The sequence below is a fragment of the Actinoplanes sp. NPDC019969 genome (assembly GCF_055562375.1).
In genome coordinates, this window is sequence record NZ_JBVHFK010000012.1 from 1 (window position 1) to 57,671 (window position 57,671).

General features: G+C 75.1%; 25 protein-coding genes (1 of these 25 running past the window's edge). 7 read left to right on the forward strand and 18 right to left on the reverse strand.

Annotated elements, in window-relative coordinates:
- The 4 genes from ACZ3II_RS31480 to ACZ3II_RS31495 all read right to left on the reverse strand — a co-directional run.
- Positions 1-3,903: amino acid adenylation domain-containing protein (locus tag ACZ3II_RS31480; RefSeq protein WP_465522086.1), on the reverse strand; the 3,903-nt coding region annotated here is incomplete at its 3' end.
- Positions 3,900-11,549, reverse strand: a complete 7,650-nt coding sequence (locus ACZ3II_RS31485) for an amino acid adenylation domain-containing protein (RefSeq protein ID WP_465522088.1) — start codon at positions 11,547-11,549, stop codon at positions 3,900-3,902. The genes ACZ3II_RS31485 and ACZ3II_RS31480, both read right to left, overlap by 4 nt.
- Positions 11,550-11,695: 146 nt before the next feature.
- On the reverse strand, positions 11,696-12,898 hold the full coding sequence (locus ACZ3II_RS31490) for a cytochrome P450 (protein ID WP_465522090.1): 1,203 nt from the start codon (positions 12,896-12,898) through the stop codon (positions 11,696-11,698).
- A gap of 56 nt (positions 12,899-12,954) precedes the next feature.
- Positions 12,955-14,478, reverse strand: coding sequence for an MFS transporter (locus ACZ3II_RS31495; RefSeq protein WP_465522092.1), 1,524 nt, complete (start codon positions 14,476-14,478; stop codon positions 12,955-12,957).
- Positions 14,479-14,830: 352 nt separating this feature from the next.
- On the opposite strand from ACZ3II_RS31495, the gene ACZ3II_RS31500 reads away from it, so the two are divergent.
- The 7 genes from ACZ3II_RS31500 (at position 14,831) to ACZ3II_RS31530 (ending at position 21,433) form a co-directional block, all read left to right on the forward strand.
- Positions 14,831-15,076 (forward strand): phosphopantetheine-binding protein, encoded by a 246-nt coding sequence (locus ACZ3II_RS31500; protein WP_465522094.1) that lies wholly within the window; start codon positions 14,831-14,833, stop codon positions 15,074-15,076.
- Positions 15,077-15,176: 100 nt separating this feature from the next.
- A complete protein-coding gene (locus tag ACZ3II_RS31505) occupies positions 15,177-16,256 on the forward strand; it encodes an LLM class flavin-dependent oxidoreductase (protein WP_465522096.1) in 1,080 nt (359 codons plus the stop codon).
- On the forward strand, positions 16,253-17,416 hold the full coding sequence (gene solA, locus ACZ3II_RS31510; protein ID WP_465522098.1) for an N-methyl-L-tryptophan oxidase: 1,164 nt from the start codon (positions 16,253-16,255) through the stop codon (positions 17,414-17,416). The genes ACZ3II_RS31505 and solA overlap by 4 nt, the downstream gene beginning before the upstream one ends.
- Positions 17,417-17,434: 18 nt before the next feature.
- Positions 17,435-18,349 (forward strand): AfsR/SARP family transcriptional regulator, encoded by a 915-nt coding sequence (locus tag ACZ3II_RS31515; protein WP_465522100.1) that lies wholly within the window; start codon positions 17,435-17,437, stop codon positions 18,347-18,349.
- 29 nt (positions 18,350-18,378) lie between these two features.
- Positions 18,379-19,992, forward strand: coding sequence for a (2,3-dihydroxybenzoyl)adenylate synthase (locus ACZ3II_RS31520; protein WP_465522102.1), 1,614 nt, complete (start codon positions 18,379-18,381; stop codon positions 19,990-19,992).
- Positions 19,982-21,241, forward strand: a complete 1,260-nt coding sequence (locus ACZ3II_RS31525; RefSeq protein WP_465522104.1) for a DegT/DnrJ/EryC1/StrS family aminotransferase — start codon at positions 19,982-19,984, stop codon at positions 21,239-21,241. The genes ACZ3II_RS31520 and ACZ3II_RS31525 overlap by 11 nt, the downstream gene beginning before the upstream one ends.
- Positions 21,242-21,250: 9 nt before the next feature.
- Positions 21,251-21,433: a tautomerase family protein gene (locus ACZ3II_RS31530; RefSeq protein WP_465522106.1), complete on the forward strand. Its 183-nt coding sequence runs from the start codon at positions 21,251-21,253 to the stop codon at positions 21,431-21,433.
- A 64-nt stretch (positions 21,434-21,497) separates the two neighbouring features.
- Here the strand turns inward: ACZ3II_RS31530 and ACZ3II_RS31535 are convergent, their stop codons facing one another.
- The 14 genes in view from ACZ3II_RS31535 to ACZ3II_RS31600 are tightly spaced (at most 11 nt apart) and all read right to left on the reverse strand, a layout consistent with a single transcriptional unit that may run on beyond the window.
- Entirely contained in the window at positions 21,498-22,859 is a 1,362-nt protein-coding gene (locus ACZ3II_RS31535; RefSeq protein ID WP_465522108.1) for an MFS transporter, read from the reverse strand.
- The gene (locus ACZ3II_RS31540; RefSeq protein ID WP_465522110.1) at positions 22,856-23,680 is read right to left on the reverse strand and encodes a 4'-phosphopantetheinyl transferase family protein; all 825 of its coding nucleotides are present in this window, start codon (positions 23,678-23,680) and stop codon (positions 22,856-22,858) included. Before ACZ3II_RS31540 ends, ACZ3II_RS31535 begins: the two co-directional genes overlap by 4 nt.
- Positions 23,680-24,456, reverse strand: coding sequence for a thioesterase II family protein (locus tag ACZ3II_RS31545; protein ID WP_465522112.1), 777 nt, complete (start codon positions 24,454-24,456; stop codon positions 23,680-23,682). The genes ACZ3II_RS31540 and ACZ3II_RS31545 overlap by 1 nt, the downstream gene beginning before the upstream one ends.
- Positions 24,453-25,316, reverse strand: coding sequence for an ACP S-malonyltransferase (gene fabD / locus ACZ3II_RS31550; protein WP_465522114.1), 864 nt, complete (start codon positions 25,314-25,316; stop codon positions 24,453-24,455). The genes ACZ3II_RS31545 and fabD overlap by 4 nt, the downstream gene beginning before the upstream one ends.
- Positions 25,313-32,122: an amino acid adenylation domain-containing protein gene (locus ACZ3II_RS31555; protein WP_465522116.1), complete on the reverse strand. Its 6,810-nt coding sequence runs from the start codon at positions 32,120-32,122 to the stop codon at positions 25,313-25,315. The genes fabD and ACZ3II_RS31555 overlap by 4 nt, the downstream gene beginning before the upstream one ends.
- A complete protein-coding gene (locus ACZ3II_RS31560; RefSeq protein WP_465522118.1) occupies positions 32,119-39,333 on the reverse strand; it encodes an amino acid adenylation domain-containing protein in 7,215 nt (2,404 codons plus the stop codon). Before ACZ3II_RS31560 ends, ACZ3II_RS31555 begins: the two co-directional genes overlap by 4 nt.
- A 9-nt stretch (positions 39,334-39,342) precedes the next feature.
- The gene (locus tag ACZ3II_RS31565; protein WP_465522120.1) at positions 39,343-44,901 is read right to left on the reverse strand and encodes an SDR family NAD(P)-dependent oxidoreductase; all 5,559 of its coding nucleotides are present in this window, start codon (positions 44,899-44,901) and stop codon (positions 39,343-39,345) included.
- 11 nt (positions 44,902-44,912) lie between these two features.
- On the reverse strand, positions 44,913-45,665 hold the full coding sequence (locus tag ACZ3II_RS31570) for a polyketide synthase (RefSeq protein WP_465522122.1): 753 nt from the start codon (positions 45,663-45,665) through the stop codon (positions 44,913-44,915).
- Positions 45,662-46,396, reverse strand: coding sequence for an enoyl-CoA hydratase-related protein (locus ACZ3II_RS31575; protein WP_465522124.1), 735 nt, complete (start codon positions 46,394-46,396; stop codon positions 45,662-45,664). Before ACZ3II_RS31575 ends, ACZ3II_RS31570 begins: the two co-directional genes overlap by 4 nt.
- On the reverse strand, positions 46,396-47,640 hold the full coding sequence (locus ACZ3II_RS31580; protein WP_465522126.1) for a hydroxymethylglutaryl-CoA synthase family protein: 1,245 nt from the start codon (positions 47,638-47,640) through the stop codon (positions 46,396-46,398). The genes ACZ3II_RS31575 and ACZ3II_RS31580 overlap by 1 nt, the downstream gene beginning before the upstream one ends.
- Entirely contained in the window at positions 47,637-48,884 is a 1,248-nt protein-coding gene (locus ACZ3II_RS31585) for a beta-ketoacyl synthase N-terminal-like domain-containing protein (protein WP_465522128.1), read from the reverse strand. The genes ACZ3II_RS31580 and ACZ3II_RS31585 overlap by 4 nt, the downstream gene beginning before the upstream one ends.
- On the reverse strand, positions 48,881-49,120 hold the full coding sequence (locus ACZ3II_RS31590) for a phosphopantetheine-binding protein (RefSeq protein ID WP_465522130.1): 240 nt from the start codon (positions 49,118-49,120) through the stop codon (positions 48,881-48,883). The genes ACZ3II_RS31585 and ACZ3II_RS31590 overlap by 4 nt, the downstream gene beginning before the upstream one ends.
- Complete coding sequence (locus ACZ3II_RS31595; RefSeq protein WP_465522132.1) at positions 49,117-55,998, reverse strand: beta-ketoacyl synthase N-terminal-like domain-containing protein; 6,882 nt, start codon at positions 55,996-55,998, stop codon at positions 49,117-49,119. Before ACZ3II_RS31595 ends, ACZ3II_RS31590 begins: the two co-directional genes overlap by 4 nt.
- Positions 55,995-57,671 carry the 3' end of an amino acid adenylation domain-containing protein gene (locus tag ACZ3II_RS31600; protein WP_465522134.1) on the reverse strand. It continues 11,568 nt past the right edge of the window, so the window shows 1,677 of its 13,245 coding nt (coding positions 11,569-13,245); its start codon lies off the right edge, out of view; the stop codon is at positions 55,995-55,997. Before ACZ3II_RS31600 ends, ACZ3II_RS31595 begins: the two co-directional genes overlap by 4 nt.

Genomic DNA, 57,671 nt, shown 5'->3' on the forward strand with positions numbered 1-57,671 from the left:
CCGCGTCAGCAACACCGCCAGCGCCGCCTGCAACACCATGAACAACGTCACGTCGTGCTCCCGCGCCACCCGCAGCAACGCCCGGTGCAACTCGGGGTCCAGCTCGAAGGGCAGGGTCTCGCCGCGGTGGCGCGCGACCGCCGGGCGGGGCCGGTCGGCCGGCAGCGGGATGCTCTCCGGCAGGCCGTCCAGGTTGTCCGTCCAGTGCCGTAGCTGCCGGGCGAACAGCCCGTCCGGGTCGTCCTCGGCCAGCAGGTCACGCTGCCACAGCGCGTAGTCGGCGTACTGCACCGGCAACGGCGCCCACTCCGGCGCCGCACCGGCACACCGGGCCGCGTACGCCGTACCCAGATCCCGCACCAGCGGCGCCAGCGACCAGCCGTCCCCGGCGATGTGATGCAGCAGCAGCAACAGCACGTGCTCCCGCGGGCCGACCCGGAACACCGTGACCCGCAACGGCAGCTCGGTGGTGAGGTCGAAGGGCCGGCGACCGGTCTCGGCCAGCTCGCCGGCGAGGGCGCCGGCGGTCACGTCACGAACCTCGAACGGCACCACCGGGTCGTCGGTGACGATCTGGGACGGCTCACCGTCCATCTCGGGCAGCACCGTGCGCAGCGACTCGTGCCGGCGCACCAGGTCCCCGACGGCGAGGCGGAGGGCGCCGGTGTCGAGCGGGCCGCGCAGCCGTACCGCGATCGGCATGTTGTACGTCGAGCTGGGACCCTCCAGCCGGTGCAGGAACCACAGGCGCTGCTGGGCGTGCGACAGCGGCAGTCGCTCGGGCCGGGGCTGCGGGACCAGCGGCGCGCGGTCGTCACCGCCCGGCCGTACCGCCGCGGCGAGGGCGGCCGGGGTGGGGCCGGCGAACAGCTCGCGCACCGTGACACCGGCGCCGAGGACGCTCCGGATCCGGCTGATCAGCTGGGTGGCGAGCAGGGAGTGCCCGCCCAGCTCGAAGAAGTCGTCGTCCGGGCCGACCTCCTCGCGGCCGAGCACGTGCGCGAACAGGGTGCACATCATCGCCTCGTGCGGGGTGCGCGGCGGCCGTCTCCCGGCCGTGGCGTCCGGCGCGGGGAGCGCCGCCCGGTCCAGCTTGCCGTTCGGTGTCAGCGGGAACTCCGGAAGCCGCTGGATCGACGCGGGCACCATGAAGGCGGGCAGCGTCCCGGCCAGGCCGGCCCGCAGCGCCACCGGGTCCACGTCGTCGTCGGCGACGACGTACCCGGCGAGCACGTCGTCGCGGGCCACCACGACGGCGGCCGTGACGCCGGGCCGGGCGAGCAGCGCGGCTTCGATCTCGCCCGGCTCCACCCGGAAGCCGCGGACCTTGACCTGGTGATCGGCCCGGCCGAGGAACTCCAGTTCCCCGCCGGCGTTCCAGCGGGCCAGGTCACCGGTCCGGTACATCCGCTCTCCCGGCGGCCCGAACGGGTCGGCGACGAACCGTCCGGCGGTCAGCGCGGCCCGGTCGAGGTAGCCGTGGGCCAGCGCCGGCCCGGCGAGGTACAGCTCCCCCGCCACGCCGTCCGGGGCGAGGCGCAGCATCGGGTCGAGCACGTAGGCGCGCACGTTGCCGATGGGGGCGCCGATCGGCGGATGCGCCGGCCAGCGATCCGGGTCGGCGGGCGCCACGGCGGTGGTGACGACGTGGGTCTCGGCCGGGCCGTAGTGATTGTGCAGGGCCGGCCGGGACCCGTCGCGGTGCAGGTCCGCCCACGCGGCGCCGAGGGTGAACGCCTCACCGGCCTGGGCCACACGGGCCAGGCCGGGCAGGACGATCCCGTTCTCCACCGCCGCCTCGGCCACCGACTGGAGGACCAGGTTGGGCCCGTACAGTTCGGTGACCCGTTCCTCGGCCAGCCACCGCGCGAAGTCCTCGCCGCTGCGGCGGACGTCCTCCGGCACGACGGCCAGCGTCTTGCCCGCCAGCAGCGCGGAGAGGATCTCCTGGGCCGCGACGTCGAAGCTGATCGTGGTGAACTGCGCGGTCACCGTGCCGGGGCCACCCTCGGGCCGCCAGGTGAGCAGGTTCGCCAGCGCACGTCCCGGCAGGACGATGCCCTTGGGCACCCCGGTGGAGCCGGAGGTGTAGATGACGTAGACCGGGTGCTCCAGGGTCAGCGGGGAGGGCCGGTCGGCGTCGGTGGGATCGTGCTCCGGCCGCCCCTCGGTCACCGACGGATCGTCGACGAACAGCGGCGCCACGCCGGCGGGCAACTCGACGCCGGCGGTGGTGAGCACGTGTGACGGCCGCGCGTCGGCGAGCATCGCCTCGATCCGGGCCCGGGGATAGCCGGGGTCGACCGGCAGATAGGCGGCGCCGGTCTTCAGGACGGCGACCACCGCCACGATCAGGTCCAGGCCCCGCGGCACGGCGATCGCCACCACGTCACCGGGGCCGGACCCGCCGGCGAGCAGGGCGTGCGCGAGCCGGTTCGCGCGGGTGTTGAGCTCGGCGTACGTCAGCGCGTCGCCGGCGTGGGTGACCGCGGTCCGGCCGGCGTGCTCGGCGGCGGCACGGGCGAGGCGGCCGGCCAGCGTCTCGCCGCTGACCGGGTGGTCCGGTCCGCGGCGGGCGAGCAGCCGGTCGCGTTCGCCGGGCGCCAGCGCGTCCAGCCGGGAGACCGGCACGTCGAGCCCGGCGGCGAGGCGGCGCAGCAACTGTTCCAGGCGGTCCAGCAGCGGGCCCGCCTCGACCGCGCCGGGCCGGTGGTCGAGCCGCAGGTGCAGCCGCTCGCCCGGGATGACCAGCAGGCTGAGCGGGTAGTGGGTGGCGTCGTTGACCTCGATGCCGGTCATCCGGAGGCCGGCGGCCTCGGAGCGCAGCACCGATCGGTCCAGCGGGTAGTTCTCGAAGACCACGACCGTGTCGAAGAGATTCTCGTGGCCGGTGAGCCGCTGGATCTCGGCGAGCCCGAGATGCTGGTGGTCGAGCAGCCGGGCCTGCCGCTCCTGCACCTCGCGGAGGATCTCCAGCACAGTCGCCCCGGGACGCAGCGTGACACGTACCGGAAGGGTGTTGATGAACAGGCCGATCATCTGCTCGACGCCGGGGATCTCCGGGGACCGGCCGGCGGTGGTCGCGCCGAACACCACGTCGGTGCGACCGGTCAGCGAACCGGTCAGGACGGCCCACGCGACCTGGATCAGCGTGTTCAGGGTGAGGCCGTGCCGGCGTGCGGTGTCGGCGAGCGCGGCGGTGAGGCCGGCGGGCAGTTCCCGGTGCTGCTGGACGGGCAGGGCGGAGGCGCGCTGCCCGGCGCCCGGGGCGACCAGGGTGGGGCCGTCCAGCCCGGCCAGCTCGGTGCTCCAGGCGTCCCGGGCCGCGTCGCTGTCCCGCCCGGCACGCCAGGTCAGGTAGTCGCGGTAGGGCACCGCCGGTTCCAGCGCGTACGGGTCACCGCCGGCGCCGTACAGGGCGAACAACTCGCGGGTCAGCAGCGGCATCGACCAGCCGTCGATGAGGATGTGGTGCGTGGTGAGCACCAGCCGGTGCTCGCCCGGGGCCAGGGTCAGCAGGGTGGCCCGGAACAGCGGCGGCCGGGCCAGGTCGAACCGTCGCGCCCGGTCGGCCGTGAGGATCTCCCGTACGGCCTCCGCGCGGTCCGCCTCCGGCAGGCCGCTCAGGTCGTGCTCCGCCCACGGCATCGCGGCCCGCTGCGGGACGACCTGGACCGCCCGGTCGAGGCCCTGCTGCCAGAAACCGGCCCGCAGGTTGGGGTGCCGCTCCAGCAGGGCGTCGAGCGCGGCGCGCAGGTCCGCGGCCCGCACCGGCCCGGCGAGCGAGAACACCAGCTGGACGTGGTAGACGTCCACGTCGTCGTCGGCCAGCTCCGCGTGGAAGAGCAGACCTTCCTGCAGTGGTGTGAGCGGGAGGACGTCAGCGAGTCCCGACGGCGTCATTTCGTACCCCTCCATGCGGCTTCCAGTAGGTCGAGCTGGTCCTGGCTCAGCGACACCAGCGGCAGGTCGGACGGTGTACGGCCACCGGTGTCCGGGCGCCGCAGGTGGGTGACCACGGCGCGCAGGGCGCGGAACCAGGTGCCGGCCAGGTCACGTACGTCCGCCTCGGGCACCAGCCGTGACGCCCAGGACCAGGTGGCCTCCAGCCGGGGGCCGTCGTGGTGGTCGGCGGTGACCGCGTTGAGCTCGATGAGATGTGCCAGGGGCAGCGCGGCGCCGGAGCCCCCGGTGAGTGCCTCGGCGTCCGGCACGGCCGCCCAGTCGGCGGTGTCGCCGGCGGTGAACCGGCCGAGATAGTTGAAGGCGAGCTGGGGTACGCCGTACCCGCCCAGCCGCCGGCGCCCTTCCGGGTCGAGGTGCCGGAGCAGGCCGAATCCGATGCCGTGGTCCGGCAGCTCGCGCAGCTGCTCCTTGACCGCCTTGACGGCCCGGCCCAGCGCGGGACCGCCGCTGAGGGCGTCGTGCCGGTCGATGCGGCCCGGGTCGAGGCGTACCGGCCGGATCGCGGTGAACCAGCCGACCGTCCCGGACAGGTCGGTGTCGTCCAGGCGGCGCCCGTGGTCCTCGAGGTCGAGCACCACCTCCGGGTCGTCGCCGCTGCCGCGCCGCCGCCGCCAGTCCGCGACCGCCAGGGCGAACGCGGTGAGCAGCACGTCGTCGACGGTGCCGTGGAAGGCGGCGGGGGCCGAACCGAGCAGGACCGCGGTCTGTTCGGCGGGCAGGGTCAGGCTCAGGTGCCCGGCGGTGGCCGCGGTGTCACGGCCCGGGTCCAGCGGCGCGGTGGACAGCGGCCGGTCGGCGGTCGCCGCGATCCGCTCCCAGCGGGGCAGCTCGGCCCGGCGGGCGGCGGCCCGCCCGGACAGCGACCGGGCCCAGGTGGAGAACGGGGTGGGAACCGGCTGCGGTTCACCGCCGGCCACCACGGCGGCCAGGTCGGCGAGCAGGATGCGCCAGGACACGCCGTCGACGGCGAGGTGGTGCACGACCAGCAGCAACCGCCGGGTCTGCGGGAACCAGACCGCCCGGAGCATCCCGCCGCCGGCCGGGTCGAGCCGGGCCCGGGCGGCGCGCGCCTCGGCCGCCGGGTCGGCGCCCGGCACGGCGGTGGTCAGCAGCTCGCCGGTGTCACCGCCGGGCGGCGGCACGTGCAGCCGCCACTGCCCGTCACGGAGCAGCCGGGCGCGCAGCATGCCGTGGTGCCCGGCCAGGACGGTCAGGGCGCGGCGCAGGCCGGTCTCGGTCACCCCCGCCGGCACGGTGACCCACATGGACTGGCTGAAGGTGTCGACCGGGCCGCCACGCTCGCGCAGCCAGTGCATCACCGGGGTGAGCGGCACATCGCCCAGCTCCTCGCCGGCGGCGGCCACCGGCGCGGTCTCCAGCGGGGTGGCGACGCGCGCCAGGCCGGCCACCGTGGGGTGCTCGAACACCTGCCGCGGGGTGATCAGCAGACCGTCCCGGCGGGCACGGCTGACCAGCTGGATCGAGGTGATGCTGTCGCCACCGAGGGCGAAGAACCCCTCGTCGGCGCCCACCTCGGCCAGACCCAGGACGTCGGCGAACAGCCCGGCGAGCCGCGCCTCCACCGGGGTTCGCGGGGCGGTGTGCGGCCGCTCGGCGCCCGGCTCCGGGGGCGCGGGCAGGGCCCGCCGGTCCACTTTGCCGTTGCGGGTCAGCGGCAGTTCACCGAGCACCACGACGGCGGCCGGCATCATGTAGCCGGGCAGGGTGGCCGACAGCGCGCCGAGGAGATCGGCCGGTTCCGGGGCGGGGCCGTCGCCGCCGACCACGTAGCCGACGATCCGTTTGTCGCCGGGCCGGTCCTCGCGGACGACGACCACGGCGGCCGACACGTCAGGCAGCGCGGCGAGCCGGCGTTCGATCTCGCCGGGCTCGATCCGGTAACCGCGGATCTTGACCTGGTCGTCGGCGCGGCCGGCGAATTCGAGTTCGCCCGGGCCGGTCCCGCCGTCCGGGACGGTCCAGCGGACCAGGTCGCCGGTGCGGTACATCCGGTCGCCGGCGGGGCCGTACGGGGCCGCGACGAAACGCTCGGCGGTGCGCGCCGGCTGGCCGGTGTAGCCGCGCGCCAGACCGGCGCCGGCGATGTACAGCTCACCGACGACACCGGGCGGCAGCGGAGCGAGCCGGCCGTCGAGCACATAGACCCGCATGTCGTCGAGGGGACGGCCGATCGGCAGCCGGGCCAGGCCGGGCGCGACCTCCGCGGTCGGGCGGGAGGTCGCGAACGTGGTGGTCTCGGTGGGGCCGTACCCGTTGACGACGGTGATTCCCGGGCAGGCGGCGAGCACCCGGCGTACGGCGGCCACCGGCACCACGTCGCCGCCGGCCCACACCTGGCGCACCCCGGCGAAGCAGTCCGGGCGCTCCTCGGCCATCACCCGGAACAGCCCGGCGGTGAGCCACAGCGCGGTGATCCCGGTGTCGCGGATCAGGTCGCCGAGCTCGGCGACCGAGGGCGGGCCGGGCGGCGCGACGACCAGTTCGCCGCCGTGCAGCAGGGGCACCCACAGCTCGTAGGTGGAGGCGTCGAAGGAGTGCGGCGAGTGCAGCAGCACCCGCCGGTGCGCGTCACCGGCGAACGCCCGATCGGTGGCCAGCGCGACCACGTCACCCCGGGTGACGCCGACGCCCTTGGGCAGTCCCGTCGAGCCCGAGGTGAACATGACGTAGGCGAGCTGGTGGTCATGGGCGGGCAGGCCGAGGGGGGTGTCGTCCTCCGCCGCGCTGCCGGCCACGGTGAGCACGGGCAGCTCTCCCGCCAGCGGGTGGTCCGGCCGGTCGGCGAGCAGCAGGCCGCAGCCGGCGCCGGCCAGCAGGGCGCGCATCCGGTCCAGCGGCTGGTCGTCGTGCAGCGGGGTGTAGTACCCACCGGCCTTGATCACCGCCAGGATCGCCACGACCAGGTCGGGCGACCGCGGCAGGGACAGGGCGACGCCGCGCTCGGGGCCGATGCCGTGCCGGCGCAGCAGCCGGGCCAGCCGGTTGGCGCGCGCGTCCAGCTCGGCGTAGCTGATCCGGCTCGGCCCGGCGATCAGCGCGGTGGCCGCGGGCTCCGCCGCCGCCCGGGCCTCGAACAGCCGGGCCGGGTCGCCTCCGGCACGGCCGGTCGCGGTGTCGTTCCAGTCCTCGAGCAGCATCCGCCGGGAGCCGGGGTCGAGCACCGGCAGCGCGCTCAACGGCGCCCGCGGGTCGGCGGCTGCCGCGCGGAGCACGCTGAGCAGGCCGCCGGCCAGCATCTCGGCGGTGGCCGGCTCGAACAGGTCGTGGCTGAACTCGACGAAACCGTCCATCCCGCCACCGGCCAGCTCGGTCAGCTCGACGGTCAGGTCGAACTTCGCCGCGCCGATGTGGACCGGGCGCAGCTCACCCGGAGTGCCGCCGAAGACCGCGGTGGCCCGGCGGGTGTTCTGCAGGACGAGCATCACCTGGAACAGCGGCTGCCGCGACAACGAGCGGTCCACGCCGAGGTCGTCGACCAGCCGCTCGAACGGCAGGTCGGCGTGGTCGAAGGCGGCCAGGTCGGTCGCCCGGACCCGGGCCAGCAGCTCGGCGAACGCCGGGTCGCCGGCGGTGTCGGTGCGCAGCACCAGCGTATTGATGAAACAGCCGACCAGGTCGTCGGCGGCGGTGTCGGCGCGCCCCGCGACGGGACTGCCGATCGGCACGTCGGTGCCCGCGCCCAGCCGGGTCAGCAGCGCGGCGAGCGCGGCCTGCAGCACCATGAAGACGGTGACCCGGTGCTCGGTGGCGAGCCGGCGGACCGCCTCGTGCAGGTCCTGGTCGATCCGCAGCGCGACGGTGCCACCGCGGTATCCGGCGACGGCGGGCCGGGGCCGGTCGGTGGGCAGCGCCAGCTCGTCCGGCAGGTCCCGCAGGGCGGTACGCCAGTAGTCGAGCTGCCGCTGTGCCGGGGCGTCCGGCCCGCCGGCGGCGAGCACGTCGCGCTGCCAGAGCACGTAGTCGGCGTACTGGACCGGCAGCGGCCGCCAGTCCGGGGCGGTCCCGTTCAGACGGGCGCCGTACGCCTCGGCGAGGTCCCGGCCCAGCGGGTACAGCGACCAGCCGTCGCAGGCGATGTGGTGCACGGCCAGCTGCAGCATGTGCCGGCCGTCGTCGAGCGCGAACAGGTGGGCGCGCAGCGGCGGCTCGGCGGCCAGGTCGAACGGCTGGCTCGCGGCGTCGGCGAAGGCCGCGTCGAGGTCCGCCTCGGTGACCCGGCGGACGGTCAGCGGGGGCGTCACCGTGCCGGCCGGCAGCACCACCTGGCAGGGCACGCCGCCGGTGTCCGGGTAGACGGTCCGCAGGATCTCGTGCCGGTCGGTGACGTCGGCCAGGGCGGCGCGCAGGGCGTCCGCGTCGATCGGCCCGTCCAGGCGGACCCCGATCGGCACCACGTAGGTGGCGGCCGGGCTGTCCAGCCGGCTGAGGAACCAGAGGCGGGTCTGCGCTGCCGACAGCGGGAGCCGGTCCGGGCGGTCGGCGGGCCGCAGCGGGGGCAGCTCGGCCCGTGCCGACGGCAGCGCCGCGGCCATCGCGGCGAACGTGCCGGCCTGGAAGATCCGGGCGATGCCCAGGTCCACGTCCAGGGTGGCGCGGACCGCGCGGGCGAGCTTGTCGGCGCTCAGCGAGTCGCCGCCGAGCCGGAAGAAGTTGTCGTCGGCGCCGACCGCCGGCAGCCTCAGCACGCCGGCGGCGAGTCCGCACAGGATGTCCAGGCGGGGGTCGTCGCCGCTGCCCGCCTCCCCCGTGGCCGTCTCCGGGCCGAACCGGGGAGCGGGCAGGGCGGAGCGGTCGAGTTTGCCGTTGACGGTGAGCGGGAGGGCGTCCAGCGGCACCACGGCCGCCGGGACGAAGTGTTCCGGCAGTTGCGCGGCGACCCGGTCGAGCACCTCGGCGGGGTCGATCGTCGCGCCGCGGACCGGCACGGCGTAGGCGACGAGCATCCGGCGGCCCGGTTCGTCCTCGCGGGCCACCACGGTCGCCGCGGCGACGCCGGGGCAGGCGGCGACCGCGGACTCGATCTCGCCCAGCTCCACCCGGAACCCGCGGATCTTCACCTGGTCGTCCGAGCGGCCCTGGAAGTCCAGGGCGCCGTCGGGACGGCGGCGAGCCAGGTCGCCGGTGCGGTACCGCCGTTCGCCGCCGGGCGCGGCCACGAAACGGGACGCGGTCAGTCCCGGGCGGTTCAGGTAGCCGCGGGCCAGACCGGCGCCGCGGACGTACATCTCGCCGACGACACCCGGCGGCACCGGCTCCAGCGAAGGGCCGAGCACCTCGACGTCGAGGTCGGGGATGGGCACGCCGATCGGGCTGCCGTTCTCCGGGCCGTCCAGCGGGCCGTACGTGACATGCACCGTGGTCTCGGTGATGCCGTACATGTTCACCAGCCGCGGGGCGCCGGCCGGGTGACGGGTGTACCAGCCGCGCAGCTGGCCCGGGTCGAGCGCCTCGCCACCGAAGATGACCAGGCGCAGCGAGCCGGTCCGCCCGGGCCGGTCCCGGTCGGCCTCGTCGAGCACGGAGAACGCCGACGGGGTCTGGTTGAGCACGGTCACCCGCTCGGCCGCGATCAGGCCGAGGAAGTCCTCGGCGGAGCGGGACACCTCGTACGGGACGACCACGAGCCGGCCGCCGTGCAGCAGCGCGCCCCACAGCTCCCAGACGGAGAAGTCGAAGGCGAACGAGTGGAACAGGGTCCACACGTCGGACGGGCCGAACGGCAGCCAGGCCGCGGTCTCGGTGAACAACCGCAGCACGTTGCGGTGGGTGACGACCACGCCTTTGGGCGCGCCGGTCGAGCCGGAGGTGTAGATGACGTACGCCGGGTGGCCGGGGTCCGCGTGCGGAACCTCCGGGGCGGGGCACGGTCCGCCGTCGAGGCCGGTCAGGTCGGCCTCGGTGATCACGTGGCGGGCGCCGGCGTCCTCGATCAGGTAGTCGATCCGGGCCTGCGGGTAACGCGGGTCGACCGGCAGGTAGGCGGCGCCGGCCTTCAGCACGCCCAGCAGCGCGACGACCAGATCGGCGCCGCGGGGCAGCCGCACCGCGACGATGTCCTCGGGGCCGATGCCGCGGGCGGCGAGCCGGTGTGCCAGCCGGTTGGCGCGGGCGTCCAGTTCGGCGTAGGTCGTCTCGGCGCCGTCATGGCTGACGGCGACCGCGCCGGGGTGGGCGGCCGCGGCGGCCGCGAACGCCGCCGGGAGGGTGCTCCCGGTGACCCGCGTGGCGCCGGCGGCGGGCGGCGGGACGGCGGGCAGGTCCGCGGTGACCGGTGTCGCGACGGCCTCCCCGGCGCGCAGCCGGCCGACCGGCCGGTCCGGTTCACCGGCGGCCAGGTCGTCGAGCAGCGCGGCGAGGCGGGCGGCGTGCCCGCCGGCGTCGGCCGCGGTGTAGAGGTGCGGGTTGGCGTCGACGTCCAGGCGCAGTCCGTCGCCGGCCGGCCGGATCGTGATCTTGAGGTCTTCGACCGGACCGGTGGAGAGACTGTGCCACTCAGCCGGGCGACCGGCGAAGACGGGCTGGTCACCGCTGGTCAGGATGTTGACCACCGGCCCGTGGAGGGGACGATCGTCACCTGCCGTGATGCGGTCGCGGCGGATGTCCTCCCGCCGGTACCGCTGGTGCCGCAACGCCGCGGTGATCTCGGTGGCGGCCTCGGTGAACAGGCCGGTGACGGTCTGCGCCGGACGGACGGTGAGGGCGAGCGGCACCACGTTGGCGACCATCGCGGGGGTGTGCCGGGCGGTCCGGGAGCGGGCCGCGACCGGGAACCCGACGACCTGCTCGGCGGCGCCGGTGATCCGGCTCAGGTGGACGGCCACGGCGGCCACCACGGCGGTGGGCCAGGCGGTGTCGGCGGCGTCGGCCAGCGCGGTCAGTCCGGCCAGCGTGGCCGCGCCGACATGGGCGGTGCCGCGGTGGAAGTCGTTGCCGACCGGGGCGGCGCGCCCGGCCGGTGTGACCGGGTCGGGAAGCGGCCGGGCCCAGTGGTCGCGGTCGGCGGCGAACCGGGGGGAACGGCGGTAGTCCTCGTCGTCGGCGACCAGATCGGCGAGCGTGCCGAACGGGCTCGCCGGGACCGGCTCGCCGGCGGCCAGCGCGGTGTAGATCTCGCCGGCCCGGGCGGCGACCATCCGGAAGCCGGCCAGGTCCAGCAGCGCGTGGTAGGCGCGGTGGTACCAGAGCACGATGCCGTCGCCGACCAGGTAGAGGGTGTGGCTGTCCAGGTGCTCGCCGGCGGGGTCGGCCGGGACGGCCAGGTCGCCGCGCATCCGTTCCACGGCGCGGTCCCGGGCGTCCGGCTCACCGCTCAGGTCGACCACGGTCACCGGGACGTCGCCGTCGCGGACCGCCTGCCAGGGCTTGCCGTCGGTGTCCTGGCCGAAGTGGACCCGCAGCGCCTCGGCCTCGGCGACGGTCCGCCGGATCGCCTCGCGGAGAAGCTCCGGGTCCACGTCACTCAGTTCGACGTACTCCCCCGCCTGGTAGGCCGGGTTGCCGGGGTCGAGGCGGCTCGCGTACCAGACGCCGAGCTGCGCGGCGGTCAACGGCAGGACGGGCATCGGACTACCTCTCGCCTAGGGATGTCGGGCAAGAGGGAGTCTGCCGAGCGGCTTTGACAGGACCTTGACAAAGCGCTGTCACCGGGGCCGGGCACACGAAACGCCCCCGGCCGGATGCTCCGGCCGGGGGCGTTTCGGGGGACGGGTCAGCGGCGTACGGTGACCGGCAGCACACGCGGCCCGAACAGACCCTCGCGGTGGTACGCGACCTCCGCGCCGGGTGTGATCCGGATGTCGGTGAACGCGTCCAGCAGCAGCTCCAGCGCGATCCGGCCCTCCAGGCGGGCCAGCGGCGCACCGAGGCAGTAGTGGATCCCGTGCCCGAACGCGAGCTGCTGCGCGTCGGGCCGGCCGGGCCGGAACCGGTCCGGTTCGGCGAAGACCCGCTCGTCGTGGTTGGCGGAGAGCAGCCAGGGCATGACCATGCTGCCGGCCGCCACCCGGGTCCCGGCGACCTCGGCCTCGGTGGTGGTGACCCGGCTGGCCAGGGTGATCGGGGTACGGGTACGCATCACCTCCTCCAGCACGGCCGGGATCAGCGTACGGTCGGCGCGGACGCGGTCCTGGAGTCCGGGGTCGTCGCGCAGGCACAGCACGGTGTTGCCGAGCAGCATGGTGGTGGAGACGTGCCCGGCCATCAGCAGCAGGCAGGCGAAGTCCACGACCTGGCGGTCGGCGAGCCGTTCGCCGTCGACCTCCGCGGCGACCAGCCGGCTCAGCAGGTCACCGGTGGGCCTGGCGCGGCGCTGTTCGCAGTGCTGCGCCAGGTATTCGCGCATCTGCTCCATCGGCGTGCCGATCAGCTCACGGAACTCCGCGTCGTCGTTCTCGAACTGCATCGCCACCGGGTCGTCGAACTCCTTCGACAGCATCCGTTCGGACCATCCGCGGAACAGCACGCGGTCCTCGGCCGGGACGCCGAGCAACTCCGCGATGACCATCACCGGCAGCGTGTACGCGAACGTGTCGATGAGGTCGAACTCGTCGGTCCCGATCCCGTCGAGCAGGCCGGCGCCGATCGTGCGGATCCGCGGCTCCAGGTCCGCGATGGTGCGCAGGGTGAACGCCTGGCTGACCAGCCGGCGCAGCTTGCGGTGGAGCGGCGGGTCGATCACCGAGAGGATGTCCCGGGACAGCGGGTTCTGATCGGGCATGATCCGGCTGATGTCCGACGAGAACGTCTCGTGGTCGTTGAGGACGCGCAGCACGTCGGCGTACCGGAAGACGTGCACGACGCCGTACTCGTCGCGCCAGACCGGGTTGTCGTCGCGCATCCGCCGCAACCAGGCGAGCAGTGCGGCGCCGCCGTCCTTCGTGGACGGGCGGGCCGGGATGAGTGATGTCGTCATGGCTCTCCTTCATCCGAAGAGGCCGGGCGGCCGGTGCCCGGCGGCTTGCCCGGAGGTCAGGTCCGGGACGGTGTGCCGGAGCGCTGCGCCACGGTCAGCAGGTATCCGGCGAGCAGGCCGCCGCAGCACACCGCGGCGGCGGCCACCAGCTGGCTGACGGTCATGCCGTCGGCGAAGGCGGAGGTCACCCGGTCGCGCAGGCCGGGGTCACCGCCGGTCCCGGCCAGCGCGGTGGGCAGCGAACGGGCGGCGTCCTCACCGAGGCCACCCGGGAGCCCGGCCGCGAACCGGGCGGTGAGCACCGCGCCGAGCACGGCCACGCCCAGCGACGCGCCGACCTCCTGGAGGCTCTGCATGAGCCCGCTGCCCGTGCCGGCCCGCTCCGGGGGCATGGCGCCGAGCAGCGCGTGCGCGGCGACCGGCATGGCGAGGCCGACACCGAGACCGACCACGACCAGGCCGGCGGCGGTCGCCGGATAGCCGCCGTCGTGGCCGGTGACGGCGATCACCGCGAGCCCGGCGCCGCCGGCGATCATGCCGAGCGCCATGGTGGGGCCGTCGCCGAGCCGGCGGCCGGCCCGGGCGCTGAGCAGCGAACTGCTGATCATCGTGCTGATGGCGAGCGGCGCGATCGCGAAACCGGCGGTGAGGGGGCTGAAGCCGAGCACGAACTGCAGGTGCTGGGTGATCAGGAACAGTGCGCTGGCCATGCCGAAGGCGCCGAGGAGCCCGCCGGCGACGGCCCCGGTGAACCGGCGGTCGGCGAACAGCCGCAGGTCGAGCATCGGGAAGGCGGCCCGGCGCTGGCGGATCACGAAGGCGATCAGGGCGGCCCCGCAGACGATCAGGCCGGTCCACACCGGCACGGCGCCCCATCCCTTCTCGCCTGCCGTGATCACGGACATCCCCAGCGCCACCATGACCACCGCGGACAGCACACCGCCGGGCACGTCGGGACGCTCGCCCGCGGGATTCCTCGACTCCGGGACCAGGATCGCCACGGCGACCAGCGCGATCACCGCGACCGGCACGTTGAGCAGGAAGATCGAACCCCACCAGAAGTGGGCCAGGAGCAGGCCGCCGATCACCGGCCCGCAGGCGATGCCGGCCGAGGAGACCGCCGCCCAGATGCCGATGGCCTTGCGGCGCTCGTCGGCGTCGGTGAACGTCTGTACCAGGACGGCGAGGGTGCACGGCGTGAGCAGGGCGGCGCCGACGCCCATCACGGCGCGGGCGGCGATGACCTGTCCCGGCTCACCGGCGAACGCGGCCGCGGCGGAGCCGGCGCCGAACAGCAGCAGACCGGCGAGCAGGGCGCGCTTGCGGCCGTACCGGTCGGCGGCGCTGCCGGCCGACATCAGCAGGCCGGCCATGGCGATCGAGTAGGCGTTGATCATCCACTGCACGTCGGCGGTGCTCGCGCCGAGCTCCGCGGTCAGCGACGGCAGCGCGACGTTGAGGACGGTGTTGTCGAGCACCACGGTGAGCAGGGTCAGGCAGAGCACGGCGAGGATCAGCCAGCGCCGGGTACGGGGCGCCGTGTCCCGCTCGGACACGGCATTGTTCTGGGTCGATGTCATGGATAATCTCCCGAGTCGGCTTCGACGCGTTCCGTCCCGGCCATGCCGGTGACTGCCCGCCCTCCCGGCCACGGCGCGGCGGCCCGGACACGACTCACGGGCGGCGCGGACAACGGGACGGCAGGGCAACGCCGAAGCGAAGGCGAACGGCGTGCAACGGAGGGACGCCCTGAGGTACGGCGTCGAAGCGCTCTCAGTAGATCATGTCGGGCATTCTTGCACATAACGGGCGCACGCACAAACGACTCCCACCGTCGGCTGGGGTTCATGCTCCCCACACCGCTGACAGCGGCATGACAAACCGCTGACGGGACCGCCCGGGCCCGGCGTGATCCCGTCTAGCTTCGACGCCATGACCGACACCGCCCGCCGCGTACCCGCGGACAAGGAAGAACTGCGTGCACTGATCGCCGCCAAGCTGAACGTCGCCGCGGACGAGCTGGCCGACGACGACGACCTGGTCGACTGGGGCATCGACTCGGTCACCGTGCTGACCCTGGCCTCCCGCTGGGCCGCCGCCGGAATCCCGGTCACGGCGGCCGCGCTCATCGCCGAGCCGTGCATCGGACGGTGGTGGGAACTGCTCGAAGCCCGCTGAAACCCGGCTCAACAAGGGCTCGACGACCACGGGCCCGGCTCCGGATCTCACTTACGTTGGCGTCGTCCGCAACGCCAGCCGAGCGAGTTACGGAGCTGACATGCAATTCGGTATCAACTTCTTCCCGGTGGTGGATCCGGCCCGCAAGAGCGCCACGGCGTACTACGACGAGAGCCTGGCGCTGACCGAGATCGCCGACCGGCTGGGATTCGAGCACGTCCAGACGGTGGAGCACTACGCGACGCCGTACGGCGGCTTCAGCCCCGACCCGGTGACCTTCCTGACCGCCGCGGCGGCCCGCACCACGCGCATCCGCCTGTGCACGGGTGCGATCATCGCGGCGTTCAGCCACCCGGTGCAGGTGGCCGGCAAACTCGCCATGCTGGACCACCTGTCGCACGGCCGTGTCGACGCCGGATTCGGCCGCGGCTTCCTGCCGGACGAGTTCGCCACGTTCGAGGTGCCGATGGACACCAGCCGGGCTCGCTTCAGCGCGATGGTCGAGACGGTCCGGCGGCTGTGGACCGAGGAGGACGTGGTCTCCGACGGCCCGTTCTTCCGGTTCGGGCCGATCACCATGCTGCCCCGGCCGTTCCAGGACCCGCACCCGCCGATCTTCGTGGCCTCGGCCACCAGCGCCGAGTCGTGCGCCGCCGCCGGCACGGCCGGCCATCACCTTCAGGTCGTGCCGTCGGTGACCTCCGCGGAGGCCCTGCGCGAGATGATCGGCGCCTACCGGCGGGCCTACGCGGCGGCGGGCCACCCCGGCGCACCGCGCATCCAGATCAAATACACGGTGTACGTGTCCACCGACCGTTCCGCCGCGCTGGCCGCCGGAGCCGAGCACGAGAACGCCTACGTACGGCGGATGGCCGACGCGGTCGCCTCCTGGGCCGGCACCCGCAGCACGCAGTACCCGGGCTACGAGAAGTTCGTGGAGAAGGCCCGCGACTACGACTTCGGCGCGGCGCTGCGGGCCAACAAGGTGCTGGCCGGCACCCCGGACGACGTCAGCGCGCAGCTCGCCGTGATCCGCGACGACTACGGCGACGACCTGTCGGTCAGCCTCCAGTTCAACCCGGGCACCACCACGTTCGGTCAGGCCAGCGACGCGCTCACGCTGTTCGCCGCCGAGGTCGCCCCGTCGTTCGCCGGCGAGCCGGCCGTGGCCGCCCGGTGAGCGCCCCCGGAACGGTCGCGGTCATCGGACTGGGCGCCTGGGGCTCGGCCGCCCTGTGGCAACTGGCCGGGCGCGGCATCCCGGTGATCGGGTTCGAGCAGTACGAGCCCGGCCACGCCTTCGGCGCGTCGTACGGTGGCAGCCGGATGTTCCGGACCGCCTGCCTGGAGCACACCGGGCTGGTGCCGCTGGCCCGGCGTTCCCTGGAACTCTGGCACGAGCTGTCCGAGATCAGCGGGCAGCAGCTGTTCACCCGGACCGGGGGCCTGCTGCTCGGGCCACCCGGCGGGCACCTCGCCGGCGGGGCACTGGCCGTCGCCCGGGAGCACGGCCTCCCGTTGGAGGTGCTGGACGCGGCGACCGTACGCCGGCGCCACCCGGCCCACGCCGGCCTGCCGGACGACCACATCGGTGTCTGGGAGCCCGGCGGCGGTCTCCTCCGGCCGGAGGAGTGCGTACGGTCGGCGGTCGCTGCCGCCGAGAAGGCCGGTGCGACGGTCCACCGGCACACCCGCGTCACCGGTGTCGAGCTGACCGGCTCGGGCGCGGTGGTACGCACCCCGGTCGCCGAGTTCCCCGTCGCGCAGGTGGTGGTGACCACCGGCGGCTGGGCCGGCGAGCTGCTGCCCGGCCTGCCGCTGGAGACCGTCCGGATGCCGATGACCTGGTACCGGCCGGAGAGCGGCGCCGCCGACCTGACACTCGGCCGTTTCCCGGTGTTCCTCCGCGAACTCGGCGACGGCATGACGATCTGGGGCCACGGCTGGTCCCCGGACTTCCCGGGCGGTCCCGGCGGCCAGGACGTCAAGATCGGCCTGGAGGACGGCGGCGCCGGCTTCGCCCGGATCGACCCCGATGACGGCGGGCGGGCCGTGGTCACCCCCGCCGACTGGGAACGCCTGTCCCAGCTGCTCGCCACCACCGTTCCCGGCGTCGGCGCGGTGCCGTCCGCGGTCACCACGTGCATGAAGACCCGGACACCGGACCGGCAGTTCCTGATCGGCCGGCCGGGCGGCGACCCGCGGCTGGTGATCGGGGTCGGCTGCAACGGCCACGGGTTCAAGCACGCCACCGGAATCGGCGAGGCCCTCGCCGATCTGGCCGAGGGCCGGCCGACGCGATGCCGTCTCGATTTCACCGATCCCGACCGCTTCCCGTGACCGACGTGAGGACTTCCCGTGCAGCTTCGCATCCTGGGACCAGTGGACATCTACGACGACGTCCGAGGGCGGCGGATCCACCCGGGCGGTGTCAAGCAACGCACCCTCTTCGCCTTTCTGGTCGCCCGGGCCGGCCGGGCCAGCTCCCTGCACCGGCTGATCGAGGAGATCTGGGGTGACGACACCCCGCAGAACGCCGTCAACGCGCTCCAGGCCCATGTCGCCCGGCTGCGCAAGATGCTGGCCGAGGCCGGCGCGGACGGCGAGCGGCTGCACACCGATCCGACCGGGTACACCCTGCGGCCCCTTCCCGGCGAGTCGGACGCCGAACGGTTCGCCGAGCTCTCCGCCACGGCCCGGTCGGTGGCGGAGGGCCAACCGGAACAGGCGGCGGAACTGTTCCGCGCGGCGCTGGCGCTGTGGCGCGGCTCCGCTTTCGAGGGCTGCTCCCTGGGCCCGGTCCTGAGCGCCGAGGCCGAGCTGCTGCACGAGCAGCGGCTGACCACGCAGGAGGGCCTCTTCGAGACCCAGCTCGACCTCGGCCGGCATGCGGAGGTGGTGGGCGAGCTGGAGGAGCTGGCGACCGCCCACCCGCTGCGCGAACGCTTCCAGGACCAGCTCATCGTCGCGCTGTACCGGTGCGGGCGGCAGTCCGAGGCGATCGGCGTGTACGACCGCACCCGCCGTGTCCTGCTCAACGAACTCGGCGTGGAGCCGGGCCCGGCGCTGCGCGGCCGGATGCAGGCGGTGCTGCACCACTCCCCCGCGCTGCTCGCCCCGGGCCGGCCGCCGGTCCGCCTGGACGGCGAGGTGGCCGGCGTGCACCTGATCAACGAGATCGATCAGCTCCGTACCCGGGTGAACTCGCTGGTCAAACAGCAGGAGGCACTGTTGCGGACGGTCAGCCGGCTGTCCGCCGCCTCCGGCTTCTGAAACCCGACACCACACTCGAAGGGACCACCATGCTCGAAGGATGTGTGCCCTGGCCGGACGATCTGGTCAAGGCCTACACCGAGGCCGGCCACTGGCGCGGGGAGACCCTCGGGTCACTGCTGCGCGACTGGGCCGCCCGGTACCCCGGCCGGACGGCGCTGGTGCACGGCGACCGCCGGATCACCTACGCCGAACTCGACGGATGGGCCGACCGGCTCGCCGCGGGCCTGGCCGCGCGGGGCATCCGGGACCGGGACCGGATCGTCGTCCAACTGCCGAACGTGCCCGAGTTCGTGGCGCTCTGCTTCGCGATGTTCCGGCTGGGCGCGCTGCCGGTGTTCGCGCTGCCGTCCTACCGGGCCACCGAGATCCGGCACCTGTGCGAGCTGTCCGGCGCGATCGCGTACGTGGTGCCGGATGTCTTCCAGGGCTTCGACTACCGCGGACTGGCGACCGCCGTACGGGAGGAGCAGCCCGCCGTACAGCAGGTCTTCGTCGCCGGGGACGGCGGCGACCACCCGTCGCTGGCGCAGATCGAGGCCGATCCGGCGCCGCTGCCCGAACCGGACCCTCGTGACGTCGCGTTCTTCCTGCTCTCCGGCGGTACCACCGCCCTGCCGAAACTGATCCCGCGGACCCACGACGACTACGCCTACCAGGTGCGGATCACCTCGGAGCTGTGCGGGCTGAACCAGGACACCGTCTATCTGACGATCCTGCCGGTCGAGTTCAACTTCTCCTGGGGCTGCCCCGGCGTCCTGGGCGTGCTCTCCGCCGGCGGCACCGCCGTGCTGGCCGGCACCCCGTCGCCGGAGGAGTGCTTCCCGCTGATCGAACGCGAGCGGGTCACCATGACCTCGATGGTGCCGACCATCGTGCACATGTGGCTCGAGGCGGTCCCCGACACCCGCCACGACCTGGGCAGCCTGGAGCTGGTGCAGATCGGCAGCGCGAAACTGCACCCCGAGGTGGCCGCCCGGGTGGAGCCCGCCTTCGGCTGCCGGCTCCAGCAGGTGTTCGGCATGGCCGAGGGCCTGCTCACGTTCACCCGGGACGGCGACCCGAGGGAGGTCGTGCTGACCACGCAGGGGCGGCCGGTCTCGCCCTCCGACGAGATCCGGGTGGTCGGCGACGACGGCGCCGAGGTGCCGGCCGGCGAGATCGGCGAACTGCTCACCCGGGGGCCGTACACGCTGCGCGGCTACTACAACGCGCCGGACCACAACCGGCGGGCCTTCACCGAGGACGGCTTCTACCGCAGCGGCGACCTGGTCCGGCTCACCCCCGACGGCAACATGACGGTGGAGGGCCGGATCAAGGACGTGATCAACCGCGGCGGCGACAAGATCTCGGCGACCGAGATCGAGTCGTACCTGATCACCCACCCGCAGGTGGCGCAGGCAGCCGTGGTGCCGGTGCCCGACCCGGTGCACGGCGAGAAGACGTGCGCGGTGGTGGTGCCCGCCGGCCAGGCGCCCCGGCTGCCGCAGCTGCGGCGGATGCTGCGCGACCACGGACTCGCCGACTACAAGCTGCCGGACCGGCTGGAGGTGGTGCCGCGGCTGCCACTGACCGGCCTGGGCAAGGTGGACAAGAAGGCGCTCACCGCCGCACTCGCCGAGGGGGCCGGCAATGGACGGTAACTTCGCCGTGCCCTTCGCGCGGCGCGGCAGCGTCGTCGGCGCCGAGGAGATCGCCGCGTTGTCGGCCCTGGTCGACTCGGAGGAACCGCTGACCGCCGGCTCGCTGCGGGAACGCTTCGAAGCCCGGTTCGCCCGGCACGTCGGCAGCCGGCACGCGCTCTCGGTCACCAGCGGCACGGTGGCTCTGGAACTGGCCATCGAACTGCTCGACCTGCAGCCCGGCGACGAGGTGGTGGCCACCCCGCAGACCTTCCAGGCGACCCTGCAGCCCCTGCTCGACCGGCAGGTGACCGTCCGGTTCTGCGACGTCGACCCGGAGTCGCTGAACATGGACCCGGAGGTGCTGCGCTCCCTGATCACGCCGCGGACCCGGGCCGTCCTGCTGGTGCATTACGGCGGCTGGCCGGCCGACATGGACCGGATCATGGCGATCGCCCGGGCACACGGCGTGCTGGTGCTGGAGGACAGCGCCCACGCGCTGGGCGCCACCTATCACGGCAGCCGGCCGGGGGCACTCGCCGACATCGCCTGCTTCAGTTTCCACGCCACGAAGAACATCACCACGCTCGGCGAGGGCGGGATGATCACCACCGACCGCGACGACTGGGCGGAGCGCCTGGACCGGCGGCGCAACAACGAGGTGGACGGCATCTACCTGCCCGCCGACGGCAAGGAGCCGTTCCTGCTCCCGTGGATGAAGTTCTCCGCCGACGTGTACCGGCAGGCGTGCATGGGGGTACGGCGGGCAGGCACCAACGCCACCCTCGCCGAGGCGGCCGCCGGCGTCGGCCTCGTCCAGCTGGACCGGCTGGAGACGCTGGTGGCCCGCCGCCGCTGGATCGCCGGGCGGCTCGACGAGGTGCTCGACAGTCACCCGCGGACACGCCGCCAGCGGCCGCCGGCCGGCGTGCATCACCCGTACCACCTGTACACGTTCTTCACCGGCGCCGGCCCGGAGGTCCGCGACGAGCTGGTCCGGACCCTGCACCGGCGCGGCGTGGAGGTCCAGCTGCGCTACTTCCCGCAACACCTGACCCCGGAGTGGCGGTGGCGCGGGCACGGGCCCGGCGAGTGCCCCACCGCGGAACGGCTCTGGTTCACCGAGCACATGAACCTGCCCTGCCACCCCGGCCTGACCGACAGCCAGGTCGACCACCTGGCGCACACGCTGGACCAGGCCCTCACCGAGGTGCTCGACCGGCCCGAACCCGCCCGGAGCGGCGCCGCCGCCCGGGCCCTGCCCGCCTGAGGAGGCGCCATGCCGTACATCGACGTGAAACTGTTCGAGAGCCGGCTCACCGACGAGTCCGAGAAGCGGCTCGTCGACGAGCTGACCGAGGCGGTCGTCCGGGTCTTCGGCGAGCCGATCCGCACCCAGACGTGGATCTCGCTCAGCGGCATCCCGGCCGGCCGGTGGGGAGTCGGCGGCGAACGCCACTGACCGGCCCGCGATCCGGCCCCGATGCGACCGCATCGGGGCCGGATCCGTGTCCGGGCACGTGCCGTCAGGCGCGCCGGGTCAAGGACAGCAGCAGGGCACACGTCGCGAGCACCGCGGCGCCGGCCACGGCCGCCAGATGCCGGTCACCGGCGGCGCCGAGCAGCACACCGGCGAAGGCCAGTCCGAGCGCCCCACCGAGCTGCTGTGCGCTGGTCACCAGGCCGCTGGAGACCCCGGCCTCCTCGGGCGCGACCCCGGCGACCGCCGCCTGCGCGGTGGCCGGCAGAACCGCCGACATCCCGTACCCGAAGACCACCAGGCCCGGCAGCAGCGCCGGGTAGCCACCCGCGGCCACCCCACCGGCCAGCAACAGGGCGCCGGCCAGCACCACAGCGAACGAGCAGGTGAGAAGGCCGGCCGGGGACATCCGCCGGGCCAGCACCGGACCCAGCCGCAGCGCCCCGAACGAGCCGGCCGCGAAAGGCACGTACGCCAGCCCGGCCAGCACCGGCGACAGGCCCAGCGTCTGCTGCAGTTGCAGGGTCAGGGTGAAGAACACGCCGAACAGCGCGCCGGTCGCCAGCACGCCCATGATCAGGGCCCGGACCCGGGCCCGGTCGGCGAGCAGGCCGGGCGGGATCAGCCGGACCTGCCCGGACCGCTGGCCGGCCACGAAACCGGCCGCCAGCACCACCGCCACGCCCACGCCGGCCAGCGGTCGCGCCACGCCGCCCGCGGAATGCAGGCTCAGCAGGCCGTACGCCATCGCGCCGACCGCGCCGGTGAGCAGCACCGCCGGCAGCACACCGATCCGGACCTCGGGCCGCCGGCCGGCGGCCACCCCGCGCGCCAGCAGCGGCAGCAGCAGGAGGGCGGCCGCGGCGACCGGCAGGTTGATCAGGAACACCCAGCGCCAGGAGAGGACCCCGGTGATCAGGCCGCCGAGCACCACCCCGGACAGGCCGCCGGTCACCGCGACGGTGCCCCAGACGGCGAAGGCGCGGGCCCGCTCGGCGGCGTCGGTGAAGACCACCGCGATCAGGCCCAGCACCGTCGGGGAGACCAGCGCCGCGCCCACCCCCTGCACGAACCGGGCGACCACCAGGTGCTCCGGGGCCTGGGCGAGACCACAGGCCAGCGACGCCAGCGCGAACACGGCGGTGCCGGCCACGAAGGTGCGCACCAGGCCGACCCGGTCACCGACCCGGCCGGCGACCACCAGCAGGCCGCCGAAGGCCAGGATGTACGCGTTGACCACCCACGGCAGGCCGGCCGGGGTGAAACCGAGTCCCTCCCGGACGCTCGGCAGCGCCACGTTGACCACCGTGTCGTCCACCATCAGCATGAACTGCACGAGGCAGAGCACCGCCAGCAGGCGCCACCGGTGGGTGGCGGCCGCCGGCACTGTGGTGACGGGCTTCGTCATCGGACGATCACTCCTTGTTTCTCGAATCGGGCGCCGGACGGACCGTCCGGCACTCCGGGCAGGTCGAACGCCACGCGGCGCTGGGCGGTCCACGGAAAGCCGTGCCGCAGGTGCACGGTCTCCGCATCGGCGGCGCCGGCCTCCACCGCGACCGAGACCACGGTGAACGCCATCGGCTCCAGCTGGAAGAACTGCCATCGGCCCACCGGGTCGTCGCGGGCCGGCCAGAACCGGCGCACCCGCGACTCGTCGTCGAGCACGAACCGGAACGAGTCGAACGGCAGCGCCATCCCCATACCGCGAGCCTTGGTGTACGCCTCTTTCAACGTCCAGAGCCGCAGGACGCCACGGGCCCGCTCGGATCGGGCCAGCCCGTCGATCCAGTCCCGCTCCTCCGGCGCGAACGACTCGGCGACCCGGCACCAGGAGTCGGCGTCGTCGCGGTCCAGCCGTTCCACGTCGACGCCGATGCGCCGGTTGACCGCGGTGCCGACCAGGTTCACCCCGCCCGCGTGGGAGAGGTTGAAGTCGAGGTCGGCGACGCCGGTCGGCCAGCCCGCCGGGGGCGGCACCAGGTAGGGCCGGCCCCGCCGGCTGCGCCCGAAACGCAGCCGGCCCTCCGGCACACCGGTCTGCCCGGCGAGCACCCGGCGCACCAGGGCGTGCGCCACCAGGTACTGCCAGCGGTCCGCCGGGAACACGAAGCGGCGGGCCCGTTCCTGCTCCTGCGGGTCGAGCCAGCAGCGGGCCAGGTCGACGGCGTGCACCACGGGCAGGTCCTCGTTGCGGCACAGCCACAGGCGTACGGGTGTGTCGGTCATCAGCCACCTCCGGTCGCCAGCCGCACGTCGGCCACCAGCTGGGCCACCAGCCCGGCTATGCGGTACTGCAGGTAGAAGTGGTCGCCCGGATACAGGTGCAGGCCCACGAACCGGGTGGTGTGGTCGCGCCAGTCGGCGAGCCGGCCCGGGCGCACCACGACGTCGTCCTGGCCGCCGAACACCGACATCGGCACCGGCAGCACCCCGGCGCCCGGCTCCGGCCGCCAGCTCTCCACCAGCCGCAGGTCGGTACGCAGCAACGGGGCCAGGTAGTCCCACCACTCCGGATCGGCCAGCACCTCGGCCGGCGTGCCACCCATCTCGGCGATGGATCGGCGCAGTTCGCCGTCCGGCATCAGGTGACGGGTCCGCAGGTCCAGGCCGCCGTCCGGGCGCGGCGCGGCCCGCGCCGACAGTCCCAGCCACCGTGGCGCCGGGTCGCCGCAGCCGATCAGCCGGGCCGCGAGCTGGTGCGCGACCAGCGCGCCCATGCTGTGCCCGAACATGACGAACGGGCGGTCCAGCAGCGGCAGCACATCGGCGTGGAAGTCCGAGACCAGGTCCGCCACGTTGTCGCGGGCCGGCTCGCCGGCGAGCCGCCCGCGGCCCGGCGCCTCCAGCGAGCACACCTCCCAATCCGCCGGGAAGTGCTTCGCCCAGCCCTTGTACAGCAGGTGCGACCCGCCCGCGTGATGCAGCAGGAACACCCGCAGAGCGGGTTCGTGGACCGGGTGGGGACGGACCACCGTCCGGCCGGTGAGCTGTTGCGTTCTCATGCCGCCTCCTTCGCGGTCGCCTGGCGCATCTGCCGCACCATGCTGGTCAGGGTGGTTCCGCCGACCTCGGTGAACGTGACGCCGTCGCGGGCGGCCAGCGCCCGCAGCGAGTCGGTCCAGCGCACCGGGTGGTCGATCTGCTCGATCAGGTGCTCGGCGATCCGGTCCGCCGGGTACGGCTCGGCGGTGCAGTTGGCGATCACCGGGAACCGGGGCGCCGCGAACCGGGCGGCCCGCAGCACCGGCGCCACCTCCTCGGCCGCCGGTGTCATGTAGCGGGAGTGGAACGGGCCGCTGACCGGCAGCCGGCGGACCATCCGCGCTCCGGCGTCCTCGGCGATCTGCCCGAACTCCTCCAGGTCGGCGATCGGGCCCGCGACCACGTACTGCTGGGGTGAGTTGCGGTTGGCGATGTCGAGCGTGCCGAAACCGGCGCGCAGCAGCAGGAACCGCAGGTACGTCTCGCTCAGCCCGATCACCACGGACATGCCGCCTCCGGTGCACCGGGCCATCGCCTCGGCGCGTGCCCGCACCAGCCGGAGCCCGTCGGCCATCGTGAAGACCCCGGCCGCGCAGAGGGCGTTGTACTCGCCGAGGCTGTGCCCGAGCGCCAGGTCCGGCGCCGGTTCGCCGTCCTCGGCCATGGCCCGGTACGCCAGCGCGTTCACCACGTACACCGCGGGCTGGGTGTACCGGGTCTCGCCGAGCCGGCCCCGCGGGTCCTTCAGGCACAGCTCGCGCAGCGAGTAGCCCAGGATGTCGCTGGCCTCCCGTTCCGCCTCGGGGTAGCGGTCGAACTCGGCGCGGCCCATGCCGACGCGTTGCGATCCCTGTCCGGCGAACAACAGAACCCTGGTCATCGAGAGTTCCCTCCCTTCTCGTGGTGGCGCACGATCGTGGCGATCGTGCCGGCGAGCTCGCGGGCCTGGTCGCCGGTCAGCAACGTGATGTGGTTGCCGGCCACGGTCCGCACCTCCAGCTCGCCACAGAGGCCGCCCCAGCCCATGTCGGGCCGGGCGTAGTAGTCGTCGACGGCGAAACCCTCGCCGGAGCCCACCGCCGTGTCCCGGGCGCGCAGCACCACGACCGGTCCCGGGTACGGTCGCGGCTCGTGCCGCTCGACCGCCTCGAGAGTGGACGCGAGCAGGGCGTACGGGTCCCCCTGCCCGGCGCCGTGCATCCACTCGGCGACCGTGGCGAGCTCGTCCAGGTAGCCGTCCCCGGTCTCCGGGGTGGCGCCGTCACCCGCCGCGCCGCCGTCCCGGTCGTGGTCGCGCACCCGGCGCAGGAAGCTGCCCTCCGCCGCGGTGTCGGTGACCCGGCCGGTCGGCGCGGCCGCGTCGATGATCAGCACCAGCGGGGTGGCTCCGGTCCGTTCGTGCAGCAGCCGGGCCATCTCGTGGGCCACCACGCCGCCTCCGGAGAACCCGCCGAGCACCATCGGGCCGGCGCCGGTCCGGGCGCCCAGCTCCCGCAGATGCTGCTCGGACAGCTCCCGCACGGTCCATGCCGGCGGGGCGCCGGGCCGGTCGGCACGCGGGTCGCGCAGACCGAACAGCGGTTCCGCGCCCGGGTAGTGCCGGGCCAGCTCTCCGTAGCAGGCGACCTGGCCACCCGGCGGGTGCACCAGGTAGACGGCCGCGCCGGCGCCCGGGGCGAGCGGCACCACGGTGGACCGCGCGGCTGCCGGGCCGCCGCCGGCCAGCGCCCGCGCGAAACCGCCGGCGGTGGGATGGGTGAGCAGGTCGTCCAGGCGTACCGGAAGACCGCAGCGCTCCCCCACCTCGCGCAGGAAGCGGCTGGCCAGCAGCGAATGACCGCCGCTCTCGAAGAAGTGGTCGCCGGGGGCCACCTCGGGCACGCCCAGCACGCGGCGCCACACCTCGCGGACCGCCTCGGTGTACGGGCCGTCCGGCCACTCCGCCGGGCCGTCCACCCGGGCGGGCGCCGCCGGGCGGGCCAGCACCGGCAGCTCGGCGTCGGTGATCGCGCCGGCCAGCTCGGCCACGGTGAGTTCCGGCTGACCGGCGAGCCGGGCCAGCACCGTGGACCACAGCTCGCCGACCCGCCGGGCGGCACTGTCGTCGAGGGTTCCGCGGTCGTGCACCACGGTCAGCACCGACTCGTCACCGTCACGGTGGATCAGCAGTGTGCACGGGTACGCGGTCTCCCCTCCGGCGCCGGACATGCCGTGGATCCGGATGCCCTCGCCCGCCAGCAGCGCCCCGACGTCGCCGAGGTCGCTGGGGTAGTTCTCGACCACCAGCAGGCTCTCGAACAGCGGGCTGCCGCCCCGGTGCCCGCTCCAGTCGTGCACCTGGCCGGTCGCGACCCACTCGAACGTGGCCATCTCCAGGGCGGCGGTACGGGTCCGGGCCAGCAGGTCGTGCACCGGCTCGTCCGGGCGGACCTCGACGGTCAGCGGCAGCGTGGTCATCAGCAGGCCGGCGATCCGGTCCGCACCGGGCAGGTCGATGGCCCGGCCGGACGAGGTCACCCCGAAGCAGACCGGCGCCGGCCCGGCCGCTCCGGCGGCCCGCCACAGCAGCAGCGCCCACAGGCCCTGCAGCACGGTGCTCTCGGTGACGCCCCGCTGTGCCGCCGAGGCCAGCAGGCCGGTCAGCCCGGCACGCGGCAGCCGGACCTGGTGGCGGCCGGCGCCGGTGCCCGGTGCGATGTCACCGGTGACGCCGGGCCGGGTCAGCGGCCGCAGACCGCACAGCCGGGACGACCAGAACGCCTCCGCGTCGGTGGTGTTCTGCGCGGCCAGCCAGCGGGCGTGGCCGCAGGCGTCCGGCTCGCCCGGGTCGGCCGGGCGGGGCCGTCCCAGGTACGCCCGGTAGAAGTCCTCCAGCACCAGCGCGGTGCTCCACCCGTCCAGCAGCGCGTGGTGGAAGGTGAACAGCACCCGGTGCTCGCCGTCGCCCGGCTGGACGGTGAGCCGGAACAGCGGGGCCCGGCTCAGGTCGAAGTCACGGGACCGGTCCTCGGCGGTCACCTCCGGCCACGGCCTGTCGGCCACCACCCGTACCTCGGGGGTGATCCGCGGCAGCACGACCGTACGGGCCGGCCCGTCCCAGCGGAACGCGCTGCGCAACGCGGCATGCCGGCCCGCGACGTGCGCCCACGCGGCGGTGAACCGGTCCAGGTCCAGCGGGCCCTGCCAGATCCAGCTCAGCTGCTCGACGTACCGGCCGGCGCCCGGCCGGGCCAGCGAGTCGACGAGGATGCCGTACTGCTGGGGGGTGATCGGGATCTCGGCCGGCCCGCCCGCCTCGGCGGCCACCGCCCGGCACAGCCCGTCCAGGTGGTCGAGCAGGGCGGTCACCGCGGTCGCGCCGACGCCGTCGACGGGCTGCTCGGCATAGGTGGCCCCGATGGTCAGCCGGCCGTCGCGGACCAGGCCGTACAGCTCGACGGTGTGCCCTCGTTCCGCCCGCGGGGACCGTTCCCCCGGCACCGCCTCACCCACGATCGCGAAGCGTTCCCCGGCCGCGCCGGAGTCCAGGCGGCCCAGGTAGTTGAAGCTGACCAGCGCGGCGGGCGCGGCGGCCAGCTCGGCGCGGACCCGCTCGTCGGCGGCGTGCCAGCGCACGGCGCCGTAGCCGGCGCCGCCGTGCGGCACCGCCGCCAGCTCGGCGGCGACCGCCCGCACGTGCGCCGCCGGGCCGCGGGTCCGGTCGACGTCGACGACCACCGGGTACAGCGCGGTGAACCAGCCGACGGTACGGGCCAGGTCACCGTCGTCGCCGCGGCCGTGGGTCTCCACGTCCAGGGTGACCGGGTCGCAACCACGCCAGCGGGCCAGGGCGAGGGTGACCAGCGCGGTGAACAGGTCGTGCACGGTGACGCCCAGCGCGGACGGCACCGGGCCGAGCAACGCGGCCGTGCGCTCCGGGTCGAGGGTCCGCTCCAGCCGGCGGCTCTGCCCCTCGGCGCCGGCGGGGGCCGCGCGCAGCAGGGCGCCCGCGGCGTGGCGCCGGCGGACGACCGACTGCCAGTAGGCGGCGGTCGTCTCGCCGGCGGCCACGCCAGGCAGCCCGGCGAGCCAGGCCCGGTAGGACCGGTGCTCGGCGGGCAGTCGCGGCAGCTCGCCCTTGTGGAGCGCGGCCACCGCGAGGTCGAGGTCACCGAGCAGGATGCGCCAGGAGACCCCGTCCACCACCAGGTGGTGGACGACGACGAGCAGCAGGTCGGCGCCGTCCGTCGTGTCGTGCAGGAGCCGGGCCCGGATCAGGATCCCGGCGGCCGGGTCGAGCGAACGCTGGACCGCACGGATCGCCTCGTGACGCTCCGGCACGGAGGTGACGGTGACCGTGTCCAGCAGGTCGCCCGGCCGCTGTCCGGCGAACGGCGGGGCGGTGAGCAGGCGGTCGCCGTCGAGCCGGGTGGACAGCTCCGGATGGGTGTGGACCAGGGCCTGCAGCGCCATGCCGAGCAGCACCGGGTCGGCCGGCGTGGTGAGCCGCAGCAGCACCGACTGGTTCCAGTGGTGCCGGTCGGTGCGCACCGTCTCCAGGAACCACCGCTGGATCGGCGCGGGACCGTCCGCCTCCGGCGCACCGGCCCCGGCTCCGGCCTGGTCGCCGGCGCCGCCGCCGGTGTCCAGGGCGCGTGCCAGGTCGGCCAGGCGCGGGTGGTCGTGGAGGACCCGCAGGTCCAGGACGAGCCCCCGGCGGCGCAGCTCGGAGACCAGCCGCATGGCCAGGATCGAGTCGCCGCCGGTGGCGAAGAAGTGCGCGCCGTCGCCGTCGGGCGCGCCCAGGATCGCCGTCCAGGCGGCACGGACCAGCTCGAGCACCCGGCCGGACGGCGCCGCCGCGGTGGTGGGCGCCGGCACGGGCGCCGGCACGACCGTACGCGGATCCGGCAGCGCCGTACGGTCCACCTTGCCGCTCGGCAGCCGCGGCAGCTCGTCGAGCGCGACCAGGTGGGTGGGCACCATGTAGGCGGGCAGCCGCCGGGCCACGACGGCCCGCAGCGCGGCGGTGTCGACGCCGGCCGGGGTGACGTAGGCGGCCAGCTGCGCGTGACCCTCGTCGGAGCGGCGCACCACGGCGACCACGGCGCGTACGTCCGCACCGTCGAGCAGGGCCGCCTCCACCTCGCCCAGTTCCACCCGGAACCCGTTCAGCTTCACCTGGTGGTCGAGCCGGCCCAGGTAGGACAGGTCGCCGGAGGGCAGCAGCCGGACCAGGTCCCCGGTGCGGTACAGGCGTACCGGCCCGTCCGCGCCGTCGATCTCGCAGAACTGCTCGGCGGTCCGCCCGGGGTCACCGTGGTAGCCGGCGGCGAGCGCCACCCCGGACAGGCACAGCTCGCCGGGCGCGCCGGGCGGCACCGGGCGCAGCGACTCGTCCAGGACGTGGCAGTCGATGTTGTCCAGCGGCCGGCCGATCGGCACGTCGGCCTGGCGGTCCCAGCGTCCCGGCGTGCCGGAGGCGTCGAACACGGTGGCGTAGACGGTGGCCTCGGTGGGCCCGTACGCGTTGTAGAGCCGGGCCGGGTGGGCCGCAGCGAACCGGCGGCGCAGGTTGTTGGTGAGCGCCTCCCCCGCGCTGACCACCGCGCGCAGGGTGGTCACCCGGGCCAGTTCCGGGCTGTCGGTGAGCAGCCGCAACAGGGCGGGCACCACGTGCAACAGGGTGACCCCACCGGCGCGCAGGGTCCCGGCCATCGCGTCCGGGTCGTGCTGCTCCCCCTCCGGCACGACGAGCAGGCAGGAGCCGCAGACCAGCGGCACGAGGAGCTGGTGCAGGGTCACGTCGAAGCTGAGGGTCCCGGAGAACGCCATCACGTCCTCCGGTGTCACCGCGAAGTAGCGGCGGGACCACTCCAGATGATTGACCATCGCGCGGTGCTCGACCACCACACCCTTGGGCCGCCCGGTGGAGCCGGAGGTGAACAGGATGTAGGCGGGGTCGCCGGGGCGCGGCTGCGGCGCGGGGGCACGGCCGGGCCCGTCCAGATCGTCGAGCGTGACCGCGGGCACCCCGTCCGGGACCGCGGCCCCGGGAGCGGTGACGACCAGCGTCAGCGCCGCCTGTTCGGCGATCTCGGCGCGGCGGCGCGGCGGGTGGCCCGGGTCCAGGGGCACGAACACCGCCCCGGCCCGCAGCACCGCCAGCACCGCGAGCACCTGCCCGGCGCTGCGGGGCAGGCTGACACCGACGGCGCCGCCCGGCTGGACGCCGTGGTCGCGCAGCCCCGCGGCCAGCGCCGCCACCCGTTCGTCCAGCTCCGCATACGTCCACCGCCGGTCGCGTTCCCTCAGGGCGGTCCGGCCGGCGTGGACACGGGCGGCGTCGCGCAGCAGGCGGTCGACGTCCGCGGCGGGGTCGACGTCGTGGGCCGCGCCGGTCATCGGCGCGGTGGCGACGTCCGGCAGGGCGGCGACCGGGGTGTCCGGGTCGCCGGCGAACGCGGCGAGGGTGGCGGCGAACTGCTCGGCGAACGCGGTCACCGTCTCCTCGGCGAGACGGCCGCGGGCGTACCGCAGCGAGCCGCGCAAGCGGTCACCGTCGGTGAACATCTCCAGGGTCAGGTCGCCGACGACCGGCTGATGCACCTCACGCAGCAGCCGCAGCCGCAGGCCGGGCACCCCGGAGCCCAGGGCGCCGGTGTCGTACCAGCTCTGGTAGGTGAAGACGCAGTCGAACAGCGGTCCGGTCCCGGCGGCGAGGCCGGCGATCCGCGGGTACGGCAGCGCGCTGTGATCGATGGCGCGGGCCATCGCGGACTGCACCTCGCGCACGTAGGCCCCGGCGGGCAGTTCGCCGGCCTCCGGTGAACGCACCAGCACGGTGTTGACGTAGTTGCCGACGACGCCGTCCAGTTCCGCGCCGGGCCGGGTGCTGACCGGCACGGCCACCGTCACCCGGGGGCTGCGCGCGTACCGGCCGAGGGTCCGCATGTACGCGGCGAGCAACACCGCGAACACGCCGGCACGCCGCTGCCGGGCCAGGGCGGCGACCGGGCCGGCCGGCAGGTCCAGGGCCAGCACGCCGGTGCCCTCGTCGCCGGTGTCACCGTCGGACGGCAGCTCGACCGGACCGGCCCCGCCGGCGATCACCTCACGCCAGTACCCGGTGAGCCGCTCGCCGTGGCGGTCCAGCTCGGCGCTGCGGCGCGCGGCCTCCCGGCGGTAGACGTCCGGGCCGGCCGCCTCGCCCGGCGGGCGGTCCCCGGCGTACGCCGCGGTGTAGGCCGCCCACAGGTCGGTGACCAGGACCCCGGCCGACTCGCCGTCGAGCGCCAGGTGATGCGCCACGATCAGCAGGTAGTGCCGGTCGGGTGCGGCGGTGACCAGCAGCGCCCGGCTCAGCCCGGCGCCGTCGACGTCCAGCGGCTCCGCCACGCTGTCGCGCAGCAGCGGCACGGCGTCGCCGGTGCCGAGTCCGGTACGCGTGACGCGGGTCAGCGGCATCGGCCGTTCCGGGTCGGCGTCCAGTGTCCCGTCGCCGGGCACCGCGGTCAGCAGCGGATGCCGGCGCACCAGGTGGCCGAGCGCGGCCTCCAGGGCGGCGACGTCCAGGCCGCCGGTGATCTCGAAGGCCACCGGCACGTGGTAGCGGCCCCGCGCGGGTTCCATCCGGTGCAGGTAGAGAAGCCCTTCCTGCTCCTCGGTCAGCGGGACCTCGGACCAGGCGGTGGTGGTGAGGCTCATCGGTCGTCTCCGAACGCGGCGGTGGCGAGACCGTCCAGGGTCTCGGTCTCGAAGAGGGTCTCCAGGGCGAGCGGGCGGCCTCCCTCGGCGGCCGCCCGGGCGGCGATGCGCTGCAACTGGCGGCTGGTGACGCCGAGCGCCAGCAGGTCGCTGTCCGGGGTGAGGCGGGCCGCGTCGATGCCGGTCTCCGCGACCACGACGGCCACCAGGCGTTCCACCGGGCTGCCGCCGCCGGCCACCGGCGGTGGCGGCGCGACCGGCTGCGGTGACCGGGTGGTCAGCGGCGTGACCGGCAGCGCGGCCCGCGGGCCGGTGGCCGGGGCGGGCCAGGTCACCGGATGTCCGGCCACCCAGCCGGCGGCCGTCGCGGCGGCGTCCGCCGGGATCGGGCCGGCCGTCCGCTCACCGCCGTCGCGGATCGACGCGGCCAGCTCGTGGAGCAGGCGCCCGGCCTCGTCCGCTGTCGCGGCGGCGACCAGGGCCCGCTCGGGGCGGGCGGCCCGGCCGTGCTGCAGGGTGCGCGCCACCGCCGCCAGCGGTGCGGCGGGCACCGCATCGGCGAGAGCTCCGGCCAGCGCGGCCAGGTTCTCCGGGGTGTCGGCGGAGAGCGGCAGCAGGTGCGGGCCGGCCGCGTCCGGCTCGGTCACCGCGGGCGGCGGCGCCTCGACGACCAGGCAGCCGTACGCGCCGGTGCCGGCGAAACCGTTGATCAGGGCCCGCCGCCGGTCCACGCCGCCGGAGTCCGGCCGCTGCGGCCAGGGCTGGTGGTCACGGACCACGGGCGCCCGGTCGGCGGCGGCCGCCACGCTGGGGCTGAGTTCGGCGGTGAGGCGGGTGCCGTACAACCGCCCGGCCCGGAACTGGCAGATCACCTTGCCGAGCTGGCCGAGGACCGAGGCCGCCTCGAGATGGCCGAGGGTGGGTTTCATCGAGCCGACCGGGACCGGTGCGGCGTCGGCGAACACCCGCGCCACCCCCTGCACCTCCAGCGCATCGGCCAGGGCGGCGCCGGACGCGGCCGCCTCCACGTAGCCGATCGCGGCGGGCGGCAGACCGGCGTCGGCGAGCGCCGCCCGCAGCGTCTCCTCCTGCCGCGCGCGGTTCGGCAGGCCGAACTGGCGGGTCGCCCCGGAGTGCCGGACCGCCGCGCCGCGGATCACCGCGTGGATCGGGTCACCGTCGGCGAGCGCCCGGTCCAGCGGCTTGAGCAGGACGGCGCCGACCCCTTCGCCGACGATCCAGCCGCTGGCCCGGTCGGTGAAGGCGCACGAGTCGGCCTCCTCGGCGACCAGTCCGAGCTGGGCGAGCACGTCCAGGTGGTCCGGGTGCAGGACGAGGTTGCTGGCCGCGGCGACCGCAGCCGTGCACCGGCCGGACCGCAGCGCGTGCACCGCGTCGGCGATCGCGGCGAGCCCGGAGACACAGCCGCTGTCGATCAGCGCGCTCGGGCCGGAGAGGTCGAACGCGTGCGAGATCCGGTGCGCGAGGCCGGCCCGGGTGGCGTGGGTGCCGTCCTCGCCCCGGGCGCGGGCGTCGACGCCGTACACGGCGTGGTCGGCCCACATCGCGCCGACGAAGACACCCACCGGTCCGGTGGCGGCCAGCTGCGCGGCGGTGACGCCGGCGTCCTCCAGGCAGGCCCGGGTGACGCCGAGCAGGAGCCGTTCCTGCGGATCGACGGCACGGGCCTCGTCCGGGGTGACACCGAACTCGTCGGCCTCGAAGGCGGTCACGTCGTCGAGGTAGCCGCCGGCCTTCACCCCGCCGCGGCCGGACCGCGGCGCCATCGGCGCCCAGCGTTCCTCCGGGACCGGGCCGATCGCGGTGGCGCCGGAGCGCAGCAGCGCATCCAGTTCGCCGAGGGTGTTCGCGCCGGGGAGCCGGGCCGCGAACCCGATCACCGCCACCGGGGCGGCCGCGCCGGCGGTGGCGGGAACCGGCTCGGACAGGCCGGCCCGGCGCTGCCGCGCCTGCTCGTCCAGGGCGCCGCCCCAGAGCGACAGCAGCAGTTCCTGGTCGTCGTCCAGGCGCAGGGCGGCCCGCAGTCCGCTCGCGTTCATCTCCCCCACCGGGCAGAAGCCGAGCCCGCGCCGCGGCGCCTCGGTCATCGCCAGCTGGGCGATGTGCCCGGCCTCGACGGCGCTGTACCGGGCCGACAGCCGGGCGCCGTACGCCGGGGCGATGGCGGCGGGCGTGGAGACCAGGTAGACGGCCAGCGCCGCGGCGGCCACGACCGGCCGGTTGTGGGCGACGTGCGCGCCGTCGTCGAACGTGCCGCCCTCGGCCATCCGGACCAGGCAGCGCTGCCCCGGATCCAGGTAGTAGAAGCCGCCGTCCAGACCGGTCACCCGGCCGTCGCGGACCTGCACGTAGACCTGCACCGGATAGAAGCCGCCGGCCGACGGGTAGCGGCGCTTGCGGCGGCCGTCCATGGTGCCGGCGACCAGCAGCGCCAGCAGGTCGGTGAGGGCACCCAGCGGGATCGCGTCGCTGCGGAAGTCACGGAACGAGCTGGCGTCGAACAGTTCCAGCGGCTCGGTCGCGGGCACCTCGCCGAGCGGCACCCGGAGCAGGTCCGCCGGCAGCCGCCGCTCGGCGACACGCGCCTCCTGGAAGGCCTTCTTCGCGGCCGGGTCGAACGCGATCCGGATGTCCGGGCCGCCGCCGGCGCCCCGCGCCGGGCCGGCCGTCCCGGCGAGGTGCCGTGCGATGCCGTCCGGGGTGGGCTCGTCGATGACGGCGTCGACGGCGACGTCGACGCCGTGCCGGTCCTTGAGGGCCTGGGCGAGCCGCATCATGGTGAACGAGGTGGCGCCGAGGGCGAACAGGTCGGCGCCGGTGTCGACCGCGGGCATGCGCAGCAGTTCGGCCGCGATCCCCGCGACGACCCCGGCGTCCACGGCGTCCACTGCCGGAACGGCATCGGGCGTGGCGGTGGCCGGGGCGGTTCCCGTCAGCGCGGCGGTCAGCCCGGCGACCGTCGGGGCGTCGATGAACGCGTCCACCGGCAGCTGGCGCCCGGTACGGCGTTCCAGGTCCTGGGCGATGCGGATGGCGGTGAACGAGGTGGCGCCCAGGTCGAACAGGTCGGCGTCGGCGGCCAGCCCGGTCACGCCGAGCGCCTCCTCGGCCACCGCGGTCACCGTGGACAGCAGGTCCGGCGCGCTCGCCCGGGCCGGCTCCGGGTCGCCCGTGCCGAACAGGGCGGTGGCCGCGGCGCGGTCCAGTTTGCCGTTCGGGGTGAGCGGCAGCCGGGACACGAAACGGAACCGGTTGGGAATGAGGGTGGCCGGTAGCGTCCCGGCCAGCGCCGTGCGGATCTCGGCCGGCGCGGGCGGCTCGCCGTCGGCCACGCACAACGCGCCGAGACTCGGCCCGTCGGCGCCGCCGGGCACCGGCAGCACCCGGGCGTCGGCACATCCGGCCCGCTCGACGAGGGCGGCTTCGATCTCCTCCGGCTCGATGCGCATGCCGCGCAACTTGAACTGGTTGTCGATCCGGCCCAGGTACAGCAGCTCGCCGTCGTCCGACCACCGGCCCAGGTCGCCGGTCCGGTACACGCGGCCGGTGTGGGCGGTGGTGACGAAGCGTTCCGCGGTCAGTTCGGGCCGGCGGTGGTAGCCGAGCGCCACCTGCACACCGCCGATGCAGATCTCCCCCGGCGTGCCCTCCGGCGCCGGTGCGAGGTTCTCGTCGAGCAGGTGGATGGTGGTGTTGGCGACCGGGCGGCCGATCGGCACTGCCGGGCCGGTCCAGTCCGGGCGGCACGGCCAGTGCGTCACGTCGATGGCGGCCTCGGTCGGGCCGTACAGATTGTGCAGCTCGACGCCGGGGAGGGTGGCGAAGAACTGGCGCATGGTGCCCAGCGGGAGGGCCTCGCCGCTGGCGAAGACGTACCGCAGCCCGGTGCAGCGCCCGGCGGACGGGTCGCGCAGGAAGATGTCCAGCATCGGCGGCACGAAGTGCGTCACGGTGACACCCGCGCCGGCGATCAGCCGGGCCAGGTATCCGGTGTCCTGGTGACCGCCGGGACGCGCGACCACGATCGACGCGCCGGTCAGCAGCGGCCAGAAGAACTCCCAGGCCGAGACGTCGAAGCCGTACGGCGTCTTCTGCAGCACCCGGTCCGCGCCGGTGAGCGGGAAGGTGTCCTGCATCCAGAGCAGCCGGTTGGCCACACCGTGGTGGGTGTTGCGGCAGCCCTTCGGCCGTCCCGTGGTCCCGGAGGTGTAGATCATGTAGACCGGGTCGGCCGGGCCCACCGGCGCCCACGGCGCGGGTTCGTCGATGTCGTCCGCGGGGTCACCGACGACCAGCACCCGGGCCCCGGCCGCGTCCACCCCGGCGTGCCCACGGTCGGTGAGCAGCAGGCGCGCCCCGGCGTCCTCGATCAGGAAACGTACCCGGTCCGGCGGGTTGACCGGGTCGATCGGCACGTACACGCCGCCCGCCCGGACCACCGCGATCAGGGCGGTCACCAGATCGGCCGAGCGGTCCATGTGGACCCCGACGTGGTCGCCGGGACGGCAGCCGTGCCGGATCAGCCGGGCGGCCAGGCGGCCGGTCCGCCGGTCCAGTTCGGCATAGTCCAGGACGGGGCCGTCACCGCGTACCGCGGGTGCGCCGGCGTGCTCGGCGAAGGCGGCGGCCAGCAGCGCGGACAGGGTCGGCGCCGGCCCGGCGCCCGCCGGGAGAGCGGCGGCCGCCCGGACGCGGCGCTCGTACCCGGCGAACAGCGCGTCCAGATCGGCGGCCGGCAGCGCGTCACCGGCGGCGTCCCACTGGCAGATCAGCTCGTCCCCGGCGATCAGGGGCACGTTGTCCAGCGCGATCTGCGAGGTCTGCGACTGGCTCAGCCGTACCCGCACACCCTCGGCCGAGAGGTCGGCGGGCACGTTCGGCAGGCGGGTGAAGACGACCGGCAGGCGCAGCGCGCCCCGTGCCCGGAACGCCCTCCGGCGCAGATGGCCGAGTCCCGGCTCGGCGACGCCGCGGTCGAGGTCGGCGCGGACCCGGGCCCAGATCTCGCGGGCCCGGTCGTCCGGATCGGCCGGCAGGTCGTCGCCGACGACCAGCCACGCCAGCCCGGTGAAGTCGCCGGCCACCGTCTCCCGGCCGGCGGGCCGGTCCCAGGACACCACCACGACGGTGAACGGGCCGGAGAACCGCTCCCGCAACGCGTCGACGTACGCGGTGAGCAGCAGCATGTCCGCGGGCACGCCGACCGTCGCGGCGCGCTCCCACAGCGCCGCCCGGGGCAGGTCGAAGCGCCGGTGCACGCGGGGTCCGGTGTCGGCCAGGGCGGGCCCCGGCGGCAGCGCGGCGAATTTGCCGGCCCATTCCCGGGCGGCCGTGGCGGCGGCCGGCAGCCGGGCCCCCTCGTCCAGCGAGCGCAGATGCCCCACCAGGTCGGTGGCCGCCTCGTCGAGCACGTCGTCGCGGCCGTCGTGCAGGGCGATGAGCTGGCCCAGCAGCAGGGCGATGCTCTGCGCGTCCACGCACAGCGCGTCGATCGCCAGGTGCAGGATGAGGGCGCCGCCCGGCAGCAGGGTGGCCTCGACGTCGAACATCGGCCAGCGGCCCAGCCCGAACCGGCGCGAGCGCATCCGGTCGGCGGTCGCCGCGAGGTGCGCCTCGATCCGGGCCGGGCCGGCCGTGCGCAGGTCGTGCCGGGTGATCTCGTAGTCGGGCACGCTCCCCCGCACGGTGAGCGTGCCGTCCGGCTCCACCGACCCACGCAGCGCCGGGTGGTGACGGATCAGGCGCCGCCAGGCGTCCTCCAGCCGGTCCAGGTCGTGGTGGCGCAGTTCGAGTTCCTGGTACACCCGGGTCTCGGTGTCGTCGCCGAGCCCGGCGGTACGGCCGACGACGTACGCCGACTGCACTTCGGTCAACGGCAGCCCGGTGATGTCGGGCCGCGTCACGGCGGCCGGGGACGGGCCGGTGGCCAGCGCGGTCTCGCCGTCGCGGGCGATGCGGCCCAGCCAGTCGGCGAGGCGGTCGAACGCGTCGCGTACCGCGTCGTCGTCCAGCACACCGCCGGCGTAGTCCCAGGAGATCACCAGTTCGCCGCCGGCGCTCTGCTGAACGCAGCACTCCAGCTCGACACCGGGGGTGTGGGTGATGGTGGCGGAGTCGTCGACGCGGGCGGCCCAGCTGTCCGGGCCGGCCGTCGCCCCGCCCGCCGCGAGGCTGCCGAGCAGGCTGGTGAAGACGACCGGGATCGCCGTGCCCGTGCGCGACCGGTCGGAACGGGTCCAGTCGCGATGCGCCCGGATGCCGCTGACCGTGCCGTGCTCCAGGTCCCGCCACAGCTGGGACTGCACCGCCGCGAGCCGGTCGCGCAGTGTGCCGTCGCCCTCCGGGGTCAGGAACACGGCGGTGGAGATGAGCGGGCCGACCAGCCGGGGCACGTCGGGGTGCACCGGCAGCCGGTTGTAGGTGGTGAGCACCACCGGCCGGCCCGGCCCGTCCAGCACGGCGGTGTAGAGGGTGAGCAGCAGCGCGGACGGGGTGACCCCGGCGGCCCGGGCCACCCCGGCGGCTGACGTCCAGTCGGCCGCGGCGAACCGCTGTGACAGGCGGCGCCGGGTGGCATCGGCGCCGGGCCGGACGGTGAACGGCGCGGGACGGTCCAGGTCGGCGGCGGCGAGCTTGGCGCGCCAGTACGCGAGGTCGTCGTCGAGCGGCGGGCGCGAGATCGCCGCGGTGTACTCACGGAAGCCGATGCCGGGCGCCTCCGGGGCGCGGCCGTCGCGGTAGATCTCGTGCCACTGGCGCAGCAGCAGGGAGACGCTGGGCCCGTCGGCGACCATCTCGTCGACGGCCAGCAGCACGCGGGCCGCCCCGCCGCCGAGCAGCGCCACACGGATCGAGAAGAGCGGCCAGGTGGCGGGGTCGAAGCCGGCCTCGTCGCGCAGCCCGGCCAGGGCGGCAGCACGCTCGGCCGGGGCCAGCCCGGCGAGATCGGCCACCTTGATCCGGTACGGGGTGACCTCCCGCGCCGTGATCTGGGTGCCGTCCTGCCGTACCGTCGTGCGGAGCATGTCGGTGACCGCGACCAGCCGGTTCCAGGCCTGTTCCATCCGGGCGACGTCGAGGTCGTCGACGTCGAACTCGACGTGCACCTCGGCGCCGCGCCCGCCGAGAACCGTGCGGCCGACGTAGAACGACTCCTGGATCTCGGTCAGCGGGAAGGGTGTGTCGTACATCCTCGGCTCCTACCTCTGTGCGCCGTGCGCGGCGATGCGGCCGGCCAGGTCGCTTACGGTGCTCCGGGCCAGCTCGTCGAGCGGGAGAGTGACCCCGAACCGCTCCTTCACCTCGAACCGGAGATTCATCAGGTTGATCGAGTCGACGCCCAGGTCCAGCAGGCTGCGGGCGGGGTCGAGCGAGCCGGACAGGCCGGCCACCTTCGGCCGGGTGAGCCGGACCAGGTGCGCCAGGACGTCGTCCGGCGGCGGGACCGCCCCGATCGGCTCGTCGGCCTCCTCCGCGGGCGCCGGAACAGCCGGCCGCCCGGCGGGCTGCGTGACGGGTGGCGCGGTGACGGCGGGAGCGGGTTCCGGCGCGGCGGCCGGGACGGTGGTCAGCCAGAACCGGTCGCCGAGCAGGACGCTGCCCGGGACGCTGAGCAGCGGGGCCGTGGCCGGCAGACGATCCCAGCGGATGTCCAGTCCCGCGGTCCACAGCCGGCCGATCTCGGCGAGGCGCCCGTTCTCCCACAACCGGCCGGCGAACTCCGCGGTCTCCGGAAGCCCCGCCACACCCAGCCCCGCGTCCCCGTCGCGCAGGTCGGTGATCGGCGCCTCGGCGAGCCGGCCGGCCAGGTCCGCCGTGCCCGTCGCGACGACGGCCAGGCGGCAGGGGTGATCGGCACGGCCCTCGCGCAGGGTCCGGGCCAGCGCGGCCGGGGGGACCGGGTTGTCCCGCAGCCATCCGGCCAGCCGGACCGCGGTCGCCCGGACGTGCTCGGGGGTCGGCCCGGAGAGCACGAACAGGTCGGCCCGGTCCGGCCCGGCCGCCGGCTCCGGCGCCGGATACTCCTCGACGACCACGTGGGCGTTCACGCCGCCGGCGCCGAAGCTGCTGATCCCGGCCCGGCGCGGCAGGTGGCCGCCGGCGCCGTCGGGCAGCCGCTCCCACGGTTCGGCACGCTGCTGGAGGACGAACCGCCCGGCGGTGAGGTCCAGTTCCGGGTTCACCGGGTCGGCGTGCAGGGTCGGGGCCAGCGTTCCGTGGCGCATCTGCAGCAGCACCTTGGTCAGGGCGGCGATCCCGGCCGCGGACTCGCCGTGCCCCAGCGCCGACTTGATCGAGCCGAGGGACGCGCGACCGGTCCGGCCGTACGCCCGGAGCAGTCCCGCCACCTCGACCGGGTCACCGAGTTCGGTGCCGGTGCCGTGCGCCTCGATCACGGTGACCGTGGACGGGTCCACGCCGGACCGCTCCAGCGCCTGTCCGATCACCCGGGCCTGCGCGTCCGGGCTGGGCGCGGTGTAGCCGTTGGTACGGCCGCCGTGCGAGACGGCGGTGCCGAGCACCACGCCGTGGATGACGTCGCCCGCGGCGACGGCGTCCTCGAGCGGGCGGATCAGCACCGCACCGACGCCCTCACCGGGCCCGAACCCGGTTCCGCCGGCCCCGAACGAGCGGCAGCGGCCGTCCGGGGAGAGGAACCCGGACTGCTGGAGCATCCGGAACCGGGACGGGTGCAGGTAGAGGTTGACGCCGCCGACCAGCGCCGCCGCGCAGTCGCCCCGCTCGATGCTCTCGATGGCCTGGTGCAACGCCACCAGCGACGACGAGCAGGCGGTGTCGACCGGCTGGCTGGGCCCGGTCAGGTCGAACAGGTAGGACACCCGGTTGGCGAGGCTCCAGTAGTGCCCGGCCGGGACGGTGCGCTCCCCGGCGGCCCAGCGTTCCGCGCCGAGCAACCGGTAGTCGCTGGAGGTGATGCCGACGAACACGCTGACGCTGCGGCCCCTGCCGTCCGGGGCGACCAGCGAGTCCAGGCGCGGGCCGGCGTACCCGGCGTCCTCCAGCGCCGCCCACGACGTCTCCAGCCAGAGCCGCTCCTGAGGATCGGTGAGTGTGGCGTCGTGTCCGGACAGGCCGAAGTACGCGGCGTCGAACCGGTCGACGCCGGTGAGGAAGTGCCCGCGGGCGCTGACCCCGGCGGTGTCGTCCCAGCGGTCGGCAGGCAGATCGGTGACCGTGTCCCGGCCGTTGCGCAGGTTCTCCCACAGGGCGGTCACATCGTCGGCGCCGGGGTACCGGCCGGCGACCCCGACGACGGCGAAGCGCCGCGGCTCGCCGTCCCGGCGCCGCGCCGCCGCCGGAATCGGGGCGGGGACCGGCGTGCCGGAAGCTCGGACCTCCACGTGCGCGGCGGGCGCCATCGGTGCGGCCGGGCCGCCGACAGTGGGGTGGGCGGCCAGGGCGGCCAGGTCGCGGGCCTCGTAGATCAGCTCCGGGCCCACCGGCCCGACGCGACGGCTCAGCTCGGCGACCAGGGTCCGCACCATGATCGAGTCGAGGGCCAGGCCCTCCAGGGTGGTGGCGCCGGTCAGCTGACCGGCGGGACGGCCGGTCACGGCGGCGACCGCCGCGATGACCTCGGCCAGAACCTCCGGGACCGGAGCGGCTGCCGGGGCCGGGGGCGTTGTGGCGGGTGTGGCCGGCGTGGCCGATGTGGCGGACGCCGGCGGCCCGGCGAACAGACCGGCCTCGGTCAGACGGCGGCGCCACAGCGCACGGTCACCGTGGAACACCGCGGCCACCTCCGCATCGGCGCCGGTCAGCAGCCGCTCCAGCGCGGCGAGCCCGAGCGGCGCCGGCAGCGGAACCAGGCCGGTCTCGGCGCTGAGCACGGCGCGGATGGGTTCCGGAATGCTCATCCCCGCGCCGTCCCACAGCGGCCAGTCCACCGCCAGGGTGCGCCCGGACCGCTCGCCGCGCCGGACCAGCCCGGCCCGCTGCCGGGCGAACGCGTCCAGGTAGGCGTTGGCGAAGGCGTAGTCGGTCTGCCCGATGTTGCCGGTCACCGCGGCGACCGAGGAGAAGAGCACGAACAGGTCGAGCGGCAGGCCGGCGGTCGCCCGGTCCAGGGCGTGCACCCCGGCGATCTTCGGGGCCAGGACGGCGCTGATCGCCCCGGCCGGCTTGCGGGTCAGGTACGCGTCACGCAGCACCCCCGCCGCGTGCAGGACGCCGTGCAGCGCCCCCTCGGTACGCATGATGTCGCCGATCAGGCGGGCGACGGCGGCCTCGTCGGTGACGTCGCACTCGCGGTAGGTGATCGAGCCACCGTGCGCCCCGTCGATCTCGTCCGGCCGCCGGCGTCCGCACAGGACGACCCGGGCCTGGTACCGGCCGGTCAGGTGCCGGGCGAGGGCACGGCCGATGCCACCGGTCCCACCGGTGATCAGGTAGACCCCGCCGGTCCGGAAGGCGTGGCCCGCGTCGCCGGCCCGCGGACCGGCCATCGGCTCCCACGCGATGCCGTGGCGCCCACCGGAGCGGCGGTCGACCAGGGTGTCGCCCGGTTCCCCGGCGGCGGCCAGCTCCTGGCGCACCACCGGCGCGGCGATTGCCCCCGCGTCGTCCACCAGCACCGCGCGCCCGGCCACCCGCGGGTTCTCGGCGCGCAGCGACCGGAGGAAGGCCGCTGCCCCGGACGCCAGCGCTTCGTCGTCGCTGACCAGCAGAACGGTGCTGCGGCGGTCCCGCGGCGCGGCGGTGAGCATGGCGGCGACCGCGCCGAGGGCGGTCTCCACGGCGGCCGGGCCGGGGTCGCTGAGGCGGACCACGATCGCCTCGGGCAGCCTCCCGCCGGCCTCCGCGAACTGTCCGGCCAGGTCCCCCGCCGGGTCATGGACGATCAGGGGTACGTCAGGCGCCGCACCGTCCGGCGCGGGCAACTCCACCGTGGTGGGCACGAGCAGGTCCAGCACGCCGGTGTCCGGCGCGGGCTCGCTCGCCGTACCGGATCGCGGCCGGACGTCGTGGCCGTCGGGGGCGAACGGATAGCCGGGCAGGGGGATCCGCCGGGCGCCGCCGGGCACCGCCGCACCGGGGTCGAGCACTCCACCCGCGGTGTACCCGGCGGCCACCGCGGCGAGCGCCGCGGGCGGGTCCGGGACCGGCTCCCCGGCGAGCGCGGCGAGCAGCTGCTCCCGGCCGGCGACGACGTGCGCCTCCCGGTACCGGTGGTGGTCGCGCCCGGCGGCGAGGGTGTGGGCCACATCGGCGATCGAGGCCGCCGCGCCGGCCCCGCCGAGCCAGCGCAGCAGCTGGGCGCGGGCCGCGTCGAGCCGCTCGGGTGTCCGGGCGGACAGCGCCACCACGACCGGACGGTCCGGCCGCACCGCCGGGGCCGGCTCGGGAGCCTGCTCCACCACCAGGTGGGCGTTGGTGCCGCTGAAACCGAAGGCGCTCACCGCGGCCCGGCGCGGACGGCCGGCCTCGGGCAGGACGTGGCGCCGGGTGGCGACGAAGAACGGCCCCTCCTCGAACGCCACGCGGGGGTTCGGCTCCTCGCAGTGCAGGGTCGGCGGGACGATGCCGGTACGCACCACGCCGATCGCCTTCAGCAGCCCGGTGAGCCCGGCCGCGGCCGAGGTGTGGCCGACGTTCGACTTGACCGAGCCGACCGGGACGCTGCGCGGTGGCAGGGCGGCCGGCGCGAAGACCTGATTGAGCGCACCGACCTCGATCGGGTCGCCGAGCGGCGTGCCGGTGCCATGGCATTCCAGGTAGCCGACGGTGGCCGGGTCGATGCCGAAACGGTCGTAGACCCCGCTGATCAGGGCGGCCTGGGAACGGCCGCTGGGTGCGGTGATCCCGTTGGTACGGCCGTCGGAGTTGATGCCGCTGGCCCGGATGACCGCGTGCACGGGATCGCCGTCGGCCAGCGCCTGCCGCAGCGGCTTGAGGACCGTCACGACGCAGCCCTCGCCCGGCACGATGCCGTCGGCCGCGGCGGCGAACGGGCGTTCCCGGCCGGTCGGCGACAGCATGCCGGCGCCGCTCATGTACACGTACGGCAGCTCGGTGGTGTAGAGCGTGACGCCACCGGCGACCATCAGGTCCGCCTCGCCCAGCCACAGCGCCTGGCAGGCCTGGTGCAGCGCGACCAGCGACGAGGAGCAGGCGGTGTCGACGGTGGCGGTCGGCCCGCGCAGGTCCAGCTCGTACGCGATCCGCGCGGCCAGCATCGAGTTGGAGTTGCCCTGCATGACCTGCGGCAGCCGGGCATGCGGGCTGTGCCGTTCGATGCGGTGCTCGTAGTCGTTGAGCATGACGCCCGCGTAGACGCCGCAGCGGCTGCCGCCGAGCGCTCCCGGGCGCAGCCCGGCGTTCTCCAGCGCGTGCCAGCAGGCCTGCAGGAACAGCCGCGCCTGCGGATCGGTCAGTTCGGCCTCGCGGGGCGTCATCCGGAAGAAGTCGGCGTCGAACTCGGTCGCGCCGCCGACGAACGCGCCCCAGCGTGACCGGGTGGTCCCGGCCGCGGACGGGTCGGGGTCGAAGTGGTCAGCGATCGCCCACCGTTCGGCCGGCACGTCGGTGACCAGGTCGGCGCCGTCGAGCAGCAGCGACCAGAACTCGTCGGCGTCACGGGCGCCGGGCAGCCGGGCGCTGAGCCCGATCACGGCGATCGGCTCGGGCGTCGCCGGGTCCGGCGCGGGTGGTTCAGGCGTGGCGTTCAGCCGGGTGGCGGCGCCGGCGACGTCCAGCTCACCGCGCTGGAGCCGGCTCAGGATCTCTCGTGCGTCCATCGTTCCTCGCCTCATCGGGCGTCGCCGTAGCTGGCGGCGATCCGGTCGTGTACCTCGGGCAGGCGGAAAGAGATGTGGTGCATGGCGACCTCGCGGGCGATGGCCGCTCCGGTGCGCTCGATCAGCGGGTCCGCCATGTCCCGCTTCAGCAGTTCGAGCGACCCGCGGGGCGCCCGCGCCACCTCGCCGGCCAGCTCCCGGGCGTAACCGGGCACCTCGCCGTGGGCGACCACGGGCAGCGGCACGCCGCGCCGGCGCAGCTCGGCGCCCCGGTAGCCCCGTGCGGTCCAGAGCATCTCCTGCCCCAGTGCCGCGCCCAGCCGGGCCGGGACGATGTGGGTGGCGCCCATGCCGGGCGTGAACCCGTACCGGAGGAAGTTGGTGGTGTAGACGGAGCGTTCGGAGAGCACCAGCAGGTCGGCGTAGAGCGCGAGAACCAGCCCGCCGCCGATGGCATGCCCCTGTACGGCGGCCACCACCGGGACCGGGCAGCGTGCGAAGACCCGGAAGAAGTCGTCGGTGTCGAACGTGCCCTCGCCGCGCGCGAACCGCAGCAGCTCGTCGCGGGACCCGCCGCTGCAGAACAGTTCGGGCAGCCCCTCGACCAGCACCACCCTCGTCCGGGAGTCGGCGCCTGCCGTCTCCACCGCTTCGACCAGCTGGCCGCAGAGCCGCGGGCCGAACCTGTTGCGGCCGGCGTGGTCGGCGAGCGTCACCACGGCGACGTCGTCCTCCCGGCTCAGGTGCACGACCTGTGTGCTCATGCCGCGCTCACCGCCGCGGTCAGGGTGGCGATGCGCCGGCGGACCTCCGGCGCGGCCAGCCGGTCGGCGAACGCGAGCCCGGCGACGCGGCCCAGATCGGCGGGCCAGCCGAAGGCGGCCTGCCGGTACCGCTTGAGTGCGGCCACCGCCGGGCGTTCCACCCGGCGCAGCTCCACGAGCAGCGGGCGCAGCAGAGCGGCGGCGGATGCGCCGGTCCGGTCGGCCAGCCCGTCCGCTGCGGCCTCCCGCGCGGTCCAGGTGCGGGCCGTCAGCGTGGCGGCGACCGCCCGCTGCTCGCCGGTGCGGCGGGCCACGAACGGCAGCGCCATCGCCGGCAGCAGGCCGAACAGCGCCTCGGTGAGCCGGAACGTGGCGGCCTCGCCGGCCAGCACGATGTCACAGGCCGCGGCCAGGCCCACCCCGCCGGCGGTCGCCGCGCCGTCGACCACGGCCACGCTGACCAGCTCGGTGGAGGAGAGTGCCCGCAGCAGGGTCCAGTACGGATGATCACCGAGGGTCTCCGGCGCCTCCCCGGCGGCGGTCAGGTCCATCCCGGCGCAGAAGTCCGGCCCCTCGGCGGAGAGCACCAGCACCCGGCACGCGGGGTCGGCCTCGGCGTCCCGGACGGCGGTCAGCAGGCCGTCCAGCAGCTCCGCGTCGATCACGTTGCGGCGCTCCGGGCGGTCCAGGGTCACCGACACGTGCCCGGGCCCCGTGCGTACGGCGGGCATCAGTGATCACCGCCCAGCCAGACGTACTCACGGTGGTGGCCGCGGACCTCCTGCAGCACCAGGCGCGGGCGGCGGCCCAGCTGCCGCTTGACGATCTGCGGGAAGCGGTCCAGGTCCATGGTGAAGTCCGGGGTCCCGAAGGTCAGCTCGGCGGTGGCCGCGAGCAGCTCGTCGTACTCCTCCATGGAGAGCCGGTAGCGGTCGGCGAGGGTGGCCTCCACCTCCATGGCGCGGGTGGCGCGCCGCGACTCCGGGGTGATGACGGCGCTGTAGAACTCCGACGAGCAGCCCGAGCCGTAGGAGAAGACGCCGACCCGGCGGGGACCGTCCAGTTCGGCGTTGTCGACGGTGCTGAGCAGCGCCAGGAAGACGGTGCCGGCGTAGACGTTGCCGACCTCCGCCGGATAGCGCAGCGACGGGCTGAGGCGGCGGGTGAAGTCGGCCTCCAGCTCGGCGGGGCTCATCCGCTTCGCGCGCCGCAGCACCGTACGATGCGCGCCCTTGACCATGCCGGGGAACGGGGTGTGCATGGCGAGCAGGTCGAACGTGTCGACCAGGTCCGCGCCCTCCACCTTGCGGGCGTAGTCGTCGAACGCCCCGCCGAGGCACTCGATGTAGGTCAGCAGCGACAGGTCCGCGTCACCGGCCTCCTCGGTCGGCGTGGGCCGGCAGGTGTCCATCACCTCGAAGCTGTGGAATCCGTTGGCGCCCGCGTCCAGGGTGGCCACCACCGGCCGGTCACTGATCAGCATGGCCACCGCGCCCGCGCCCTGGCTCGGCTCGACGTAGGTGAACGGCACCGGGCGTGCCACGTCACTGGCGATCACCAGCGCCCGGGTGCCCTCGCGCGGGCTGGCCGCCACCACGCCCGCGGCCAGCTGCATGCCCGCCGTCGCGCTGTAGCAGGCCTGCTTCGTCTCGACCAGCCGGCAGCTGCGCGGCAGGCCGAGCTGGTCGTGCACGTACGTGGCCAGCGACTTGCCGAAGTCCAGGCCGGACTCGGTGCCGACGATCAGCAGCTCGATGCCGGCCCGCTCGTCGTCGGTGAGCGCGTCCACGATCGGCTTGGCCGCGTTCACCGCGAACGACACCGCGTCCTCGCAGTGCAGGGCCACACTCTTGCGCCGCATCATCAGGTTGTCGAGGCGGCTGTCGTCCAGGCCCCGGGCCCGGAACAGCTCCGGCACGTCGACGAACGTCTCGCCCAGGTACGCGTTGATGGCCTCGATGCCGACTGACTTCATGAGTACTCCTCGGGTCGTGCGGCCCGGATCACGACCGAACCGTTGATGCCGCCGAACGCGAAGCTGGTGGAGAGCGCCGTACGCAGCGGCCGGTTCACCGCGGCGCCGCCGACGAACGCCAGCTCGCTGTCGATCGGGTCCTCCAGGTTGGGGTTGGGGTGGCAGGCGCCGGCCCGCAGCTGGGCCACCGTCGCGACCAGCTCGATCAGGCCGGCGGCGGACAGGCAGTGCCCGACCAGCGGTTTGGTGGAGTTGACCAGCGGGCTGTGCCGCTCGAAGACGGTGCGCAGCGACCGGGCCTCGATCTCGTCGCCCAGCACCGAGCCGGTGCCGTGCGCGTTCACGTAGTCGATCTCGTCCGGCGCGACATCGGCCGCCCGCAGCGCCGCGCGGATGGCGGCCACCTGTCCGGCGCTGTCCGGTTCGGTGCCGCGGCGCGCGTCCAGCGCCTGCCCGTGCCCGGCCAGTTCGGCCAGGATCTCCGCGCCGCGCCGGGCCGCCAGGTCGGCGCGCTCGATCAGCACGGCAGCGGCCGCCTGACCGTAGACGAATCCGCGCCGGCGCCGATCGAACGGGCGGCAGACCACCGGCGCCTGCAGCGGCTCCTCGGCGGTCGCCATCGCCCCGGTACGCCGGAACGCCTCGTGCTCCACCGGGGACAACTCGGCCATCGGGGCCACCACCAGGCACTGATCCAGCCACCCGGAGTGCACCAGCCGGGCCGCCTGGATGACCGCCAGGGTCCCGGCAGCCGATCCGGCGCCCAGGGTCCAGCCCTCACCACGGATGCCGGTGAGTTCGCTGACCACGCCGACGATGTCCGCGTCCAGGTGGGTCAGCGCGTACGACGCACGCAGCCGGCCCGGCCGGCGCTCGTAGTCCAGCACGGTTCGCGCCTGGTGGTCCAGGGTCAGGTTCGCCCCGGCGACCAGCAGTCCGGTGCGTGCCCCGGGCCGGAAGCGGGCGCCACGGATCGCGTCGAGCGCCACGCACGCGGCAGTCTGCGCCGGGCGGGTGGCACGCCCGGCGACCCGGAGCAGCCGAGCGGCCGTCTCCTCGTCATCGCCGAGGTGCCGGTCGCTCCAGCCGCGCAGCGTGAAGTCGTCGAGCCGCGCGGACGGCGCCTGGTCCGGCCCCGGGCGTACGCCGGTGCGCCCGGCCAGCAGCGCCGTGGTGAACCCGGTCAGGTCGTCGGCGATGCTGGTGAGCAGGGCGGCGCCGGTGAGCACGACGGCGCCGGTCATGCGTGCTCCCGCAGGACGCCGACCAGCGACCGCAGGTCGTTGACGCCGGCCAGCGCGGTGGTCGGGACGCGGATGCCCAGCTCGTCCTGGACGCCGATGACCACGTCCATCCGGTCGAGGGAGTTGGCGCCGAGGTCGCGCATCGCGCTGTCCGGGCGTACCGCATCGGGGTCCACACCCGGGAGCACGTCGATGACGTGCCGCCGGACGATCGTGAAGATCTGGTCGTCGGTCATCGGTTCTCCTTGGCGGCTTGCAGCAGTTCGAGGGCCTGGTCCACGGAGATCGACCCGGCGCGCACGGCGGCCAGCACCGCGTTCGTCCCGGTCTCGGGCACGTCCGGGGTCCGCGGGCCCGCGGCGCCGGCGATGTGGGCGGCGAGCTGCGTGATCGTCGGGTGGTCGTAGAGCACGTTCGCCTTCAGGTCGAGGCCGTGCTCCCGGTTGACGCCGTTCACCAGCTCGACGCCGAGGATGGAGTCCAGCCCCAGCTCGGTGAAGGTGGTTCCGGCGTCGATGTCGGCGGCGTCCTGGAAGAGCACCTCGGCGATCCGGTCCCGCAGCCACCGCTGGATACCGGCGAGATCCGCGCCGGCGACCGGTGCGGCAGGCGGCGCGGCCGCGGCAGGCGGGACCGGGGCGGACAGGTCGCTGAGAGCGGCGGCCAGCGCGGCCGGCGTCGGGTTGTCGTAGATCGCGCTCGCCTTCACCGACACGCCCAGCCGGTCGTTGAGCGCACGGACGAACTCGACACCGAGGATCGAGTCCACGCCCAGCTCCTGGAACGACGTGCCCGGGTCGAGCTCGCCGGGCGCCAGGTAGAGCACCCGGGCCAGTTCCTCGGACACGACCGCTGTGACGTCGGCCCGGCCGGCGGCGGGGGCCGGTGCGGGATCGGGAAGCGCCGGTCCGGCAACCGGCGGCGGAGGCGGGAGCGGTGCGGGCCGGCCGAGTGGCCGGAGAACGACTTTCTGCTGTTGGGGCATGATGATTCCCTTCTGGGCGGCGATGCGGCGCCGGACAGGCCCGGCAAGGGGTGTGGCCATGGCAGGGGCGGGCGCTGCCACCGGCGCGGCAGGCGCCGGCGCGGCCGGGCGGGGCCGGCCGAAGTCGCGCAGGGACGGCCGGGGCGGCGGGTCGAGAGTGTCGCGCCGTCGCTCCAGGTGATCGATCTGGTTGTCGTACCAGCAGCGGATCGCCTCGAACGCGTAGTGCGGGAGCGGAATGCGCCGGCCCCGCCCGTCCGCGCGGCTGGCGGCCCGCCGGTCCAGACGGCCCCCCGACTGCCAGCCGGCGGTGGCCTCGGTGCCCGGGCGCTCGCCGCCGGCCACCCGCTCCAGCCCGGACAGCAGCTCATCCAGCGTGCGCACCTCGAGGGCGCACCGCTCGGCCAGGTCGGCCCGGCCGACGGCGAGGGTGAACGCCACGTCGGCGAGCGCGGGGCGTTCCCGGCCGAGGTGTTCGCGCAGCCGCTGGGCGTACGCCCGCAGGGCCGCGTCCGTACGGGCGGACAGCAGGACGACCACCGGCTCTCCGCTGTCCGGTTCGCGGGGTGCGGGCGCCGGTCCCTCCGCGACGATGACGTGCGCGTTCGCGCCGCCCGCGCCGAACGAGCTGATACCGGCGCGCAGCGGGCCCCCGTCGCGGGAGAGCCACGGCGCGGCCTCGCGCTGCACCACGAACGGCGTGGCCGCGAAGTCGATCTCCGGGTTGGGCGGGTCGGCGTGCAGCGACGGCACCAGGGTGCGGTGCCGCATCTGCAGCAGCACCTTGTGCAGCGCCACCACCCCGGCCGCGGACTCCAGGTGACCCAGGTTCGACTTGACCGAGCCGATCGGGACCGGGCCCTCGCCCGGATCGCCGGCCCGGCGGAAGGCGGAGGTGAGACCGCGTACCTCGATCGGGTCGCCGAGGGCGGTGCCGGTGCCGTGCGCCTCCACGTAGTCGATGCCGTCCGGGCCGATCCCGGCCGCCTGCAGCGCCTTGCCGATCAGGTCGGCCTGGGCGCGCGGGTTCGGCACGGTGTACCCGTTGGTGCGCCCGCCGTGGTTCGCGGCGGTGCCGAGGATGACACCGTGGATGTGGTCGCCGTCGGCGAGCGCGTCGGCGAGCGGCTTCAGCAGCACGGTGCCGGCGCCCTCACCGGGCACGTACCCGTCGCCGCCGGCGCCGAAGCTGCGGCAGCGGCCGTCGGACGACGCGAAACGCCCCTGGCCGAGCATGAAGTACTTGTTCGGGTGGATCAGCACGTTCACGCCACCGGCGATCGCCACCCGGCAACTGCCCGCACGCAGCGACTCGCACGCCAGGTGCACCGCCGACAGCGCGGACGAGCAGGCGGTGTCGACGGCGACACTGGGCCCCTGGAAGTCGAAGAAGTACGAGACCCGGTTGGCGATCGACCAGTACGCGCTGTTGGCCAGGATCGGGTTGCCGCGCAGTCGCTCCTCGGCCTCGTGCAGCTGGTACTCGCCGTACATGACCCCGACGAACACCCCGACGTCACGGCGGCGCAGCGGGTCGCCGGTGGGGACCAGCTCGTCCGGGCGGTACCCGGCGTCCTCCAGCACCGACCAGCAGCTCTCCAGCATCAGCCGGGCCTGCGGGTCGGTGATCCCGGCCTCACGGGGCGACATGTTGAACAGCGGGGCGTCGAAGTTCTCCACCCCGTCGAGGAAGGAGCCCCAGCGGGTGTGCGTCCGGTCGACGCGGTCGCGGTCGGCGTCGTACAGGGACGCCGCGTCCCAGCGGTCGGCGGGCACCTCGGTCACCAGGTCGGCGCCGGCCAGCAGGGTCTGCCAGAACTCGTGCGGGCCGGCGCCTCCGGCGTACCGGCCGGCCATCCCGATGATCGCGATCGCCCCCTCGGAGCCGGCCGGTTCCTGCCGGGCGGCGGCACGCGCCGGTTCCGGCGACGGCACGATCTCCGGGGTGGTGTCCTCCGGCACGGCCGCGGGCGGCGCGCCCGCCGGCACCAGCGCGGCACACCGCTCCGGGCAGTCCTGGAGCAGGTGGCCGGTCAGCTCGGCGACGGTCTGGCACTCGAACAGCAGCGTCTTGGGCAGTTGCCCGAAGTCCTCGCGCAGCATCTCGACGATCCGGATGACCAGCAGCGAGTCGATGCCGAGGTCGTCGAAGCGCCGGTCGGCGTCGATCTCCGCGGCCGTGTTGCCGGTCGCCCGGGCGACCACCTCGGTGACCCGCTCGCGCACCGCGCCGGCCACCCCCTCCTCGTCGGCGGCGACGGCGGGCGGGGCAGACGGCGGGGCCACCGGGGCAGGCGGGACGGAGCCGGCGCCGAGCACCGGGAACGACTCCTCCAGGCGTACGGGGTCCCCGGCCAGCAGCACCGGAGCGGCGGGCACGCCCGGCGCGGCCAGCAGCGTCTCCAGCGCGGCGAGCCCCTCGGCGGTGGTCATCGGGCGCATGCCCAGCCCGGACAGCACCTCCACGACGGCATCGGCGGACCCCATCGCGCCGTCCGCCCAGTACGGCCAGGCGATCGAGAGACTGCGCCCGGCGCGACGCCCGGCACGTGCGGTCACGAACGCGTCCGCGGCCGCGTTGGCGTACGCGTAGTCGGCCTGCCCGGCGCTGCCGAGCGCGCCGGACACCGAGGAGAAGACCACGAAGTGGTCGAGCTCCCAGCCCGCGGTCGCCTCGTCCAGCGCCACGGCGCCGCCCAGCTTGGCACCGACGACCTCGGCGGCGGACGCGTCGTCCTTGCGGATCAGGAACGCGTCCCGGAGCACCCCGGCACAGTGCAGCACGCCACGGACCGGCTCGATGCCGGCGGCGAAGGCCCGCACCGCGGCCGGGTCGGCGCAGTCCAGGACGTGGTACTCGACGGTGCCGCCGAACCCGGCGAGCCGCCGCAGCGCCTCCGCGCGGTCGCCGGCCACCGGCGACCGCCCGGTGAGGATCACGTGGGCGCCGTACCGGCTCAGCAGGTGGCCGGCCAGGTGCTCGGCGAGGCGTCCCATGCCGTTGATCCAGTACCGGCCGCCGCGGGCGAAGGGCTCGGCGCCGGCCGGCGCCGGGATGAACCGGGTCAGCGCGGCCTCCCGGCCACCGAGCAGGTGCCGGCCCGGCGGGAGGGTGGCGGCGGCATGGCGTACCGCCTCGGCCCAGCCGTCCGCGTCCGTCTCCACCGCGATCAGTTCGAAGCGCGGGTTCTCCGCGGCCAGGGAACGGCCCAGCGCGGCGGCGCCGGCGCCGGCCGGTGACCCGGGCGGGTACGGCACGATGATCCGCGCGCCGGTCCGCGCCAGCGGCCGGAGCAGATCACGGACCGCGCCGATCAGCCGGATCCCCGCCTCGGCCGGGTCACCGGCGGGCAGTGGCCGGACCACGAGCGGCAGCTCGGCAGGCGCCGGATCGGGCAGCTCGCGCAGCACCGGACGGCCCCCGAGCACACCGCCCAGCGCGGCGGCCTGCGCGCCGGTGCCGTCGAGCAGGATCACCGGCCCCGCGGGCAGGGCCACCGGGCCGGTGTCCCGGACGGACGGCGCGTACCCGTGCAGGCCCTCCGGCCAGCCGCCGGGCGCCGGAGCGCCGGTCCCGGCCGCGCCGACCGGGCGCAGGCTGAGACCGGTGAGCCGCAGCACCACGGCGCCGTCGTCACCGGTGGCCGTCAGGTCGAACTTGCGGATCCGCCGCCCGCTGCCGGCCGTCGCGGCCGGCCGGACCTGCACCTCGATCCGCTCGGGCAGCGCGGCGGCCACCTCGATCCGCTCGATGGCGAACGGGATGAACGTCTCCCCGGCCGGCCCGTCGGCCAGGCAGCCGAGCACCGTCTGGAGCACACCGTCGAGCAGGTACGGCGACACCCGGTGCCGGTCTCCGGCGGCGGCACGCACGGTCGCGGTGGCGCCCTCCGGCCCGGTACGCAGCTCGGTGATCACCTGGAACGCGTCGCCGTACCGGACGCCGTCGGCGGCGAACCGGTCATAGACCTCGGCGGCGGACAGCGTACGGTCGCCGGTCACGGTGAGCGGCGGACCGGCCGGGCCGTCGCCGGTGAGCACCTCCGCCTCGGCGTGCACGGTCCGGTCGCCGCCGTCCTCCGAGACGACCCGCACGGTCCGGTGGTCGTCGGCGACCTCGGCGATCAGCCGGGCCCGCCCGTCGACGCGTACCGGCCGGTGGAAGGTGACACCGGTGAGCCCGGACGGCGGCGCGCCCCAGGCCTGCTCGGCCGCGGCCAGGACCATGTCGAGCTGGGCGGCGGCGGGCAGGATCGGCTCACCGGCCACCACGTGGTCGGCGACCAGCGGTTCGGCGGCCTCGAGCAGCCGTTCGAAGCGGATGCCGTGCACGGTCGACACGTTGCGGTCGAGCATGCCGGCCAGCCGCTCCGGCTGCGGACCGGCCGGCGCCGGGCGGGGGAACTCACGGCGCTGGTACGGGTACCCGGGCAACCGCAGCCGCCGGGTGCCGGGCCGGGCCGGCGGCAGTCCGCCGGTGCCGTCCACCCAGGCCCGGGCCACCGCCCGTGGGTCGCTGCCGGCCGGTGGCGGGGCGGCGTGCCGGGTGCCGCCGGACGGCGCCGTGCCGCGGAACCCGGAGCCGTCGCGCAGCGCGGCGACAGCGGACGGCACGTCGTCGGCGACGACCGCGAGGCGTTCCCGTTCCGGGGTCCGGCCGTGTGTCAGGGTGGCCACCACCTCGGCCAGGTGCGGCGGCGCCGCCGACTCCTGGGCGGCGGCCAGGGCGTCGGCCAGTTGCCGGGCCGCGGCCTCGAGCGCGGCCGGGGTGTGCGCGGAGACCGGGACCACCAGCGTCTCGCGCGGCAGGTCCGGCGCCGGGGCCGGGACCGGCGCCTGCTCCAGGACGACGTGGGCGTTGGTGCCTCCGATGCCGAACGAGCTGACCGCGGCGCGGCGGGGGCCCGCGGGCACCGGCCAGTCGCCGCCGGCCGGGCCGATCCGCAAGCCGGAGCCGTCGGCGGCGAGACGCCGGTTGGGCCGGTCGAGGTAGCCGGGTGCGGGCACCGTGCCGTGCTCCAGGGCCAGCACGGCGGTGATGAAGCCGGCCGCGCCGGCGGCGGTGTTGGTGTGCCCGACCAGGTGTTTCACCGACCCCACGACGCACGGCTCGGCCCGGCCGCTGGCGGTGCCGTACACCCGGGCCAGGGCGGAGAACTCGATCGGGTCGCCGAGGTGGGTGCCGGTTCCGTGCGCCTCCACGTAGCCGATCGAGGCGGCGGGCACCCCACTGACCGCGAGCGCCTCCCGGATCACCCGTTCCTGTCCCTCGGGGGACGGCGCGTGGAAGTCCATCTTGCGGTCGCCGTCGTTGTTGACCGCGCTGCCCCGGATCACCGCACGGATCGGATCGCCGTCGGCGAGGGCGTCGGCCAGCCGGCGCAGCACCACCACGCCGACGCCGTTGCCGAACACGGTCCCGTCGGCGGCGTCGTCGAACGGCCGGCAGACCCCGGTCGGCGACAGGATCATGTCGGCCGCCGCGACGTACCCGGCCTGGGGGAAGTGCAGCGAGACACCACCCGCCACGGCGATGTCGCACTCCTCGCCGAGCAGGCTCTCCACCGCGAGGTGGATGCCGACCAGCGAGCTGGAACAGGCGGTCTGCACGGTGAGGCTGGGGCCGGTGAGACCGAGCTTGTACGACACCCGCGTGGCAGCGAAGTCCTTGTCGGTGGAGGAGAACCGGGTCATCCCGGCCGCGTCCAGCTCGGTGATGCGCACCGGCGGGTTCACCGGCTGGCCGACGGAGAGGAACACCCCGGTCGGCCGGTTGCCGTCGCGCGGGTCGAGGGCGGCGTCCTCCAGGGCGTGCCGGGCGGTCTCCAGCAACAGCCGCTGCTGCGGGTCGAGCCACGCGGCGTGCTGCGGGCTGTAGCCGAACACCTGCGCGTCGAACGCTTCGGCATCGGTCAGGACACTGCCGGAGGGCACGAAACCCTCGCGGCGTACGGTCCGCTCGTCGTGCCCGAGCGCCACCAGTTCGGCGTTGCCGTACCGGCGGATCCCGGTGCCGCCGTCGCGCCACAGCTCCCACAGCCGCTCGTCGGAGTCAGCCGGCCCGAACCGGCAGGCCAGGCCCACGACGGCGATGGCGTTGGGGTCGAGGTCGGTGATGTCGATGCTCATCCGGCTTCTCCAAGTCGAAGGGCTCGGCGCAGCGCGCGCCGCGAGGGCGGGGCGGACGGGACAGCCGGTGCGGCGGGCCGCCGGACCGTCCGGGCGCTGATCAGTTCCGCCTGGTCGGCGATGGTCGGGTGGGCGAACAGGTCGGCCACCTCCAGGTCACAGCCCGGGAACAGCGGCGCGAGCCGGGCGTACAGGTGGCCGAGCAGCAGCGAGTTGCCACCGGCCTCGAAGAAGGTGCGGCCGGCCGGCGGTTCGGCGCCGAGCACACCGGCCCAGGCGTCGGTGACGATCCGCAGCACCCGTGCCATGTCGGCGGCGGGCTCCGCGGCCGGCGCGGGCGGGGCGGAGACCGGCGCCGGCCCGGACGGCGCCGCCGCCGGTTCCGGCGCGAGGCCGCCGACGGTACGCGCGACCGCCCGGCGGTCCACCTTGCCGCTGCTGGTCATCGGCCAGCCGGGCACCGCCACGACCCGGTCCGGGACCATCCACGGGGGCAGCCGGCGGCCGGCCAGCTCCCGCAGCGCGGCGATGTCCGGCGGGGCCGCACCGGGACGGGCCTGCACCACCGCGGTGAGCCGGGCGTGCGCGCCCTCCCCGGTGAGAACCACGACGGCGCGGGCCACCGCGGGGTGCTCGCCGAGCACCGACTCGATCTCACCGAGCTCGACCCGGTAGCCGCGGATCTTCACCTGGTCGTCGATGCGCCCGAGGAACAGCAGGCGTCCCTCGTCGTCGCGGCGGACCAGGTCGCCGGTGCGGAACCAGCGGCCGCCCGCGTCCGGGTCGAACGGGTGGGCGGTGAACCGTCCGGCGGTCAGATCGGGCTGCCGCCAGTACCCGGCCGCCACCCCCGGGCCACCGATCCACAGCTCCCCGTCGGTCGTGACCGCCAGCTCGGTGGCCCCGATCCCGTCGCCGAGGTGCACCGGGTCGCCGGCGCGCAGCAGGCCCATGGTGGACCAGATGGTGGCCTCGGTCGGCCCGTACACGTTCCACAGCCGCCCGGTGCGCCGGCGCAGCGCCTCGGCCAGCGGGTCCGGCAGCGGTTCGCCGCCGCAGAGCGCGGTGAGCCCGGGCCGCCCGGTCCAGCCGCCGTCCAGCAGGAGCTGCCAGCCGGACGGGGTGGCCTGCATGACGGTGATCCGGTGCTCGTCGAGCGCCCGGCCGAGCCGGTTCGCGTCGAGCACGGTGGTCCGGTCGGCGACCACCACGGTCCCGCCGGTCAGCAACGGCAGGAACAGCTCGAGCACGGAGATGTCGAAACCGACAGTGGTGACCGCGAGCAGCCGGTCGGCCGCGCCGAGGCCGGCGGTCGCGGCGATCGCGTCCAGCGTGTGCACCACGTTGGAGTGCGTGACCGCGACGCCCTTGGGCCGGCCGGTGCTGCCGGAGGTGAACATCAGATAGGCGAGGTCGTCCGGGCGCGGGCCGTCCGGGACGGGCCCGCCCTCGGGCAGATCGGCCGGGTCCAGGACCCGTACCTCGTCCGGCAGCAGCATCCGCAGGTCGCCGGAGGCGATCGCGAGCCGGCAGCCGGCGCCTTCGATCACCAGGGCGAGGCGCTCCGGGGGGTACGCCGGGTCGAGCGGCACGTACGGGCAGCCGGCGCCGAGAACACCGAGCAGGACCGCCGGGAGGGTGGCGTCCCGGGGCAGCAGCACCGCCACCGGCTC

Bases quoted from the DNA above. Each gene is read 5' to 3' on its own strand.
- ACZ3II_RS31485 (WP_465522088.1), bottom strand. From the start codon at position 11,549: ATGCCCGTCCTGCCGTTGACCGCCGCGCAGCTCGGCGTCTGGTACGCG.
- ACZ3II_RS31490 (WP_465522090.1), bottom strand. From the start codon at position 12,898: ATGACGACATCACTCATCCCGGCCCGCCCGTCCACGAAGGACGGCGGC.
- ACZ3II_RS31495 (WP_465522092.1), bottom strand. From the start codon at position 14,478: ATGACATCGACCCAGAACAATGCCGTGTCCGAGCGGGACACGGCGCCC.
- ACZ3II_RS31500 (WP_465522094.1), top strand. From the start codon at position 14,831: ATGACCGACACCGCCCGCCGCGTACCCGCGGACAAGGAAGAACTGCGT.
- ACZ3II_RS31505 (WP_465522096.1), top strand. From the start codon at position 15,177: ATGCAATTCGGTATCAACTTCTTCCCGGTGGTGGATCCGGCCCGCAAG.
- ACZ3II_RS31520 (WP_465522102.1), top strand. From the start codon at position 18,379: ATGCTCGAAGGATGTGTGCCCTGGCCGGACGATCTGGTCAAGGCCTAC.
- ACZ3II_RS31525 (WP_465522104.1), top strand. From the start codon at position 19,982: ATGGACGGTAACTTCGCCGTGCCCTTCGCGCGGCGCGGCAGCGTCGTC.
- ACZ3II_RS31530 (WP_465522106.1), top strand. From the start codon at position 21,251: ATGCCGTACATCGACGTGAAACTGTTCGAGAGCCGGCTCACCGACGAG.
- ACZ3II_RS31535 (WP_465522108.1), bottom strand. From the start codon at position 22,859: ATGACGAAGCCCGTCACCACAGTGCCGGCGGCCGCCACCCACCGGTGG.
- ACZ3II_RS31540 (WP_465522110.1), bottom strand. From the start codon at position 23,680: ATGACCGACACACCCGTACGCCTGTGGCTGTGCCGCAACGAGGACCTG.
- ACZ3II_RS31545 (WP_465522112.1), bottom strand. From the start codon at position 24,456: ATGAGAACGCAACAGCTCACCGGCCGGACGGTGGTCCGTCCCCACCCG.
- fabD (WP_465522114.1), bottom strand. From the start codon at position 25,316: ATGACCAGGGTTCTGTTGTTCGCCGGACAGGGATCGCAACGCGTCGGC.
- ACZ3II_RS31555 (WP_465522116.1), bottom strand. From the start codon at position 32,122: ATGAGCCTCACCACCACCGCCTGGTCCGAGGTCCCGCTGACCGAGGAG.
- ACZ3II_RS31560 (WP_465522118.1), bottom strand. From the start codon at position 39,333: ATGTACGACACACCCTTCCCGCTGACCGAGATCCAGGAGTCGTTCTAC.
- ACZ3II_RS31565 (WP_465522120.1), bottom strand. From the start codon at position 44,901: ATGGACGCACGAGAGATCCTGAGCCGGCTCCAGCGCGGTGAGCTGGAC.
- ACZ3II_RS31570 (WP_465522122.1), bottom strand. From the start codon at position 45,665: ATGAGCACACAGGTCGTGCACCTGAGCCGGGAGGACGACGTCGCCGTG.
- ACZ3II_RS31575 (WP_465522124.1), bottom strand. From the start codon at position 46,396: ATGCCCGCCGTACGCACGGGGCCCGGGCACGTGTCGGTGACCCTGGAC.
- ACZ3II_RS31580 (WP_465522126.1), bottom strand. From the start codon at position 47,640: ATGAAGTCAGTCGGCATCGAGGCCATCAACGCGTACCTGGGCGAGACG.
- ACZ3II_RS31585 (WP_465522128.1), bottom strand. From the start codon at position 48,884: ATGACCGGCGCCGTCGTGCTCACCGGCGCCGCCCTGCTCACCAGCATC.
- ACZ3II_RS31590 (WP_465522130.1), bottom strand. From the start codon at position 49,120: ATGACCGACGACCAGATCTTCACGATCGTCCGGCGGCACGTCATCGAC.
- ACZ3II_RS31595 (WP_465522132.1), bottom strand. From the start codon at position 55,998: ATGAGCATCGACATCACCGACCTCGACCCCAACGCCATCGCCGTCGTG.